The sequence below is a fragment of the Streptomyces yerevanensis genome, from assembly GCF_000716805.1.
Classification (GTDB): domain Bacteria; phylum Actinomycetota; class Actinomycetes; order Streptomycetales; family Streptomycetaceae; genus Streptomyces; species Streptomyces flaveus.
The window spans coordinates 55,950-112,725 of record NZ_JNWJ01000028.1 but is presented as its reverse complement, the minus strand read 5'-3'; the positions used below and the strand labels follow the sequence as shown (position 1 = coordinate 112,725).

Below are 56,776 nucleotides of genomic sequence, written 5' to 3'. Positions count from 1 at the left end.
GCGCCGGTCAGCAGCCCGAAGACAAGACAGCCGGCCACGTTGACGATGAACGTCCCCCAGGGGAAAAGCGTGTCGTTACGGGCCTCGACTGCCCGGCCGATCAGGTACCGCAGCGGCGCCCCCACCATCGCGCCGACGACGACGAGCAACCAGTTCACGTCAGGAGCCCCTTACCCGTGCGGCGGATGGCCTCGACAAGGACAGCAGGCCCTCACCACCTGGTTCGTCCACTGCGGCAGATCGCCCGGATCCCCTCGGCGTCACCGGCCGCCACAGGTCGCTCTTCCGGTGATGACCGCCTTCTACGGTGCGCTGTCGGCCAGGTGTCATGTGAGCCCCCGAGCGATCAGGCGACGCGTGACGGCTGACGCGCTCCATGCCGCCGCCAGGGACACCACGAGTGTCAATACGAGGAACGCCAACCCTGTCGTGGCGTGACCTTGGCCCACCAGGCGCCGGATGTCGCCCACGTAGGCGGAGAACGTGGTGAAGCCGCCCAGCACCCCGGTGCCGAAGAACGGCCGCACCAGCCGGTGCGGCGCCCGCACCTCGCTGCTGACCACCATCAGCACACCGAACATCGCGCACCCAACTGCATTGATCTCCAGCATCGTCCAGGGGAAGGCGCCAGGCGCAGTCGGCCACAGCAGCTCAGCCCCGTACCGTGCCGCTGCGCCAAGCCCTCCGCCGAGGGCTGTCACCGCAAGCACCGGCCCCCGCCCGTGTAGCCGCTCGCGTCGCTTCGCGAGAGGGGCCCTGTGCCTTCGGTGATCAGACCGGCCATCGGATGCGGGACAGGTGGTCGTAGTCCACGCAGTGTTCGGACTTGTCGCTGCTGAATCCCTCCAAGAGAAAGGCTCCATCTGGAGTGACAGAGACAGGAGGGAACGCAATGACCAAAGCGACAGCCACAGCGTGGCTGCCTGACAGCGATGCGATACACACTCATACCGAGCTATATGTCCACATATCGGCCATCTATTTCTAAAAGCCACCAGAAATAATGCCGTAGATGTTCACCGGCGAAAAGGTCTTGGCATCAAGGTCGGAATCCGGACGCCAGCCGTGGCATCCATGCCCTGCTTTGGGGCACCGCGTCGCGACGGTCACAGCAGCCCGACCCCGCGCCCCACAGCGGGAGCGCCACCCCTGGGCAGATCCGAATCGCCCACGCTGCGACGCCTGTTCGGGGCGCCGCCTTTCGATCCGCAGGGTGGGTTTCGTCGTTGCTCCGGTCGGCGCGTGAGCGGCGTGTGGACGGTGATTCGTACTGACATAACAATGCTTATTAGTTCGAATTAACATTGAGAAAACAGATGATGGGAATTTGGCTGTCTTAAGGGTCAATCAGGATACGTCCGGGTATCTCTGACGCAAAAGAATCATCCGATAAACGCACGACATTGCTCGTTGGAGTCTCCCTCCCCCACGTCTCCAGCACTCGAAAGGTTTCAGTCCTAGACGCTTCGGAGGCGTGCTCATGCCCCTAACGGTTGCGGAGATAGCCAGGATTCTGATCGTGCTGACCGTCTTTCTGGTCGCGGCGCACCTCTGCGGACATCTCTTCGCACGGTTGCGCCAGCCTCCGGTGATCGGCGAGATCGTCGGGGGCCTGCTGCTCGGGGGCAGTGCCCTGGGCCTTCTCGCCCCCTCGGTGAGCAGCTGGCTGGTGCCGCCTTCCAGCGCCACCGCCCACACGCTGGGCGCCGTCTACCAGCTCGGCACGATCCTGATGGTCTTCCTGGCCGGTCTGGAGATGCGCCAGAGCGGCCTGGGCACGGAGCGCAAGACCGTGGTGTTCACCACCGTCACCGGCCTGGTGATCCCGTTCGCGGCAGGTCTGGCCATTGCCCAGGTGGTGGATACCGGTGGCCTGGCGGGCCCGCACGGGTCGGCGGCGAGCATCTCACTCGTCCTGGGCCTGGCCATCGCGGTGACCAGCATCCCGGTCATCTCCCGGATCATGATGGATCTCGGCATCATGGGCAGCCTCTTCGCCCGGATGGTGCTCACGGTCGCCGTCGTCGAGGACGTCCTGCTCTATGTTGTCCTGGCGGTGATCCTGGGGCTCGCCCACATCCAGGCGGACACCTCCTACGGCCTGCCCGCGCTGCTCCCCGGCCACGCGGTGGGTTGGGACGTGGCCTACTACGTGGGCGCCTCGGTGCTGTTCTTCGCGGTCTGCCTGGCCGGGGGCCGGGCAGCGTTCCGCCGGCTTTCCGCCGGACCCCTGGGTGTGCTGGAGCGGCGCAACCCGGCGGCGTTCCGCCTGGTGTTCCTCTTCGCCCTGTGCCTGGGCTGCATGGGCCTGGGCATCGATCCGATCTTCGGCGCGCTCATGGCGGGCATCGCCATGGCGGGCCAGGAGACGGCGTCACCTGGGCAGGAGGCCGTGCGCGCATTCTCACTGGCCTTCTTCATCCCGATCTACTTCGCGCTCGTCGGCTTCCGCCTCGACCTGGTCCACAACTTGGATCTGGTCTTCTTCGGCTGGCTGTTCGTTCTGGCCTGTGTGGTCAAGTTCGGCAGCGTGTGGCTGGGGGCGCGCCTGGCCGGCAAGTCACCGTCGTGGTCGACCCACTTCGCTGTGGCGATGAACGCCCGCGGCGGCCCGGGCATCATCCTGGCCTCGGTGACCTTTGGTGCAGGCGTTATCAACGGACGGTTCTTCGTCGCCCTCGTGCTGCTGTCCATCCTCACCTCCCAGCTCGCCGGGGTATGGCTGACCCGGGCGCTGTCCAGTGACCCCGCGCTCTTCTCCTCGGACCGTCCGCCCCCGCGGGCGGACGCCGTTCCCGGACAGACAGTGCGTGAACCAGCGAGCGGTTCCAACGCGGCGATGGGGCCGGAGAAGGTGTTGGAGGACCCAACGGGCGAGGCCCGCCAATGCCATCGACCTGCCGCCGACACCGAGGGCGCCGAGGAGGACCGGCAGGACCGGGCCAGCGCCGTGGACCGTGCTGTACAGCAGGAAGGTACGGCAATCACCCCGGCCAAAGCCGACCGGCACCGACCGCCACAACAAGGCTGACGCAGGTGATCGAGGGGCACGGCAGCTGTCGAAAGGAATCGACCTGCCGGCCGCCCGCGCCCCGGTCCGCCGCGCGCTCTGCGTGAGGCGGACCCCGGGTTCGTCCCGCGCGACGGCACCCTGACCGAGTGCGACCGGGCCGGCGACGGCCCGGCCGACCACATCTCAGCAGCCGTCCTCGCCCCGGAGCGGCAACGCTGAAAGACCTCAGTGACTGCGACCTCTCCGCCGCAGTGTTCTCACTCCGGCAGCACCCCGGGACGGAACTTCTCCACCCCCACCACATGCCGCACCCGCGTCGGCTCGATCAGCAGCATCACCCGCTGCTCCCCCGGAAGCAGCCACGGATACCGGTCCTCTCCGATGTACTTCTGCGTCAGCCGGTCCATGGCCCGCTCAGCCACCTCGCCCTCGACGAAACGTACGACCCGCCCCCGGATCTCCACCCGGTCGTAAGGGTTCTCGGCGTCATGGTGGGACAGCGAAACGCTCGGATTGCGCCGCAGGTTGTCCACCTTCACGCGGCCCATCGACGTGTTGACCATGACGTACTCACCTTCCATGTCCGCCCACATGGGCGAAACCTGCGGTGCCCCGTCCGGCCCGACCGTCGCCAGGTGCCAGAAGTTCGGCGCCAGAAGCCGCTCTCGAATGTGGCCGTCGATGCTGCTCATAGCGGTGCCGCCCCTTCACGCTCGCGCTGCCCGCTCGCACGGGCACGTACGGCGCCATCCTCGTGGCCGGAACCAGGCCCCCACCAGATGATCTTCAGCCACCCCGAACACGTATCGGACAAGTATCCGGCGTGATCGGACTCGCATCCGAAATCGTAGAATCCGACAATCTGTGATCCTGGCCGAACAGACCGTAGTCATCGCAGCCCCGCACCCCTACCTTGTGCACGTGCACCAATCGCCACCCCCCGCCCCTGAGCCCATCCCACCCTTCAACGCCCCCGTCGCCCGCAGACTCCGTGCCGCGCTCGGCATGGGACCAGAACATGTCGCGTACGGGATACGGACCTCGTACGGACTGCCCTATGTGACACCCGACCTCGTCGCCGCCTGGGAGACAGGCACCGCGGCGCCCGGTAATGCCGAACTCGTCGCGCTCGCGGGCGTGTTGTGGTGTTCGCCCGCCGAACTCATCGGCGCACCACAGACGTTGCGGGAATTCCGGCTCGCGCGCGGCATCCCGGCCGAGGACGTCGCGCGGGCCGTGGGACTCGAACTCCCCGTGTATCTGCGGATGGAGGAGAACAACGAGTGGCGCGGCAACGAGCGTCAGTCCGCGGCCCTCGCCGAGGTGCTCGGCCTCGCGCTGCCGGATCTCGTCACCGTCCGCGGACGCCGCCCGAAACTCGCCGAGTTGTTGCGCAACGCGTGCTCCACGCGCTGGCAGGCGTACGTGCGTCCGGTCAGCAAGCTGTTGCCGCTGGACCGGTGGCTCGTGGAGGACGTGCTCGAGTCGCTGTACACGGAGTACCAGCTACAGATGGCGCCCACCCTGAGCTGGGGCAACGGGACGGTGGCCGTCGAGGCCGGGGACGTGGGCCGGGACTTCCTGGACCAGGTCGTCGACCACTTCTGGTCCAAGGTCCAGCACCACGCCCCATAGAGCGCAACGCCCCATTAGCAGAGCCCGCTCCAGAACCCCGCTCCAGAACACAGACCTCTAGAACACCGACTCCGCCTCGTCCATCCGGTCCTTCGGCACCGTCTTCAGCTCCGTGACCGCCTCCGCGAGCGGCACCATCTCGACCTCCGTGCCGCGCAGCGCCGTCATCCGCCCGAAGTCGCCCCGGTGGGCGGCTTCGACGGCGTGCCAGCCGAAGCGGGTGGCGAGCACGCGGTCGTACGCCGTCGGTGTGCCGCCGCGCTGGACGTGGCCGAGAATGACCGGCTTGGCCTCCTTGCCGAGCCGCCGCTCCAGTTCGTACGCGAGTGCCGTGCCGATGCCCTGGAAGCGCTCGTGGCCGAACTGGTCGATCTCGCCGTGGCCGTAGTCCATGGTGCCCTCGGCGGGGTGCGCGCCCTCGGCCACGCACAGCACCGCGAACTTCTTGCCGCGGGCGAAGCGCTCCTCGACCATCTTGACCAGGTCGCCCGGGTCGAAGGCCCGCTCGGGCAGGCAGATGCCGTGGGCGCCGGCGGCCATGCCGGACTCGAGCGCGATCCAGCCGGCGTGACGGCCCATGACCTCGACGACCATGACGCGCTGGTGCGACTCGGCGGTGGTCTTGAGGCGGTCCATCGCCTCCGTGGCGACGCCGACCGCGGTGTCGAAGCCGAAGGTGCGGTCGGTGGACGAGATGTCGTTGTCGATCGTCTTCGGTACACCGACGACCGGCAGGCCGACGTCCGAGAGCATCCGGGCGGCCGTGAGCGTGCCCTCGCCGCCGATCGGGATGAGTGCGTCGATGCCGAACTCGCGCATCTCGTCCTGGGCGCCCTCGCAGGCCTCGCGCAGCCGGTCGCGCTGGAGGCGGGAGGAGCCGAGGATCGTGCCGCCGCGGGCCAGGATGCCGCTGACCGCGTCCAGGTCGAGGTTGCGGTAGCGGCCGTCGAGCAGTCCCGCGTAACCGTCCTCGAAGCCGATCACCTCGTCGCCGTAGTGGGCGACGGCTCGGTGCACGACCGACCGGATCACTGCGTTCAGCCCCGGGCAGTCGCCGCCTGCGGTGAGAACTCCGATACGCATCGTGCTGTTTCTCCTGCTCGCTGCTTGGTACGTAAGGGCTGTCGGTACTTGTGAACTGTCGTCTTGTGAGCTGTCGTGAAGTGTCGGTACGTGTGAGCCGGTCCGATTGTTTCACGGGGGGCCTGAGGGCCTCTCGGCCACCGGTCCCCCACAGCCATGTCCCGCCGCGACGGGTCGGGTGCCTTAACCATGCCCAGAGGTATTGTCAAGGGGGCACGCACGGGCCCCACGATAGCGGCTGTTTTTGACCAGTGAGGAAACGGAGAGCACGCGTGACGCGCAGCGTGTACGTGACCGGGATCGACCGGGGTGACGGTCGCCAGGTCGTCGAGCTGGGAGTCATGGAACTCCTGACCCGCCAGGTCGACCGTGTGGGCGTGTTCCGCCCGCTCATCCATGACGATCCCGACCGTCTCTTCGAACTGCTGCGGGCCCGCTATCGGCTCGCGCAGGACCCGGCGACGGTCTACGGCATGGACTACCACGAGGCGTCCGCGCTCCAGGCCGAGCAGGGCACCGACGAGCTGGTCTCGCAGCTGGTGGACCGCTTCCACCGGGTGGCGCGCGACTACGACGTGGTGCTCGTCCTGGGCACCGACTACGCGGACACGCAGTTCCCGGACGAGCTGTCCCTCAACGCCCGGCTGGCGAACGAGTTCGGCGCCTCCGTCATCCCCGTCGTGGGCGGCCGCGAGCAGACCGCGGAGTCGGTGCAGGCGGAGACCCGCAACGCGTTCCGGGCGTACGACCATCTGGGCTGTGACGTCCTCGCGATGGTGGTGAACCGGGTGGCCCCGCTGGACCGCGCGGAGATCCACACGGGCCTCGACTCCCGCCTCCCGGTGCCCTGTTACGTACTGCCGGACGAACCCGCGCTGGCCGCGCCGACGGTCGCCCAGATCACCCACGCGCTCGGCGGCAGGGTCCTGCTCGGCGACGACTCGGGGCTCGCGCGCGACGCGCTGAACTTCGTGTTCGGCGGCGCGATGCTGCCGAACTTCCTCGGCGCCCTGACCCCGGGCTGCCTGGTGGTCACCCCCGGCGACCGCGCCGACCTCGTCGTGGGCGCGCTCGCCGCGCACAGCGCCGGCACCCCGCCCATAGCGGGCGTCCTGCTCACCCTGGACGAGCGCCCCAGCGACGACGTCCTCACGCTGGCCGCCCGGCTCGCCCCCGGCACCCCGGTCGTCTCGGTGGCCGGCAACAGCTTTCCGACGGCGGCCGAACTCTTCGGCATGGAAGGCAAGTTGAGCGCGGCGACGCCCCGTAAGGCGGAGACCGCCCTCGGCCTCTTCGAGCGGTACGTGGACACCGGCGGCCTCCTCAGCCGGGTCTCGGCACCGAGCAGCGACCGTGTCACGCCGATGATGTTCGAGCACAAGCTCCTGGAGCAGGCCCGCTCGGACAAGCGTCGCGTCGTGCTGCCCGAGGGCACCGAGGAGCGCGTACTGCACGCCGCCGAGGTGCTGCTGCGGCGCGGTGTCTGCGAGCTGACGCTGCTCGGCCCGGTGGAGCAGATCCGCAAGAAGGCGGCGGACCTCGGTATCGACCTCGTCAAGGCCCAGCTCATCGACCCGACGACCTCCGAGCTGCGCGAGCGTTTCGCCGAGAAGTACGCCGCGCTGCGCGCCCACAAGAACGTGTCCGTGGAGCTGGCGTACGACGTGGTCTCGGACGTGAACTACTTCGGCACCCTGATGGTCGAGGAGGGGCTGGCCGACGGCATGGTGTCGGGGTCGGTGCACTCCACCGCGGCGACCATCCGGCCGGCCTTCGAGATCATCAAGACCAAGCCGGATGCGTCGATCGTGTCGTCCGTCTTCTTCATGTGCCTGGCCGACAAGGTCCTGGTGTACGGGGACTGCGCGGTCAATCCCGATCCGAACGCCGAGCAGTTGGCCGACATCGCCGTCCAATCGGCCGCCACCGCACAGCAGTTCGGTGTCGAGCCGCGGATCGCGATGCTCTCGTACTCGACCGGGACGTCCGGCTCGGGCGCGGACGTGGACAAGGTGCGCCGGGCCACCGAACTGGTCCGCGCGAGCCGCGACGATCTGAAGATCGAGGGCCCGATCCAGTACGACGCCGCCGTGGAGCCGTCGGTCGCGGCGACCAAGCTGCCGGGGTCCGAGGTCGCCGGGCAGGCGTCCGTGCTGATCTTCCCGGACCTCAACACCGGCAACAACACGTACAAGGCCGTGCAGCGTTCGGCCGGCGCGATCGCCGTCGGCCCGGTTCTGCAGGGCCTGCGCAAGCCGGTCAACGACCTGTCCCGCGGCGCGCTCGTCGGGGACATCGTGAACACCGTCGCCATCACGGCGATCCAGGCCCAGGCCCAGACCCCCAGTCCCTCGCTCACGACCTCGAAGGCTTCCGCCCTGTGAACGGCACCCGCGTCCTCGTCCTCAACTCCGGCTCCTCGTCGGTGAAGTACCAGCTGCTCGACATGCGGGACAGCAGCCGTCTCGCGGTGGGTCTCGTCGAGCGCATCGGTGAGGAGACGTCCCGCCTGAAGCACACCCCGCTGGCGAACGGGGGCAAGGCACGCGAGCAGACCGGCCCGATCGCCGACCACGAGGCCGCCCTGAAGGCCGTCGCCGAGGAGCTGGGCAAGGACGGACTCGGCCTGGACTCCCCCGAGTTGGCGGCGATCGGCCACCGGGTCGTGCACGGCGGCAAGCAGTTCACCGAGCCGACGGTCATCGACGAGCGGGTCCTCGCGGAGATCGAGCGGCTGATCCCGGTGGCGCCCCTGCACAACCCGGCCAACCTGACGGGCATTCGTACGGCACAGGCGCTGCGCCCGGACCTCCCGCAGGTGGCCGTCTTCGACACGGCGTTCCACACGACGATGCCGGAGTCCGCGGCCCGCTACGCGATCGACGTCGAGACCGCCGACGAGCACCGCATCCGCCGCTACGGCTTCCACGGCACCTCGCACGCGTACGTCTCGCGCGCGACGGCCCGGCTCCTCGGCAAGGATCCGTCCGAGGTCAACGTCATCGTGCTGCACCTGGGCAACGGAGCCTCGGCTTCGGCTGTCCGGGCAGGCAGGTGCGTGGACACGTCCATGGGGCTGACGCCTTTGGAGGGGCTGGTGATGGGTACGCGATCCGGAGACCTGGATCCGGCGGTCATCTTCCATTTGGCACGTGTTGGCGGGTTGTCCATGGACGAGATCGACACTTTGCTGAACAAGAAGAGCGGCCTGATCGGCCTGTGCGGCGACAACGACATGCGAGAGATCCGTCGCCGCGTCGACGAAGGGGACGAGCGGGCGCGGCTCGCCTTCGACATCTACATCCACCGCCTGCGGAAATACATCGGCGCCTATTACGCGGTGCTCGGCCGGGTGGACGCGATCGCCTTCACGGCGGGGGTCGGTGAGAACTCGGCCCCCGTGCGCGAGGCTGCGGTCGCGGGCCTGGAGGGGCTGGGCCTGGCGGTCGACGCCGAGCGCAACGGCGCCCGGTCCGACGAGCCGCGGCTGGTCTCGCCGGAGGGTGCGCGGGTCGCGGTGGCCGTCGTCCCGACCGACGAGGAACTGGAGATCGCCACCCAGACGTACGCACTTGTGGGCAGCCCCGAGGCGCCCGTCGGCGGTTCACAAGCCCTCAACTGAGCGGCATTCCGCCCCTTTGTAGCTTCCACCAGACGGAATATTCCGTACTGAAACAAACCGTTAGGATCGCCCCCATGCGCCGTTCCAAAATCGTCTGCACACTGGGCCCAGCCGTCGACTCCCATGAGCAGCTTGTGTCGCTCATCGAGGCCGGTATGAACGTGGCCCGCTTCAACTTCAGCCATGGCTCGCACGCCGAGCACCAGGGGCGGTACGACCGTGTCCGGGCCGCCGCCGAGGAGACGGGCCTCGCGATCGGCGTACTGGCCGACCTCCAGGGCCCGAAGATCCGCCTTGAGACCTTCGCCGAGGGACCCGTCGAGCTGGAGCGCGGTGACGAGTTCACCATCACCACCGAGGACGTACCGGGCGACAAGGCCATCTGCGGCACGACCTACAAGGGCCTGCCGGGCGACGTCGCCAAGGGCGACCAGGTCCTGATCAACGACGGCAACGTCGAGCTGAAGGTCGTCGAGGTCGAGGGCCCCCTGGTCCGGACGGTCGTCATCGAGGGCGGCGTCATCTCGGACCACAAGGGCATCAACCTGCCCGGCACGGCCGTGAACGTGCCCGCGCTGTCCGAGAAGGACGTCGAGGATCTGCGGTTCGCGCTGCGCATGGGCTGCGACCTGGTCGCGCTGTCCTTCGTGCGTGACGCCGACGACGTGAACGACGTACACAAGATCATGGACGAGGAGGGCCGCCGGGTCCCCGTCATCGCCAAGGTGGAGAAGCCGCAGGCGGTGGAGAACATGGAGGCCGTGATCGCGGCCTTCGACGGCGTCATGGTCGCCCGCGGCGACCTGGCCGTCGAGTACCCCCTCGAGAAGGTCCCGATGGTGCAGAAGCGCCTCGTGGAGCTGTGCCGCCGCAACGCCAAGCCGGTGATCGTCGCGACTCAGATGATGGAGTCGATGATCACCAACTCCCGCCCCACGCGCGCCGAGGCGTCCGATGTGGCCAACGCGATCCTGGACGGCGCGGACGCGGTCATGCTGTCCGCCGAGTCGAGCGTGGGCGCGTTCCCGATCGAGACCGTGAAGACGATGTCGAAGATCGTCCAGGCCGCCGAGCAGGAACTGCTCTCCAAGGGCCTGCAGCCGCTCGTACCGGGCAAGAAGCCGCGTACGCAAGGCGGTTCGGTGGCCCGTGCCGCGTGTGAGATCGCGGACTTCCTGGGCGGCAGGGGCCTGGTGGCCTTCACCCAGTCCGGCGACACCGCCCGCCGGCTGTCCCGCTATCGCGCGGTCCAGCCGATCCTGGCCTTCACCCCGGACGAGTCCACCCGCAACCAGCTCACGCTGAGCTGGGGCGTCGAGCCCCACGTCGTGCCGCTCGTCAGCAGCACCGACGAAATGGTCGACCTGGTAGACCAGGAGATGGTCAGGCTGCGGCGGTTCAACGACGGCGACACGGTGATCATCACCGCCGGTTCGCCTCCCGGCGTGCCCGGCACCACGAACATGGTGCGGGTGCACCACTTGGGCGGCTGACCGCCCGTACGGCCTGTAGGGCCGCTGTACGTCACTGAGGGCGCCCCCTGCCGCGCAGGGGGCGCCCTCAGGGTGTGTGCGGCTCCCGGAGCGCCCCGTAAGGGGCGCGGGGAACTGCGCGACCAGCCATAGGCGGCCCGCAGTTTCCAGACTGCACCTCCAGCGGAGCGCCCCGTGGGACTACCCAAGCGGCGTGGTGTACTGCTGCAGGCCGGGGACGGTCAACGTCCCGCCGAACTGGGCGGCCTGCACGACCTTCACCTTCGTGAAGTAGATCAGCGGGATGTTCAGCGGCGGCGGGTGCTTCGGGTCGAACGTGACCGGGATCAGGCCGAGCAGGTTGCCGGAGATGCTCTCCGTGTACATGACCGTCTTGCCGTCACGGATGGTGGACGTGGTTCCCTTGCCCGCCTGCACGTGGTGCTTGGCGCCGGCCTTCTTGTCGTCGACGGTCTGGTGCAGATCACCGATGTCGGTGCCGTCGGAGATCACGTACTTCAGGACCTCCTTGACCGTGCCGTTGGCGGTCTTCACCTTGACAACGCCCTGGTAGTCGGCGCCCTTGAGCAGCAGCGAGCTGGCCTCCAGCTGCCAGGGGTCGTCGGCCAGGGCCGGGATGCCCTGCTCGACACCGCCCTCGTCCTCCGTGGCGGCCGGGCAGTTCTCAGGGTCCGTGCCCTCACTCGCGGACGGGCTCGGGGTCGGGGACGGGCTGGCCTCGTCGGCTGCCTCCTCCGCCTTCTCCGCGGTGTCCTCGGCGGTCTCCTCGGCCTTCTCAGCCGCGTCGTCCGCCTTGTCCGTGACGTCCTTGGCGGCGTCCTCGACCGTGTCTGTCGCCTTGTCCGCGGCGTCCCCAGCAGTGTCCTCGGCCTTCTCGGCCTCGTCCTTCGCCTTGTCCTCGTTCGCCGACGGGGAGGGAGTGGGCGAGGGGCTGGCCGCCGCCTCTTCCTCCTTCTCCTTGTCGTCGGGCGTGAAGAGATCCTCCAGCGCCTTGCCGAGGCCCAGCGGGTCGAGCGGGTGATTGCTCTCGGACGGGGAAGGAGACGGCGCCGGCTCCTCCTCGGCCGGCTCCTCGGGAGCCGGGTCGGCGGGCTCGGGCTCAGGCTCGGTCTCGGGCTTGTCGTCGGAACCTGAATCCGACGAAGAGCCGTTGTCCGACGAGCCGTTGTCCGCGGAACTGTCGCCCGAAGCGTCCTCACCCGAGGAGCCCTGCTCCTCCTTGTCGTCGGACGCGGGTGGGCTCGTCGAGGCGGAGGGCGAGGGCGACGCCGACGCGTCCTTGCCCTCCTCGCTCTCCTCCTCGAGCGCGTCGACGCACTCCTTGTACTCGTCGATCGTCAGGTTCTTCGCCGACGGCTTGTCGTCGGCCCGGGCGAGCGTCGGCGTGAGGCCCATGCCCATGAGGATCGCGGTCGGCATCGACGCGATGGCCACCGCCTTGCCCGCGGGCATCTGCAGCCTCGTCAACAAGGGCTTCTTGGGGGCTGCATGCCGCGGCCCGGTTCTCGCCCGGGGCACCCCCGAGCTCACGCGGTGGACCTCCTCAGGCACGGTGCCTCCCGTTCGCCCCGTTGCTCGGGCTCGTTCCTGACAGATCGTTCGGCTCGTTCGCCCCGCCCGCCGCCATGGCTCCGGGGGCGCCTCCTTCGTCCGTACGGTCCGTCTTGGCCGGCCCCGCCGCGGGCTCCTCGCCGGGTGCCCAGGACACGGCCATCGCCCCGCCGAACAGCGCCAGCAGGAAGCCGACTACGAACCCACCAAGGTTCGCCACCGGAATGGACACCAGCGCCAGCAGGATCGCCGCCACACCGGCGAAGACCCGTACATGCTTCTGGAACCACAGGCTGATGCCGAGCACGATCAGCAGCACGCCGATGATCAGGGAACCCGCGCCCGCGGTGGTGGCCATCGCCAGGGTCAGGTGACCTATCTGGAGATTCGCGTACGGGAAGTAAATGATCGGGATCCCGCCGAGCAGGATGAACAGTCCGGCCCAGAACGGTCGGCTGCCCCTCCAGGCGCGGAACAGCAGCCGCTTGTCGGTGAACTGGCTGCGCGTGGCTGGAGTCTCGGCGCTCATGGAAAACAGCTCCCTGGAACGGCGTTGCTGTGAGGGTGAAAGCTGGGTGTGGGGGGGGTGGCGAGTCTACGGACCGGGTGGTGTCGGACGGACATCGATGACGACATCCGACGAACCTGCATACGGACTTCAAAGACGAGAAGGAGGTGTGACGGGCGAGGAAGCGGGACTCCCCCACCCGTCACGGAGCGCCTAGTAGCACTCCTTGACGCCCGTGGACAGCTTCATCGTCAGCCCGCTCAGCTTGAAGGTTCCGGCAGTGGTCGCCCACGCCGTCTGCTCCACTTCCTTGAGCAGGACCTCGTCGGCCTGCTGCGCGAATCCGAACGGGTTCGCCTTGTCGCCCTTGGCAATGCCGGGACCCTTGTTGGCGTCTCCGGCGGCCACACCGATGTCGATGTTGGTGAACTCGGCATCGGCCTTCAGGTCGGCGACGTCGATGTACAGATTCTTCGCCTCGACCGGCGTTTCACCGCCACCGGCCCTGAGGACGAGGCTGACATTGCCGAGCACCGGGATGTTCGGCGTGACGACGGACTGGCACAGGTCCTTGATCGTCGCGGTCTCGAACGCCGAGACCGCGACGGGGTGCGACGTCTTCTTGCCGTCGAGGGTGTAACCCTCGTCGATGGCGCCGTACTGCGAAAAGCCTGTGCCCTTGAGCTCCTTGGTCGTCACCTTGAACGACTGGCCCGACACGCTGAACGACGCGGCGAGAGCACTGTTGGCCAGGGCCATGCCTATCGCGGCCGTCGCGGCCACGCTGGGCACCATGACAACCGCGAACCGCTTCCATCTGGTCCCGCCACGCACATGGGACTCCATATTTCCTCCTTCTCGGACGTACATCTCCGGCCCTGACGGCCCCCGGTCGGCGGCTCAGTCGGGCAGGGATGGGAGAAGTGCTACGTCCTCGGGAAGGAGAGCGCCCGTACGTCAGAGGCGCGAAGGGCGCCCCAACACAAGCGATCACCCCCGAGCGACAACCACTGGTCGCGCCTGAACACTTCACGCACAACCTGCCGGACAGGCTCCGCTCGAAAGCAGAGACCCCCCTGTCCAAGGAGTGACGCCACTGCCGCCGCTCCTACTCGGTGGGGACCCAGTGAAACCCGTTGCCCCGATTGGCTGTCGGGAACGGGAATGGACCGAGCGTGGCCGATCGTGGTGCATTCACGCCGTCTTCCGCAAGGGGGATCGTTACTGGCTAGTAACGGCCGGATAACCGAACAACGACCCCCCGGTATCGGCCGACAGCGGAGGGTGCCCCCGAGGTGGGCACCAAAACGATTGATCCTCGGACGGAATCCGACAGATCAACGCCCGTCTCTTACTCCAAGTAACAGCGGCCGCGTTTACCAAGATTTGGTAAAACGCGGCCGCAAGGTCGTTGAGTCGACAAATCTTTCACTCAGGCACCAGGGGTCACAGTGGTTGCACACTGGTTGCCTCAGTGATCACGCCCGGTCAGAACAAGGCACGGGCCAGTGCTCTGCGTGCAGCAGTCACGCGCGGATCGTCACTGCCGACCACCTCGAACAGCTCCAACAACCGCACACGCGCGGCTTCCCGGTCGTCACCGGCCGTACGCGCCACGGTGTCGACAAGCCGTCCGAACGCGTCCTCGACATGACCACCCACCAGATCCAGGTCCGCCGCGGTGATTTGAGCCTGTACGTCCGCCGGCTTGTCGGCGGCGTCCTTGCGCACCTGCTGCGGATCGACGTCCTGCACGCGCTGGAGCAACTCGGCCTGGGCAAGGCCCAGTTTGGCCTCCGTATTACCCGGGTCGTCACTCAGCACGTTCTTGTACGCCTGCACCGCACCACCCAAGTCCCCCGCGTCCAGGGCCTGTACGGCGGCTTCGAGCAGCGCGTCGTACGGACCGGCCGGCACCTCGGGAGCCGCCTCGGCCTCACTACCAGGCCTGGCCTCCGCGTCCGGGTCGACCGCGATGCCGGTCAGGCCGAAGCGCTGCTCGGCGACCTGGATGAGCTGGTCGAGAGTGCCCCGGATCTGCGGCTCGGGGGCGGCACCTTGGAAGAGCGGCAGGGCCTGGCCGGCCACCACCGCGAAAACAGCCGGGATCCCCTGGATCCCGAACTGCTGCATCAACATCTGATTCGCATCGACGTCGATCTTGGCGAGGACGAACCGGCCGTTGTACTCGACGGCGAGCCGCTCCAGGAGCGGGCTCAGCTGCTTGCACGGCTCGCACCACTCGGCCCAGAAGTCGATGACGACGGGCACCTCGGTGGAGCGCTGCAGGACGTCCCGCTCAAAACCCGCCTCGTCTACGTCGATGACAAGGCTCGCGGCGGAGACGGCACCCCCGCCGCCCTGTTTCGCCGTTTCGGCGCGCGCCTGCTCCGCCTTCGCCTTGGCCTCCTGGGCCGCCTTCACCGCGGCGAGGTCGACGACTCCGCTCATGGACATGTTCCGTGGCTGCATGAGTTCATCTTCCCCCCTCCGCGCACGTACCGGAAAAGCACGGTAAAAAGCCGGGCCTGCCGCGTGGCGTCCGACGCCGGGTCCCCACCTGGCGTCTGCGTGGTTGTCGCTGTGGTCGTCGCTCGTACGCAGGCTTTCGCTACGAGCCGTAGCGTAACTGGCCCGGGAACCGCCGCGGAACCATCTCCCAGTGACCTCCCTCACCTTGCTTCCCCCCACCGCACCACCGGAACCCCTGGATATGGTCAACGGATGCAGAGCCGCACTTCCGCCCCACGCGCCACAGGGGGCCGCCCCCGCAGCGCCACCGCGGACGCGGCGATCCTGGAGGCGACGCGCGCGGCGCTGGTGGAACTCGGCTGGTCCAAGTTGACGCTCGGCGATGTGGCGACGCGCGCAGGCGTCGCCAAGACGACCCTCTACCGCCGCTGGGCCGGCAAGAACGAACTCGTCGTGGACGCGGTGGCGGAGCTCTTCGACGAACTGGAAATCCCCGACCGCGGCAGCCTCGCGGCGGATGTCGAGGGCGTGGTGCTCCAGTTCGCGGTGATCCTGGCGCGACCGGAGGCGAAGAGCGGCCTGATGGCGGTGATAGCGGAGTCGGTCCGCGACGACGCACTGCGCGCACGCATCCGCACATCGATCGTCGACCGGCAGAAGCGCCTGGTCCTGGAGGGCCGGGCCCGCGCCCAGGTCCGCGGAGAACTACCGCCCGAGACGGATCTCAAGGAGTCGGCCCGCACCGCGGACCTGATCTTCGACGTGATCGCGGGCACGGTGGTGCACCGGGCCTTGGTGAGCGCAGAGCCCGTCGACACGGACTGGGCCCGGGCCTTCGCCAAGCTCCTGCTGAACGGCCTGACCGCATCGGCAACGGCCTGACGCACGGGTTCAACGCCGCCACCCCGGAGGGCACCGTCCGCCTCCGCGAAAGCGACACCCCACACGAGATCATCGCCGCTATGCCCGCCCAACTGGGCCACCTGATACGAGCGGTGAAAGCAGACCGCTCCCCTCAGCCACCACACGCAGCAGGTCATGCGGATAGCGGTGCGGCATCTTGACGCCCGTACGGCCGGTGAAGAGCGGACCGCCACGCGTGCTGTCACGGGGTGAACGCCTGCGCGGAAGGTAGGCGTTGACGGCCTCGCCGACCAGCGGCGGCAGGGGGACCATACGGTGTCCTCCCCCAGGGTCCGGCAGCCGCAGCGTGTCGGCGCCCCGGCCGATGTCCCGCTCGGTGCTCAGGTCATCGAGGTGGATGGCCAGGACCGCGCCGGAGCGCAGCCCCAGGCCGAGTTGCAGGTAGCCGCAGGCGCGGTCCTGGTGAGGGTGGGACGACTCGGCAGGGCCCCGTTCGTCGAACGCGGCGAGGAGCACGGCGATCTGCCATGGGTCGAGGCCCGCCGGAGTCAGCTGGGCCGGATTCGTGAGGCGGGGGCGGCGGGCCGCCGGGTTGTACACGACGGCGTCCCTGCGGAGGGCGTACGCGTAGAAGGAACGGACCGCGGAGACGCGCCGGGCCGTGGCGCTGTGCGGTGCCCCGGGCCGATGGGCCCACAGGGCGATGTGCTGAGCGGCGACCCGGTCCCAGGACGGCCCGGCCTCACGGCAGTGCCGGAGCCAGTCGTCGGCATGTTCCCGGTAGTTCTCGCGCGTACGCGAGGGGTACACGGTCGCCGCCAGCCACGGCTCCAGCAGTTCGTACGGATCCCAGCCCATGGTGCCCTCCTCCGCGGGCCATCCTGGCACGGGGATTCGGCACCGGAGCGGGTGTTGCCGACGCCGAGGACGACAGAGAGGAGGGAGGCGTGCGGCGCGGCGGGCGGTTGCGTGAACAGTGGCTGATCGTGGGCTGGGTGGGGGTCTGGTGTGCTGTACTTGGAGGCAGAGAAGGCACCGTCTGGGCCGTCAATGCTTTGCTCAGGCGGATACCCAAGCTCACCAGGAGCCTGTCGGATGTCCCCAGGACCGGGGGGATATCCGGCTACCTGCTGAGCCACCAGAGAAGGTGGGCCTCGCTCGGAGCAGGAACTCCAAGCGAGGCCCCGGCTCACCAGGAGCCAGTCGGATGTCCCCAGTCCGTGTGGGGATATCCGGCTACCTGGTGAGCCACCAGAGCAGCCACCTCCTCGCGTGCTTCGCCGCTCGCTCCGGCAAGAGCCGGAGCAGCCGCATGACGAGAGTCGGTTTCTGCTCCTCGTGACAGCCCATGTGGGGGCGTCCTCCCTTCGACGTGAGGCGGCCAGTCACGGTCCCGGGACCGCTCTCGTCGGGCCGGGCCCCGAAGAGGAGGGGCCCGGAGTGAAGGGAGGACGCGCCCATCGGGCGCGTCACGGCTGAAGTCTACCGGCCGAACTCACCGGCTGTGACGGGTGCTTCACCATCAGTGCGCGACGTTCAGGCGGACACCGCCGACGGCCCGCACCTTTCACAAAAGGTGCGGGCCGAAGTGAGGCCGACGGGCCTACGTGTCGACGAGGTGCTTGACGTCGCCCACGACCTCCTCCCCGTAGTGGAACGCCTTCCCCAGTGCCTCGATCTGGGCGGAGGTGAGATTGTCGAGGAGCAGCCGGGCGTCACGCCGCACTGACAGCACGCTCGCCGGCTCGAGTGCCTCCACGAACTCGTTGGCAATGTCGCTCATAAGTCCGGGTGAGACGGAGGTTCGGTCAGGGCGTCTGCGCTTGCAACAGGGGTGTTCCTCTCGGCCGTCTCGCCGAGAGGAACACCCCTGTTGGTTATGTTGCCGGTCAGCCGGTCTCCGTCATCGCGTTCCCGACTGCCTTCACCAGGCCGTTCGCGAGGGCGAGTGCGTTCTCACGGTAGAACCCGATCTTGATGTGGAAGTCCTCTTCCGACACGAACACGCTGTACAGCGACAGCAGCACGGCATGCAGGACGTGCAGTTCTTCGATCGAGAACACGTTCTGGTCGGCGCCCTTGACCCGCTCGTACAACCGCTCGAGACGAGCGGTGTTGCACCCTGCCCAGACACGGATCGTCGCGTCCGCCTCTCGGCGGTGAATGATCCACAGCAGAGCCTCTTTGACCAGGTCTCGCTGCGCTCCGACGAACCTCACCGAGAACGCGTCGCTGCCTTGCTGATGAACGAACGGCTTGTCCCTCAACGTCAGCTCCCACCGTTCTGCAAGACGTAACGTCCTCCTTGCACGTGCTCTTCGAACAAGCGGAGTTCGTACTGGTAGGCGTGGATGTCTCGGGACGTCTCCACCACCAACACCCCACGCGTGTGATCGTACGCAAGGTTCGAGCCCGTCCTCGTGTCGCGGTAGTCGGTGCGGCCGCGCCACTCGGCGAGATAGTTCCCGAGAGCCCTCAGGTCATGGCCGATCCCTGGGATCGCGTGGTCCAGGGCGTTTGCGGTGCCATCGTGCATACGCCCTGCCATGTAGTCCACGCCGTCGGCCACCTCCCTGCTGTGTCGCCACTCGATCTCGGAGTACAGGTCATCGTCCAGAACTCCGTCGCAGTTGTGGACGAGCAGGGGTGTGGATCCGGCGAACACGTAGAAGGTGTGAAGGTCGTCGACAGTGAGGTCCCACACGGTCTGCGGTACGGTGACCGCCCGCATGCTCACCACAGCGTCCGTTGCACCACTTCGGGTCCGGAGCCTGTCGCCCCTGTGCAGTTCAGATGCCAGCGCCCATCCGCGGCCTGCCACGTACAGCCGGTGGCCCGGAGTCGTGAGGATCCGTCCGCCGTCAGTGACCGTGATCTCTATGAGCTCGTCGACGTGGTGGGAGAAGGTCGCGGTGACGTGCGCCGAGCGCGTGACACCAGTTTCCGGGTCGGTCGCCAGTACCTTGTCGCCGTCGGTGATCGTGTTGATCGTCTTGCGTGAACCGTCGGCCAGCATTACCTGCGTTTCCGCAGGGAAGCTGTTGACCCGGCAGCTCGTTGCCAGGTCGTCTGCTCCCTTCTTCCCGATACCGGCGACGGCGTCGGGGTCCAGGCCGATCTCCTTCACGCCCTTCCAAGCGTTGCCGATGCCAGCTCCGGTCTTCAGCGCATCACCGAGCTTGGCAACGGCCTCGACAGCCTTACCGATGGCTTTACCGGGGATGAAGTTGGAGGCCGCCCACGCACATCCGCCGGCGCTGCCGTGCCAGCAGTCCACGAAGTCCTGGACCAACAACTCCTTCCCGAGCTTCAGGTAGGTCTGGACGAGACCCTTCAGGATGTCCGCCTGGGTGAAGGTCCGGGTGACCTTCTTGGTCAGGTTCTTGAAGGTCTGCGGCCCTAGGAACACCGTGTCCGACGCGGGGCACCCGGATTGGGTGGCCGGGACGTTGGGGTTGGCGCACAGGTAGAAGTCGACGGTCGCGTTGAACTTGAGCGTGAACGTGACGGTGCAGCTCGTTCCGAACCCGGGCGGGAGTTCGCACGGGTTGTCCTGCTTGGCGTCGGTGATTTCGATGCTGTCCTCGTCGACGACGTAGAACGTGCCGCCGATTCCCGTGCCAGCGCCCGCCGCGACCTGCTGGTTCGCCTCCTTCCGCGCGGCCTCCTCCGCGGCCTGCTGCGCCGACTCCGCGTACTTCTGCGCGTCCTTCGCAGCCGCCTCGGCCGCGGTGGCCTCCTCGGCGGCGCGGGTGGCCGCCGCTCGGGCGTCCTTCGCCGCCTGCTCGGCCTCGGACGCCGCCGTGCGGGCGGCTGCCGCGTCCAGGGCCGCCTGGTCGGCGGAGGCGCGGGCGTCCTTGGCGTGGCCCTCGGCGCGGCCGGCCGCCCTGTCGGCTGCTGAAGCGTCCTCGGTGGCCTGTCGGCCGTGCTCGATGGTGCGGGCCAGCGACTTCTGGGCTTCCGCCGCGTAGCCCGCGGCCTCGGCGGCGTAACCCAGCGCCTCCTTCGCCGACTTGCGGGCGGCGGCGGCAAAGCCGGCGGCCTCGGCGGCCAGCGTGTAGGCGGCCTTGGCGTCCCCGGTCGCCGCGTTCGCGAGGCTCTGCGCCTGCGTGGCGTTCTTCTGGGCGTTGGCGGCGTGTGCCTCGGCCACGGCCTTCTGCTGTTCGGCGATCGTCTTCGACGACTGTCCCGTCAGCACTACGAGCCCCGCGGCGAAGTCCGTGGTGACGTAGGGGGAACCGAGCTGGATCGCGTCGTTCGCCGGCGCGGCTACCTGCCGCGCCGAGTTGCCCGCGTCCTCCGCCGCCTGAGCGGTGATGTACGCGTGGCCGGCAGCGTCCGCCGCTCCCGCGACCGCCTTGGCCGCCTCGGCCTTGGACGCGTCGGCCTGCTTCTTCGCGTTGGCGGCGTCCTTCTCGGCGTCGTCGGCGAGCTTGTCCGCCGTACGAGCCGCCGAGGCGGCGTCCTGGGAGGCCTTGATCGCGTCGGCTGCCGTGCTCGTCGCCGTACGCACCGCCGCGTCGGCCTTCAACTTGGCGGCCTTCGCGTCGTCGGCGTCGGAGCGGGCCCGCTTGGCCGCCGCCTCCGCGCGCGTCGCCGCAGCGTCGGCGTCAGCCGCCGCCTTCGTCGCCGCGTCCGCCTCGGAGCGGGCCGACTTCGCGGCCGCCTCCGCGTCATCGGCATGCTTGTCGGCCTCGTCCGCCGCCGTCCGCGACTCCTTCGCGTCGTCGGCCGAATCGTGGGCCGCGGCGTAAGCGTCCTTGGCGTCGGCCTTGGCACGCGCCGCGTTCGCCTTGCTCTCGGCGTCCCAGGCTTCGTCCCGCTTGCCCTTCGCCCGGTCCCGGGCGTCTTCCGCGTCCTGGCGCTTCTCCCGGGCGGTGGACTCGGCGGCCTCCGCCTTGCCCTTGGCCTCGCCCGCGGTCTTCGCGTAGCCCTCGGCGTTGTTCTTGTGCTGGGCGGCCTCTGCCTGCTTCTGCGCGGCGAGTTCCTTCTCCGCCTTCGCGGTCTGCTCCTCCTTCTCCGCCGACAGCCGCTTGGCGCGCGCCACGGCGGCGGCCGCCTTCGCGTCCGCCTCGGCCTTCTGCGTCTCGGCGAGCTTGGCCTTGGTGGTGTCGCGGGCGGTCTTGGCGTTCTGTGCCTGTACGGCGGCCGCGTCGGCGGCGGCCTTCGCCTGCGCCCTGGCCTCGTTGGCGGCGGCCGTACGGAACGCCGCCTTGGACGCGGCGGCCTGCGTCACCGCGCGGGCGGCGATGGTGGCGCTGTCCCCGGCGGAGGCGCGGGTGGCCGCGTACGCGGTGTCGCCAGCCTTCGACATGGCCTCCAGCGCGGCGGCCGACGCCTTCGTCACCTGGGCCTTCTGCTGTCCGACGAGTAGACCTCGGCCCCGGGGAGCACCGGCCTTGTCGGCGATTGCGTAGGCGGCCTGTGCGGCGGTGTCCGTGGTCGTCGCTGCCGTCTTCGCGGTGGCGGCCTGGGTCTTGATCAGGTCGAGCTGCTTCTTCGCCGCGGTCTGGGCATCGGTGACGCCCTTCTTCGCCTTGTCGAACTGGGCCTTCGTCGGGTAGTCGAGGTCGTCGGTGCCCTTGTGACCGGACGGCGTGATGTCGAACTTCTGCGGGTCGGTGCCCTTGCAGTCCCACATCCGCGCGTCACGGCTGTTGGCGTACGTCGCGAGGTCCAGGCAGTTGCCGGTGCCCGGGTTGTACAGGCGCGTGGTCGCGTGGGTGTTGTACTGCCACTTCTGGGCGGCGGTGTTGTTGCACGTCCAGATCTGCAACGCCGTGCCGTTCGCGGTGTCGGAGCTCTTGATGTCCAGGCACTTGCCGGAGTTGACGTTGACCAGCGCTTCGCCGCGGATCTGCCACTTCTGTCCTGCGCCGCCGTTACAGGTGTAGATCTGCACCGGGGTGCCGTTGTCCTTCTTGCCCCCGCCCACTTCGAGGCACTTGTCGGCGGCACCGTGCGCGTGGATGACCATCGGGCTGTCGCCGATCCAGCCGGGGCCACCGGCGGACCAGTAGTCCTGCCAGCGGGCCAGCCGATCCGCGACCCACGACTGGCCCAGCATCTCCCCCAACGCCTTGGAGCCGGTCGCGAGGGCCTTGGTGGCGCCGACGTTGGCGCTGAGGATCCGGTTGCGCTGGGCGGCCTGCGCGGAGATCTCCTGCTGCCACTCGGCAGTCGCGTCGGCGACCTGCTTGCCGAGGACCTTGCTCGGGTCGACCGGCCCACGCCAGGCGCAGGAGGCGAAACGGGCCTTCAAGTCCTCGACGGCGATGCGGTGTTCGACGCTGCCCGGCTCGGCCGCGGTCCGCGGGAAGCCGCCGGAGGCGAGGAAGACACGGGCGTTGTCCGCACCCGTCGGCTCCATGGACCAGTTCACCAAGCCGTCCCACGCGCGGTGTTCGGCGTATGCCTGCTGCCACTGCGGATTGGGGAGCGACGGGTCAGGGTCGTTGGCGTAGAGCGGGGTGCCGAGGTCCTTGACTGCCTTGACCGTGGCGTCGTCGGCCTTCGGGGTCGGGTCCTCGTAGAAGTCTCCCTCGCTCTTCCAGAACCCGTCCCAGATCCACTGGCTCAGCCCGGTCTGCTCGAAGAAGCTCGGGCCCGTCCCCGTGGTGCCCGGCGGCCAGTGGAACCCGGTTTCGGTGAATCCGGCCGGGGTGCTCAGGCCGTCCAGCGGCTTCTTCCACACCTCGGTGTACGCGTTGAGCGCCGTTCCCTCCTTGTGGGCGGTGGTCTCGTCCGTCTCGAACGCCTTCGCCAGCGGGGTGTCGGTCCAGTGCTCACGGTCGGCCGCGGTGTGCAGCTTGTCCGGCGTCTGGTTGAGCGCGTTCTGCGCGGTGGTGAACATGGCCGGGCCGCCCATGCGAAGCACGTCGGCCATCAGGCACTGGTCCTGCCTCAACTGCTCGGCGGCCTCGGCGTCGAACCCGTCGTAACTGTCGGCCACCGGGCTGGCATTGGGGGTCCGGTCGTCGATCACGTCGGGTTGGCCGGCGACCGTGGCCAGCACGGCGAGCGCGAGTACCGACGGAACAAGTCGCGCTAAGCGTCTTCTTTTTCGCTTCGAGGGCATGAACGGCCCTGATCTGGAACGCAAAAGAGCATCCGTTCTTCGTGTGGGGAGGGCAGGCCGAAGGTGCCCGTCCGAAAACGTGGAGGCGCCGTGAGACGGTCAGGAGGCCGTACGGCTCAGATGCGCGTCAGAGATCGCGGCATGACGAACGAACCCTTCCCCCGTAGCGACGGTGCCCCCCGGTCGCTGGTTGACGTGCGCGGTAGCGGAGTGGTCAACTCCGCTCGCGACGCGACCGAACGGTAACTTATCTGTGTGTTACATGTGAAGGAAGTGTTCACAAGCGTTTCGGGAACGTAATGAAACTGACCGGACCATGCCAGGCCGAGCAAGACACGCATCAAGCCGAGCAAGGCACGCATCAAGTCGGCACACGAAAAGGCGGTGAGGGGAACGACACCCCCTCACCGCCCTCAGCGGACAACACCGTCGGCGCTAGAACCCCGCCGGCTCCGTATAGACCCCCCACTCGTCCCGCAGCACGTCGCAGATCTCCCCCAGCGTCGCCTCCACCCGCACCGCGTCCAGCATCGGCTCGATCATGTTCGAGCCGTCCCGCGCAGCCGCGAGCATCGCGTCGAGCGCGGACCGTACGGCGGTGGCGTCCCGCGCGGACTTGCGAGAGCCCAGCGCCCGTACCTGCTCCCGCTCCACCTCATGACTGACCCGCAGGATCTCCAGGTCACCGGTCACAGAGCCGTGGTGGACGTTCACCCCCACCACCCGCTTGTCCCCCTTCTCCAGAGCCTGCTGGTACTGGAAGGCGGACTCGGCGATCTCGCCGGTGAACCAACCGTCCTCGATGCCCCGCAGAATGCCGGAGGTGATGGGCCCGATGGGGTGCTGCCCGTCCGGGTGGGCCCTGAGCCCTCGCTCCCTGATCTGCTCGAAGATCTTCTCGGCTTCCGCCTCGATCCGGTCGGTCAGCTGCTCGACGAACCACGAACCGCCCAGCGGATCCGCCACGTTGGCGACCCCGGTCTCCTCCATCAGCACCTGCTGCGTACGCAGCGCGATCTCGGCCGCCTGCTCGGACGGCAGCGCCAACGTCTCGTCCAGCGCGTTGGTGTGCAGCGAGTTGGTCCCGCCCAGCACGGCAGCCAGCGCCTCGACCGCCGTACGCACCACGTTGTTGTACGGCTGCTGCGCCGTCAGCGAGACACCGGCGGTCTGCGTGTGGAAGCGCAGCCACTGGGCCTTCTCGGACTTCGCCCCGTACACGTCCCGCATCCACCGCGCCCAAATCCGCCGCGCCGCACGGAACTTGGCGATCTCCTCGAAGAAGTCGAGATGCGCGTCGAAGAAGAAAGACAGGCCAGGTGCGAAGACGTCCACGTCCAGGCCGCGGGACAGGCCCAACTCGACGTAACCGAACCCGTCGGCAAGCGTGTACGCCAGCTCCTGCGCGGCCGTCGAGCCGGCCTCGCGGATGTGGTAGCCGGAGACGGACAGCGGCTTGTACGCGGGGATCTTCGACGCGCAGTGCTCCATCAGGTCGCCGATGAGGCGGAGATGGGGCTCGGGCTGGAAGAGCCACTCCTTCTGCGCGATGTACTCCTTGAAGATGTCCGTCTGGAGCGTGCCGTTCAGGACGGACGGGTCGATGCCCTGGCGCTCGGCAGCGACCAGGTACATGCAGAAGACCGGTACGGCCGGCCCGCTGATCGTCATCGATGTCGTGACGTCACCCAGCGGGATGTCCTTGAACAGGACCTCCATGTCCGCGGCGGAGTCGATCGCGACCCCGCAGTGCCCGACCTCGCCGAGCGCACGCGGATCGTCGGAGTCGCGCCCCATGAGCGTGGGCATGTCGAAGGCCACGGACAGACCGCCGCCGCCGTTGGCGAGGATCGACTTGTAGCGCTCGTTGGTCTGCTCGGCGTTCCCGAACCCGGCGAACTGCCGGATGGCCCACGTCCGCCCTCGGTAGCCGGTCGCGTAGAGCCCGCGCGTGTAGGGGTACTCCCCCGGCCAGCCGATCCGCTCGAACCCGTCGTACGTGTCTCCGGGCCGTGGCCCGTACACCGGCTCCACCGGATCGCCGGAAAGCGTCGTGAAGTCGGCCTCACGCTTTCGTGAAGCGTCGTACCGGGCCTGCCAGCGTCGGCGGCCCTCTTCGATGGCGTCAGCGTCCATACCTTCGAATTTACTAGGACGTCCTAGTAAATGTCGACGGCAAACCGCCACGGACTGCTCCATGGCGGTAATGACTCAGGTCTCGATGAAGGTTCAGGCCTTGGCCACGGCGGCCGGGTCGTCCACGACCTTGGTCTCCAGCTCACGCGTGACCTTGCGCTCCACGAAAAACGCGGCCGTCGGCACCGTACCCGCGAGCAGCACCCACAGCAGCTTGGGCACCGGCCACTTCGCCTTGGAGCCCATGTCGAAGGCGAACACCAGGTAGACGACGTACAGCCAGCCGTGCGCGATGCTGACCACACGCGTGAAGTCCGCGGCGCCGTCCACGTCGAGCACGTACTTGCCGACCATCCCGACAACCAGCAGGACCAGCAGCACACCGGTGACGTAGGCCATGACGCGGTAGCGGGTCAGCACGCTTTTTTTCATGAGTACGAGCGTAACCGGGGGTTTCGTGCGATCTTCGGGCGCCCCCGGAGCCGTACGCCCCGGTCCTAGCCTTCCTCGAAGTCGTGCGCGGCGATGCGCAGAGGCCGCAGCATCGCGAAGATCTCGGCGCACTCCTCCGCGTCGTACGCGCTGAGCCCGAAGTCCATCGCCATCAGGTCGCGGGTGGCCGCCTCGACGACCTCGCGGCCCTTGTCGGTGATGGAGGCGAGCGTGCCACGGCCGTCGTTGGGATTGGGCCGCTTGTCCACCAGGCCCGACCTGACCAGCCGGTCGATGGTGTTCGTCACCGACGTGGGGTGCACCATGAGCCGCTCGCCGATCTTGGACATCGGCAGTTCGCCGGCTTTGGAGAAGTTGAGCAGCACGAGTGCCTCGTAGCGCGCGAACGTCAGCCCGTACGGCTTGACGACCGCGTCGACCTCGGCCAGCAGGATCTGGTGCGCGCGCATGATCGAGGTGATCGCGGCCATGGACGGCACGGACCCCCAGCGCTGCTTCCAGAGTTCGTCGGCGCGTGCGATGGGATCGAAAGGAAGACTGAGCGGCTTCGGCACGGCAGAGACCCTACCGGCCGGTCATATCGTGGTCAGCCCCGTCTCGCGCTTCGGTCCCCGACTTCTGCCGTACGTCCCGTACGCCGCACCTCCAGCACCAGGAGTACGCAGCAGACGGTCCCGAGCACCCCGACTGAGCCCACGACCGTGCTGACCGACCAGAACTCGGCGGCGAGCCCGGCCAGCGCCATCCCCACGCCCTGGATCGTCATAAGGCCGGCCGTGTGCACGGTCATGGCCCGCCCGCGCAGTTCCTCGGGCACGGCGTCCACGAACCAGCGGTCGAGACCGAGGGTGTACGCGCCTGCCGACCCGGCGAGGAGCAGCGCGAGCAGGATCCAGCCGAGGCCCGGGTGGAGCGGGTAGACGAGGAGCGGCAGCAGCCCGCCGGCGGCGAGGGGCAGCACGATCCGGGAGCGGGCCGTGGGCGACAGGGCGGCACCGGCGTACAGCTCACCGGCGATCGTGCCGACCGGCATCGCGCACATCAGCAGCCCGACCCAGGCGGCGCCGACCCCGATCTCGTCCGCGTACGCGGCGGCCAGCGCCTCGGGGGCGACGACGAACATCGGCGGCGCCCACAGGAGCAGCAGCAACGCCCGGATACGGCGGTCGCCGAGGACCTCGCGGGTGCCGGCGAGCGAGTACCGTACGAGCGATCCGCCTCCGGCGCGCGCGGGCCTGCGCCGGGTCCCGAAGCGCAGGAGGAGCGCCGAGGCGAGGAAGGTGCCCAGCGTGATGGCCAGCGCCCCGCGCGGCGACACGAAGGTGAGCAGGACTCCGCCGAGTCCGAAGCCCACGAGTACGGCGCTCTGCGACACCATCCGCAGCAGCGAGCGCCCGAGCACGAACAGGTCGCCGTCCCCGAGGATCTCGGTCAGCGTGGCCATCCGCGTCCCGTTGAACACCGGCGACACGGCCGCGATGACACACCGCAGCGCCAGCAGCGCGGCCACCGGCGTCGACGGCAGTGCCATCAGCGCCGCGCACCCGGCGCACACCAGGTCGCACCCGACGAGCACGCGCCGTGCGGGAAACCGGTCCGCGACCCCGGCCAGGAGCGTCCCGCCCGCGATATACGGCAGGAAGCCCAGCGCGAAGGCCAGCGCGCTGAGCAGCGGTGACCCGGTCAGCCCGTACACGAGCACGGTCAGCGCGATCTCGCTGACGACGACGCCGAGCAGGGAGAGGGCGTGGGCGGCGAAGACGGCACGGAACTCGCGTACGGCGAAGACGGCTCCGTAACCGGCGGTGTCAGGTGGTACGGGCAGCGTCGTTGTGCTCTTCTCTTGCACGCCTTGCAGCTCTTCTGGCATGGGCAGCAGCGTGCACGCGCCCATACCGGCCGCCGTAGAGTTTCGGCACCAGCCGAATCTTCGAGCCGTCATGGGAGGGGGTGCGATGCCGTTCCGTCTGCACTTCGGCGAGGACGACCTCCTGCGGTGCCGCTTCGCGGTGTCCCCGCTGTGGGAGACGCAGGAAGCGGTACGCACGCTCAACCGGCCCGAGCGGCACGGCTATCACGCGCGCTGGCTGCGCCGCATCCGTACGGCTGCCGTCGGGCTCGACCTCACACCGCTGTGGCTGTTGATGCCCCGGCGTGGGCACACCCCCGACTGGCTCGGACCGCCGCCGATCGGCCCGGCCGCCCCGTTCGAGGAGGAGATCGCAGCGGTCCGCGCCGCCGAACCGCGGGCGGCCCGCGAGGACACGGCGCGGGCACTCGCGGACACGCCAGGAGCCGTCGAATCCCCGCTCGGGCGCGCCCTGTTGAGGGATCCCGTCCGTATGATCCAGCGGCTGGCCGACCTGCTGGAGGCGGCCTGGCATACCCTCGTCGAGCCGGACTGGCCCCGGCTGCGCGCCCTGCTGGAAGCCGACGTCACCTTCCATTCGCGCCGCCTCGCCGAAGTGGGCCTCGGTGGACTGCTGCCGGAGCTGGACCGGCGGTTCACCTGGGAGTCGGGCACGCTCACGGTCGACTGGAAGGGCGAGCACGTACGCGAACTCGGCGGCCAGGGGCTGGTGTTGATGCCGAGCGTCTTCTCCTGGCCGGACGTGGTGAGCGGTTTCGACCCTCCCTGGCAGCCGACGCTGGTCTACCCGGCGCGCGGCATCGGCGGCCTGTGGGCCGAGCCGACCGACCGCACCCCCGACGCTCTCGTACGCCTCCTCGGCCGCGGCCGGGCCACCGTACTGACCGCGCTCGACGAACCCGCCACCACGACAGCCCTCGCCCACCGCCTCGCCCTCGCACCCTCCTCCGTCTCCGCACACCTGTCGGCGCTGCGGGACGCGGGCCTGCTCGTCTCACGCCGGTACGGGCACCAGGTGCTGTACGAGCGGACGCCGCTGGGTATGGCCCTGGCGTCGGGCGGCGGTTGACGGCAGGTCAGTCAGCGAGGTGCCGCTCCACCGTTTCCACCTTCGACGTCAGGCCATCCGTCACGCCGGGGCGGATGTCCGCCTTGAGGACGAGGGAGACGCGTGGCACGCGTTCCTCGACCACCGCGACGGCGCGCCTGACGACGTCCATGACCTCGTCCCACTCGCCCTCGACGGACGTGAACATCGCGTCGGTACGGTTCGGCAGCCCCGACTCACGCACGACACGGACCGCGTCGGCCACATACTCGCCCACGTCCTCGCCGACACCGAGCGGCGTCACGGAGAAGGCGACGATCATGCGCTGACGGTCCCTTCCTTGCGGGCGCGCGCCGCGATGACCGCGTTCTCCGCCTCGCGCCTGAGCTTGCGCTCGGCGAAGAAGCCGCCGGCCGGGAGGACGGAGAGGACGAAGTAGAGGGCCGAGGTCTTCAGGTCCCACTTCGTGCGGTTCCAGGCGTCGGCCCAGAAGAGCACGTACAGGATGAAGAGGACACCGTGGACCGCGCCCATCACGGGCACCGCGTTGAAGTCCGTGGTCCGCTTCAGCACCGAGCAGACGAGCAGCAGCAGGAACGAGATCGCCTCGGGAGCGGAGACCAGGCGGAGGCGGCGGAGGGCGGAGGCGGTCTTGATGTCCACGAGTCACCTTCGGTGGGAGAGGTGGTTTGAGGGGCAACGCTTTGTGAACGTACGCACAAGCGGCCCCCATTGTGGCATCCGGCGCCGACACGAACCGGCGCGGGGGGCCGACGGAGGGCCGAACCGCGTTCAGGTTTTCGACCGGGGATCCCGCACACGTCCCCCAGCGGTGCGATCAGGGTGCGCTCAGGGTCGGATCATCCCGGAGGCTCTGTCACCGGCCGCGCCCGAGGGTTACCTTCACACCGTGGCGATGTTCCGACTCCAGGGCAGCAAGGTGCTGGCCGTCGACATGACCGGCGATGCCGTGAAGGCGAAGAACGGCTCGATGGTGGCGTACGACGGGCAGATGGACTTCAAGAAGATGAGCGGCGGCGGGGAGGGGATACGGGGGATGGTGACCCGGCGCCTCACCGGCGAGCAGATGACGCTGATGGAGGTGAAGGGGCACGGGACCTGCTGGTTCGCGGACCGGGCCAGCGAGATCAATCTCGTGCAACTGCAGGGGGACAAGCTGTACGTCGAGTCGAGCAATCTGCTCGCCACCGACGGAGGGCTGCGCACGGGCACGGAGTTCACGGGGATGCGCGGCGCCTCGCAGGGCAACGGCCTGTTCACGACGACCATCGAGGGCCATGGCCAGGCGGCGATCATGTCGGACGGTCCCGCGGTGGTGCTGCGGGTCAGTTCGCAGTACCCGCTGACGGTCGATCCGGGGGCGTACGTCGCGCACCAGGGCAATCTGCGGCAGTCGTTCCAGTCCGGTGTGACGTTCCGCACGTTCATGGGCGAGGGCGGCGGCGAGGCCTTCCAGATCCGCTTCGAGGGCGACGGGCTGGTCTATGTGCAGCCCAGCGAGCGCAACACGATCGGAGGGGAGGTCTGATGCCCTTCCGCGAGGTCAACTCGAAGATGATCGAGGCCACGGTCGCGCCGGGGCAGCGGCTGTTCAGCCAGCGCGGCGCGATGCTCGCCTACAAGGGCGAGGTCTCCTTCACCCCGAACATGCAGGGCGGCCAGGGCGGGGTCATGTCGATGATCGGCCGCCGGGCCGCGGGCGAGGCGGCGCCGCTGATGACGGTGGAGGGCTCGGGCACGGTCCTGTTCGGGCACGGCGGCCACCACATCGAGGTGATCAACCTCACAGGCGACACCTTGTATGTGGAGGCGGACCGGCTGCTGGCCTTCGACGGGACGCTGGAGCAGGGCACGATGTTCATGGGCTCGCAGGGCGGGGTCATGGGCATGGTGCGCGGGCAGGTCACGGGTCAGGGGCTGTTCACGACGACCCTCAAGGGCCAGGGTGCGGTGGCCGTCATGGCGCACGGCGGGATCATCGAGGTGCCGATCACTCCACAGCGCCCCGTCCACGTCGACCCGCAGGCGTACGTGGCGCATCACGGCGACGTACGCAACAAGCTGTCCACCGCGCTCGGCTGGCGCGACATGGTGGGCCGCGGCTCGGGCGAGGCGTTCCAGCTGGAGCTGAGCGGCAGCGGCGCGGTGTTCGTGCAGGCCTCGGAGGAGAAGCTGTGACCGCTTACCCGGGGACGGGCCCCGTGACCCACGACCCGATGACGCTGCCGTCCGACGACAACATCAACAACTACACCTTCTGCGTGGAGCTCAAGGGGAGCGAATGGTTCCTGCAGAAGGGCAAGATGATCGCCTACTACGGCTCGATGGAGTTCAACGGCATCGGGCACGGCCGTCTCGACCGTCTGGTGCGTACGTCGTTCCATTCGCCGTTGCACGCCAGCGACTGGGTGGTGGCCTCCGGCTCGGGCAAGATGCTGCTCGCCGACCGGGCCTTCGACGTGAATTCGTACGATCTGGAGGAGGGCAACCTGACCATTCGCTCAGGCAACCTCCTTGCTTTTCAGCCAAGTCTCGCGCTCAAGCAATCGATCGTGCCGGGCTTTCTGACACTCATCGGGACGGGCAAGTTCGTGGCCGCCTCGAACGGTCCGGTGGTGTTCATGGAGCCGCCGATCCGGGTCGATCCGCAGGCCCTGGTCGGCTGGGCGGACTGCCCCTCGCCGTGCCACCACTACGACCACGGGTACATGACGGGCCTGATGGGCGGTCTACGTGCGCTTACGGGCGTGGGCGGGGCCTCCGGAGAGGAGCATCAGTTCGAGTTCGTGGGCGCCGGCACGGTGCTGTTGCAGTCCAGCGAGACGCTGATGGCCGAGCAGGCCACGGGAGCGACTCCGCACGAGCCGGGCGTGCCTGGTGGCGGCGGGGTACCCGGTGGCCATGGACCACAGTCCGGATCACCGCGCCTTCCCGGACAGCTGGGAGACCTCCAGCGTCGCTTCGGGCTGTGAGCGGTAGTCTGCGGAGTGTGACATCGAACGCGTGCGCACCTGTCACAACAACAAAACCCTCACCAGTTCGCCTTTCAACATCTTAGGTAGAATCCATTCATGGAGACCGAGACGGCCACGCCCTGGCTGACCGATGCGGAGCAGTGCGCCTGGCGCACCCACCTGGAGGTCAACAGGCTGTTGACGTACCAGCTCGAAAGGGACCTCCAGCCGTTCGGCCTGACAATGAACGACTACGAGATCCTGGTGAACCTCTCGGAATCGGAGAGCCACCGGATGCGAATGAGCGATCTCGCGTCCGCCACCCTCCAGTCCAAGAGCCGCCTCTCGCACCAGATCACGCGTATGGAGAACGCGGACCTGGTCCGACGGGAGAACTGCGAGTCCGACCGCCGTGGGCTGTACGCCGTGCTCACGGACCACGGCATGGACACGATGAAGAAGGTCGCGCCACATCATGTGGCGTCTGTGCGGCGGCACTTCATCGACCTCATCCCGCCGGAGGAACTGGAAGCGCTCCACAAGTCCCTGATGCCGATCGCGGGGCATCTGCGGGGACAGCGGGGGCGCCCATGACGACCGGGCCCTAGGCAGGGCCCAGCTCAGTGGCAGGCGGAGTTCGAATTGGGCTCCGCCTGCCGGTGTTTCGTGGACGGTGAGTGATCCGCCGTGCCGTACGGCGACGTCGCGGGCGTGGCCCTGGCCCGTACGGATCCCAGGACGCGCCTCATCTCGCTTCCAGTCGGTAACCGGCGCCGCGTACGGTCCGGATCAGCGAGGCGCCGAGCTTGCGGCGCAGGGTGCTGATGTACACCTCGACGATGTTGGGGTCGCCGTCGTAGGCGAAGTCCCAGACATGCTCCAGGATCTGGGCCTTGGAGACGACTTCGCCGACGCGCACCACGAGCTGTTCCAGGACCGCGAACTCCTTGGCGGTGAGGCTGATTTCGTCCTCGCCTCGGAAGACTTGCTGGGCGGCGGTGTCGACCTTGAGCTCGCCGAGTACGTGCACGGGGGACGCGCCCGCGGATCCGCGCCGCCTGAGCAGCGCCTTCACGCGGGCCACCAGGACGACGTAGGAGAACGGCTTGGTCAGGTAGTCGTCGGCACCCGTGTCGAGGCCCTCGGCCTCGTCGTACTCGCCGTCCTTGGCGGTGAGCATCAGGATCGGCACGTCCTGGCCGGCGGCGCGCAGGGCGGCACACACGCGGTAGCCGTTCATGCCGGGCAGCATGATGTCGAGAATGACGAGGTCGTACGAGCCCTCGCCGGCCTGGTGCAGTCCCTCCCGGCCGTCATGGACGACGTCCACGGCGAAGCCCTCGGCCGTCAGTCCCTTGGCGAGCGACAGGGCCAGCCGCTTTTCGTCCTCGACGATCAAGAATCGAAGGGGGCGGCGCGAAGCGTCTCGAGCAGGGTGGTGGTGGGAGACGGGCGGGTGCATTGGTCCAGCTTCCCAGGGCGAACCTGAAGCGGTCTTCAGGGTGCTTCAGGTTCGCTTCAGCGTGCCTCCAGCAGATTGGTTCACGTCGGAACACGGCGTAGCACATCAACTCGGGAGGAAACCCCATGAAGCGCAACATCGTCATCGCCGGCATCGCCGTAGCGGCCCTCGTCGGCGGCGGTACGGCGACGGCCCTCGCGGTCACGAGTGACGACGGGGCGGCGACGACGAAGCCGTCGAGCGCGCGGCCGGCCGACGACAGCCGCGACGATGACGCCCGCGACAACGACGCTCGTGACAACGACGACAGCCAGTCCGACGACAGCCGGGCCGACGACGACACCACGGTCACGCCCGGCAAGGTCACGGCAGCCGAGGCCATAGCCTCCGCCCTCCGCCACACGTCGGGCACCGCGATCTCCGCCGACCTGGACGACAAGGACGACAGCGGCCCGGCGGTCTGGGACGTCGACGTCCTCGCCAAGAACAGCACCTGGCACAGCCTCCAGATCGACCCGGCCACCGGCAAGGTCCTCGGCTCGCACGTCGAGCACGAGGACGACACCGCGCAGGTCCGTGCGGCTCTGAAGGGCACATCGGTCTCCGCGGAGGAGGCCGCGAAGGCCGCCGCCGCGAAGGGCACGGTCACGTCGGTCGGCCTGGACGAGGACGGCCCGTCCAAGACCTGGGACGCGGAGACGCGCGCCACGAACGGCACGGAGCGTGAGTGGAACGTCGACCTCAAGACGGCCCAGGTCACGGCGGACAAGTCCGATGCCGACTCCGCCGACAACGACTCGGCCGACGACGCTGACAACGACGGCTCAGACGACTGACGTCAGCTGACACGGATGGCACTGACGTCAGCGAACGGCTTCGACAGCCTCCTCGGTGTGCACCGCCGGGGAGGCTTTGCCATGCCACGACGCGAGGGCCGCGACCAATGCCACAGCGCCGGACGCGGCGAAGCACAGAGCGAGCGGCAGCCGCCCGACCAGCAGGCCAACAGCCGCGGCACCGACCGAAGAGCCCGCGTTCACCGCCGTGTTGACCCACGCACCCGCCTGGGTACGGAAGCCGGACGGCGCGGCCTCGTCGGCGAGCAGGTAGGACGTGGTGAGAGCCGGGGCGACGAACAGTCCCGCGACGGCCACTGCGGCGGAGAGCGTCACGAGGCCCGGTGCCAGCCCGGCTGCGGCAAGGGCGAGCGCGAGGCCGACCGCCAGCAGCGGGAGCCGTACCCGGGCGGACGTACGCCAGTTGACGGCACCGTTCAGAAGTCCGCCCACCGCACTGCCCGCCGACAGGGCGGCGAGTACCCAGGCGACCGTCTCGTCAGCGGAGTCGCCGTGGTACCGCTGCTCGGCGAAGGCCAGCACCAGGAGGTCGACGGCTCCCAGTGCGAGCCCCACTCCCCCGGCCACGACGACGGGCTGCACCAGCCCGCGCCGGCCCCGCATCCGCATTCCCGCACGCGAGGCCCGTACGGCGAGACCCCGCACGGCGGGTGACATGACGAACCCCAAGGTCCCCAGGGCCACCAGCACACCGCTCAGGGCGACCCCGGCCGCCGGCGGTGCGAAGCCCACCACCACCCCCACGAGCAGCGGTCCGGACACGAACATCAGCTCCTCGGCAACCGCGTCCAGGCTGTACGCGCGCTGCAACAGCCGCCGGTCGGCGATGAGTTCACCCCATACGGCACGCATGGCCGCCCCGAGCGGCGGCGTACAGGCCCCGGCGGCGACGGCGACCGCCCCCAGCAGCACGGTCGGCGCGCCAGGCCGCCAGCTCACGGCGGCCAGCACACCGAGCAGCCCGGCGTACAGCGCCGCCATGGGCAGCAGTGCCCGGCGCGGGCCGTACCGGTCGACCAGGGCGGCCCGCAGGGGTGTCAGAAAGACGCTCGCGGCGCCGAAGAGCGCCATCACGGTGCCGGCCACGGCGTACGACCCGGTGGCCCGGCTCACCGCCAGCATCACGGCCAGCGAGACCGTCCCGTACGAGAGCCGGCCGACGAGGGCAGCGGTGAAGGTGCGCTTGGCGTAGGGCATGCGCAGAACCGCGGCGTAAGAAGGCCGCGTTGAAGACGCAGACATGCGAAAAGTTCCTCGAGGAGAGGGCGCCGAGATGGGCGCCCGGGCAACAGGGGACGCCTATGCACCGCGACGGCTGCGTCCGTACGCTGCCGATCGCGGGCCGGGGCGGGCCCTATGCCAAGAGGAGGAACACAGGGTCAACGTAACAATGGGTTCCGGGAGTTGGCCAGAGCGGGGCTCAGCCCTCCGTAAGCCCCGCCACCAGCTCGTCCGCCGCCCGGTACGGGTCGAGCTCCCCCGCCACGATCCGTTCCGCGAGCGTGCTCAGGCGCCGGTCCCCGTGCAGGTCTCCGATGCGTTCGCGCAGGGTCGTGACCGCGATCGTCTCGACCTCGTGGGTGGCCCGGGCCAGGCGGCGTTCGGTGAGGACGCCCCGTTCTTCCATCCAGGCTCGGTGCTTTTCCAGGGCCTCTACGACCTCGTCGATGCCCTCGCCTCGGGCGGCCACCGTTTTGACGATCGGGGGGCGCCAGTCGCCAGGGGCGCGGGACTCGCCCAGGCCGAGCATGTGGTTCAGTTCGCGGGCCGTGGCGTCCGCGCCGTCGCGGTCGGCCTTGTTCACGACGTATACGTCACCGATCTCCAGGATTCCGGCCTTCGCCGCCTGGATTCCGTCGCCCATCCCAGGGGCGAGGAGCACGACCGAGGTGTCCGCCTGCGAGGCGATCTCGACCTCCGACTGGCCCACGCCCACCGTCTCGACCAGGATCACGTCGCAGCCCGCCGCGTCCAGTACGCGGATGGCCTGGGGCGCCGCCCAGGCGAGTCCGCCGAGGTGGCCGCGGGTGGCCATGGAGCGGATGTAGACGCCGGAGTCGGAGGCGTGCTCCGACATCCGTACGCGATCGCCGAGCAGCGCGCCGCCGGAGAACGGCGAGGACGGGTCGACGGCGAGGACGGCGACCCGCTTGCCCTGCCGCCGGTACGCGGTCACGAGCGCGGACGTGGACGTGGACTTGCCCACGCCCGGCGAACCCGTGATCCCGACGACGTACGCGTTCCCTGCGAGCGGTGCCAGCGCCGCCATGACCTCGCGGAGCTGCTCGGACGCCCCCTCCACCAGGGAGATCAGCCGGGCCACGGCCCGCGGCCGGCCTTCTCTGGCCTGGGCCACCAGTGTGGGGACGTCCTGCATCACAGCTCCGATCCGATCCATACCGAGTAGGGACTAAAAGGCAGTTCAGCCCTTGGGTACCCGCACGATCAGCGCGTCACCCTGACCACCACCGCCGCACAGCGCCGCCGCGCCCACGCCGCCGCCCCGCCGCTTCAGCTCCAGGGCGAGGTGGAGTACGAGACGGGCGCCGGACATGCCGATCGGGTGGCCCAGGGCGATCGCGCCACCGTTGACATTCACCTTTTCCGTGGACACCCCGAGGTCCTTCATTGACTGGACCGCCACGGCCGCGAAGGCTTCGTTGATCTCGATGAGGTCGAGGTCCGAGACCTCCAGGCCCTCCTTCTTGAGGGCGTGCTGGATGGCGTTCGAGGGCTGGGACTGGAGGGAGTTGTCGGGACCGGCCACGTTCCCGTGAGCGCCGATCTCCGCGAGCCACTCAAGGCCCAGCTCCTGCGCCTTGGCCTTGCTCATGACCACGACGGCCGCCGCGCCGTCGGAGATCTGCGAGGCCGAACCGGCCGTGATCGTCCCGTCCTTGGTGAACGCAGGACGCAGCTTGCCCAGCGACTCGGCGGTCGTCTCGCCGCGGATGCCCTCGTCCTTGCCGAAGACGACGGGGTCGCCCTTGCGCTGCGGAATCTCGACGGGGGTGATCTCGGCGTCGAAGACGCCGTTCTTCTGGGCGGCGGCGGCCCGCTGGTGCGAGAGGGCGGCGATCTCGTCCTGCTCCGGACGGGCGATGCCCAGGCGGGTGTTGTGCTTTTCGGTCGACTCACCCATGGCGATGTTCTCGAAGGCGTCCGTCAGACCGTCGTACGCCATCGCGTCGAGCATCTCGATCGCGCCGTACTTGAAGCCCTCACGGGACTTCGGCAGCAGATGCGGCGCGTTCGTCATGGACTCCTGGCCGCCGGCCACGATCACGTCGAACTCACCCGCCCGGATGAGCTGGTCCGCGAGCGCGATCGCGTCCAGGCCCGAGAGACAGACCTTGTTGACGGTGAGCGCCGGGACGCTCATCGGGATGCCGGCCTTGACCGCGGCCTGCCGCGCCGGGATCTGTCCCGCCCCGGCCTGCAGAACCTGGCCCATGATCACGTACTGCACCTGGTCGCCGCTGATCCCCGCACGGTCCAGGGCGGCCTTGATCGCGAATCCACCGAGGTCGGCTCCCGAGAACGACTTCAGGGAGCCGAGCAGCCGTCCCATCGGGGTGCGAGCACCCGCGACGATCACGGAGGTGGTGCTGTTCGTTCCAGACATGAGGAGCGATCCCCTTCCAGCTTGCACAGCTGAGGAGTGAACGAGGGTTTACTAAAATGTACTGAGCGGTAGCCGACTCGTCATCCGGCAGGGCGTGTGATCGCGCGCACGTTGCGTAACCGCGTGCGGCGCGCTGCACTAACAGCATGCTGACGCGAATCGACCACATCGGGATCGCCTGTTTCGACCTGGACAAGACCGTCGAGTTCTACCGTGCCACGTACGGCTTCGAGGTCTTCCACTCCGAGGTCAACGAAGAGCAGGGCGTACGCGAGGCCATGCTCAAGATCAACGAGACCTCCGACGGCGGCGCCACCTATCTCCAGCTCCTGGAGCCGACCCGCGAGGACTCCACCGTCGCGAAGTGGCTGGCCAAGAACGGCGAGGGCGTGCATCACATCGCCTTCGGCACGGCGGACGTCGACTCCGAGGCCGCCGACATCAAGGACAAGGGCGTACGCGTGCTGTACGAGGAGCCGCGCAGGGGGTCGATGGGGTCGCGCATCACCTTCCTGCACCCCAAGGACTGCCATGGCGTACTGACGGAACTGGTCACCTCCGCGCCCTCCGGGTCCACTGATGCGGCGGGCGTTGAGTCGACCGGGCACTGATGTCCGTACTGCATGGTCTGGGGACTTTCCGTCGGCCGCTGTGCCTCGGACCCCGGACCCCCCAGCCGGAAAAGCCGGTTGGCCAGACCTCCGGGCCGATCGGGCCCGGTAGGGTTGGGGGCGGTCGTCGCTCCGGGAGGGCGGCTGCGGGCCGGGGTCCGGGTTTCGGGGGACGAGCGTCGGGGCAGCAGCCCATGCTCCGCCGTTGATCTGACACCATTCCCCGGGGGCCCCGTTCGGCGGATGGACGGTGCTCGTTTGGAGAGACTTGCGACCAGGGGACGGATGGGACCGCGCAGTGCGGGGCTACGAACGCCAGGAGCGAGAGCCGGCGGCTGACGTCGACCACCTCTCTCGGTTCGAGGCCGAGATGGAACGGCTGAAGACCGAGCGGGAGAAGGCCGTCCAGCACGCCGAGGACCTCGGCTATCAGGTCGAGGTGTTGCGCGCCAAGCTGCACGAGGCGCGCCGCAATCTCGCGTCCCGTCCTGCCTTCGACAGCGCCGACATCGGCTACCAGGCCGAACAGATGCTGCGTAACGCGCAGATCCAGGCCGACCAGCTGCGCATGGACGCGGAGCGGGAGCTGAGCCAGGCCCGCGCGCAGACCCAGCGGATCCTCCAGGAGCACGCCGAGCAGGCCGCCCGCCTCCAGGCGGAACTGCACTCCGAGGCGGTGGCCCGGCGCCAGAAGCTCGACCAGGAGCTGGCCGAGCGCCGCCAGACCGTCGAGACGCACGTCAACGAGAACGTCGCCTGGGCCGAGCAGCTGCGCGCCCGCAGTGAGCAGCAGGCCCGTCGGCTCCTGGACGAGTCCCGCGCCGAGGCCGAACAGGCCCTGGCCGCCGCCCGCGCGGAGGCCGAGCGGGTCGCCACCGAGGCCCGGCAGCGCCTGGAGGCCGATGCCGAGGCCGCCCGCGCGGAGGCCGAGGCGCTGCTGCGCCGGGCCCGTACGGACGCCGAGCGCCTGCTGAACGCCGCGTCCAACCAGGCGCAGGAGGCCACCGACCACGCCGAGCAGCTGCGCAGCTCCACGACGACCGAGTCGGAGTCGGCCCGCCGTCAGGCCACCGAGCTGAGCCGGGCCGCCGAGCAGCGGATAGCGGAGGCCGAATCGAAGCTGCGCGAGGCGCAGGCTGAGGCCGACAAGGTCCTCGCGGAGGCGAAGGAGGCCGCGGCCAAGGCCCTGGCCAACGCCGAGTCCGCGAACGAGCAGCGCACGCGTACGGCCAAGGAACAGGTCGCCCGGCTGGTCGGCGAGGCCACCAAGGAGGCGGAGACCACCAAGGCGGACGCCGAGCAGGTCGTCGCCGACGCCCGCCTGGAAGCGGAGAAGATCCTCGCGGAGGCCGCCGAGACGGCCCGTAGCGCCACCGCGGAGGAGACCGCCTCGCAGCTGTCCTCGGCCGCGCGTACGGCCGAGGACGTCCTGAACAAGGCGTCGGAGGACGCCAAGCAGACCACCAAGGCGGCAGCCGAGGAGGCCGAGCGGATCCGCCGCGAGGCGGAGGCCGAGGCGGACCGGCTGCGGGCCGAGGCGCACGACATCGCCGAGGAGCTCAAGGGCGCGGCGAAGGACGACACCAAGGAGTACCGCGCCAAGACGGTCGAGCTGCAGGAGGAGGCGCGCCGGCTGCGCGGCGAGGCCGAGGCCCTGCGGGCCGACGCGGTCGGCGAGGGCGAGCGGATCCGATCCGAGGCGCGGCGTGAGGCCGTCCAGCAGATCGAGGAGGCGGCCAAGACCGCCGAGGAGCTGCTCGCCAAGGCGAAGGCCGACGCGGACGAACTGCGCTCGAACGCGACGACGGAGAGCCAGCGGCTGCGTACGGAGGCCATCGAGCGCGCCACGACGCTGCGCCGCCAGGCCGAGGAGACCCTGCAGCGCACCCGCGACGAGGCCGAGCGCAATCGCGCGGAGGCCGTCGAGCTGTCCGAGACCATCAAGGAAGAAGCCGAGCGGGCCGCGCTGGAGCTGCGCGAAGAGGCCGAGCGCGCCGTCGCGGCCCGGCAGTCCGAGGCAGCCGAGGAACTGACCCGGCTGCGCACGGAGGCCGAGGAGCGCCTGGCCGCCGCCGAGGAGGCCCTGACCGACGCCCGCGCGGAGGCGGAGCGGATCCGCCGCGAGGCAGTCGAGGAGGCGGACCGGCTGCGCGCGGTGTCCGCCGAGCGGGTTCGTACGCTCCAGGCGCAGGCCGAGGCGGAGGCCGAGCGGCTGCGCAACGAGGCCGCCTCCGATGCCTCCGCCTCGCGGGCCGAGGGCGAGGCCATCGCCGTACGACTGCGTTCGGAGGCCGCCACCGAGGCCGAGCGGATGAAGTCGGAGGCCCAGGACTCGGCCAACCGGGTCCGGGCGGAGGCGCAGACCGCCGCCGAGCGACTGGCGGCCGAGGGCGCCGAGACGCTGGCCGCCGCCCAGGAGGAGGCCGCCCGGCGCCGTCGCGAGGCCGACCAGTATCTCGGGACCGCGCGCGAGGAGGCCGACCAGGAGCGGGAGCGGGCCCGCATACAGAGCGAGGAGCTGCTGGCCTCGGCGCGCAACCGCGTGGAGGAGGCCCAGGCCGAGGCTCTGCGGCTGCTCGAGGACGCCGACCGGCGCGCCACGGAGATGGTGTCGGCCGCCGAGCAGACCGCGCAGCAGGTACGGGACTCCGTGGCCGGGATGCACGAGCAGGCGCAGGACGAGATCGCGGGCCTGCGCAGCGCCGCCGAGCACGTGGCGGAGCGTACGCGCACGGAGGCGCAGGAGGAGGCGGACCGGGTCCGCGCCGACGCCTACGCGGAGCGGGAGCGGGCCGCCGAGGACGGCAACCGCCTCAGGCGTGAGGCGCGGGAGGAGGCGGAGGCCGCCAAGTCCCTTGCGGAGCGCACGGTTTCGGAGGCGATCAGCGAGTCCGACCGGCTCCGCTCGGAGGCCCGGGAGGACGCGAACCGGCTCCGCTCGGACGCGGCGACGCAGGCGGACAACCTCATCAACGAGGCGACCTCCGAGGCGGAGCGGCTCAGCTCGGAGACGAACGCGGAGGCGGAGCGAGTCCGCGCCGAGTCCGTGGCGAAGGCCGAGAAGCTGATCTCGGACGCGACGGGCGACGCCGAGCGGCTGCGCGCCGAGGCCGCCGAGACGGTCGGCTCCGCGCGGCAGCACGCCGAGCGGATGCGCAGCGAGGCTCAGCGGTTCAAGGCCGAGGCGGAGGCGGAGGCGGATCGGGTCATGGCTCATGCCCGCGATGAAGCCGACCGCACGCTGGACGAGGCCCGCAAGGAGGCCAACAAGCGGCGTTCCGAGGCGGCCGAGCAGGCCGACAAGCTCATCCGGGAGTCGTCGGCCGAGGCGGAAAAGCTGACCTCCGAGGCCCGGCGGTCCGCGCAGAAGACGACGGCGGACGCCGAGACGCAGGCCGACACGATGGTGGGCGCGGCCCGCAACGAAGCGGAGCGGCTGGTCTCCGAGGCGACCGTCGAGGGCAACTCGTATGTGGAGCAGGCCCGTACGGACGCGGACGAGCTGCTGGTCGGCGCCCGCCGGGACGCCACGGCGATCCGTCAACGCGCGGAGGAGCTGCGCGACCGGATCACCGGCGAGATCGAGGAGCTGCACGAGCGGGCCCGCCGTGAGTCCGCCGAGGCGATGAGGTCGGCCGGCGAGCGCTGCGACGCGCTGGTGAAGGCCGCCGAGGAGCAGCTGAAGGAGTCGGAGGCGAAGGCCAAGGACCTGGTCTCGGAGGCCAACTCCGAGGCGGGCAAGGTCCGTATCGCCGCCGTGCGCAAGGCCGAGGGGCTCCTGAAGGAGGCCGAGCAGAAGAAGTCCGCGCTCATCGCCGAGGCCGAGCAGATCCGCTCCGACGCCGAGCGCGATGCGAAGCGCATGGTCGAGGAGGGCAAGCGCGAGCTGGAGGTGCTGGTCCGCCGCCGTGAGGACATCAACGCGGAGATCTCTCGTGTCCAGGACGTCCTCGAGGCGTTGGAGTCCTTCGAGGCCCCGGCTAGCGGCAAGGACTCGGGCGTCAAGGCGGGTGCGACGGCCGGTGCGACCCGTTCGGGTGGCAAGTCCTCGGAAAGCTAGCCAGAACGGCTGGTTTCGTACTCACGCGAGGGCCCTCGGCGCCGTGTCCTGGAAGCCCTCCGGCCGTTAGCCAACAAAAAGGGCGTCATTCTCCATATCAATCTGTCTTCTGCTCGATGACGCGCCGCCTTGACCCCTAGGATTCCACCTATCACCTCACCGGTCTCATTCGACAGGAACCCCATGAGCGACACTTCCCCCTACGGCTTCGAGCTTGTGCGGCGTGGGTACGACCGCGCTCAGGTGGACGAACGCATCTCGAAGCTCGTCTCCGACCGTGACAGCGCTCTGGCCCGCATCACCGCCCTGGAAAAGCGCATCGAGGAACTCCACCTCGAGACGCAGAACGCCCAGGCCCAGATGAACGACGCCGAGCCGTCGTACGCGGGTCTCGGCGCGCGCGTCGAGAAGATCCTCCGCCTCGCCGAGGAAGAGGCGAAGGATCTGCGCGAGGAGGCCCGTCGCGCGGCCGAGCAGCACCGCGAGCTCGCCGAGTCCGCCGCCCAGCAGGTACGCAACGACGCCGAGGCGTTCTCCGCCGACCGCAAGGCCAAGGCGGAGGACGAGGGCGTCCGGATCGTCGAGAAGGCCAAGAGCGACGCCTCGCAGCTGCGTTCCGACGCGCAGAAGGACGCGGCGTCCAAGCGCGAGGAGGCGGACGCCCTCTTCGAGGAGACCCGCGCCAAGGCCGCGCAGGCCGCCGCCGACTTCGAGACGAACCTCGCCAAGCGCCGCGAGCAGTCCGAGCGCGACCTGGCCTCGCGTCAGGCCAAGGCCGAGAAGCGCCTCGCGGAGATCGAGCACCGCGCGGAGCAGCTGCGCCTGGAGGCGGAGAAGCTGCGTACGGACGCGGAGCGCCGGGCCCGCCAGACGGTCGAGACGGCTCAGCGCCAGGCCGAGGACATCGTGGCGGACGCGAACGCCAAGGCGGACCGGATCCGTTCGGAATCCGAGCGCGAGCTTGCGGCTCTGACGAACCGCCGCGACTCGATCAACGCTCAGCTGACGAACGTTCGCGAGATGCTGGCGACGCTCACGGGCGCCGCAGTCGCTGCCGCGGGCTCGCCGGAGCAGGACGAGCCGATCTCGCGTGGAGTTCCGGCTCAGCAGTCTCGGTAAGTACGGTTCACGGGGCCGCACCCCCCAGAGTCAAAGCCCTCTGCCACTGAAGTGGCAGGGGGCTTTGTCCCGTTTTAGCGTTGCCGCATGATCGAAGTCGAAGGGCTGACCAAGCGGTACGGCGCGAAGTTGGCCGTGGATCGGCTGACGTTCAGGGTGCGGCCCGGGATCGTCACGGGGTTTCTGGGGCCCAACGGGGCCGGGAAGTCCACGACGATGCGGATGATGCTCGGGCTCGACCGGCCGACCGCGGGGGACGTACGGATCGACGGGCGGCGTTACGAGAGCCTGCGGGATCCGCTGAAGTACATCGGCGCCCTTCTCGACGCCAAGGGCGTGCACGGCGGGCGCAGCGCCTTCCATCATCTGCTGTGCCTCGCGCAGAGCAACGGCATCCCCAAGAGCCGGGTGCACGAGGTCCTGCACGCGGTGGGCCTGACTGCGGTGGCCCGCAGGAAGGCGAAGGGGTTCTCGCTCGGGATGGGGCAGCGGCTCGGTATCGCGGGGGCACTGCTCGGCGATCCGCGGATCCTGATGTTCGACGAGCCGGTCAACGGGCTCGATCCCGAGGGCATCCACTGGATCCGGAACCTGATGAAATCCCTTGCCGCACAGGGCCGTACGGTCTTCGTCTCCTCCCACCTGATGAGCGAGATGGCGCTGACCGCCGACCATCTCGTCGTCATCGGCCAGGGCCGGCTGCTCGCCGACACCTCCATGGCCGACTTCATCCAGCACAACTCGCACTCGTACGTCCGTATCCGCACCCCACAACAGGAACGGCTGCTCGACGTGCTCGACGAGGCCGGGATCAAGGCCTTCCGGGCGGGCGGCGGAACTCTGGAGGTGGGCGGCGGCAAAGCGGAGCGCATCGGTGAGCTGGCCGCCGAGCACCGGATCGTGCTGCATGAGCTGAGCCCTCAACAGGCGTCCCTGGAGGAGGCGTTCATGCGGTTGACGGCCGGGTCGGTGGAGTACCACGCGCAGGGCGGCACGCCGCACACCGGCTGGAAGAAGGGCTGAAGCATGGCCACGACCCAGGTCGTCCGGTCCGAGTGGACCAAGATCCGCTCCGTGGCGTCCACAGTGTGGACACTGAGTCTCGCCGCCGTCGTCACCGTCGCCCTCGGCATGCTGATCTCGCTGCTGTCCAGGAACGAGTGGGACTCCATGAGCACGCGGGACCAGCTCTCCTTCGACCCGACCTACACCAGCTTCGCGGGCATGAGCCTGGGCCAGCTGGCGATGATCGTGTTCGGCGTGCTCGTCGTCTCGAACGAGTACAGCACCGGCATGATCCGCACCTCGCTCGCGGCCGTCCCGCAGCGCGGCACCTTCCTGTTCGGCAAGATCGCGGTGGCGACCGGGCTCGCGTTCGCCGTCGGCCTCGCCACCAGCTTCCTCGCCTTCTTCGTCGGGCAGGCCACGCTCGGCGAGCACAATGCGTCGATCGGCGACGAGGGCGTGCTGCGCGCGGTCATCGGCGGCGGCCTCTATATGACGCTCATCGCCGTGTTCTCGATGGCCGTCGCGACGATGCTGCGCGGCCCGATGCTGTCGCTCGGCATCCTGATGCCGTTCTTCTTCCTGATCTCCGGGATCCTGGCCGCCGTCTCGGCGACCGAGAGGATCGGCCGGTTCCTCCCCGACCAGGCCGGCAACAAGATCATGCAGGTGGTTCCGCCGGTTGACGACGACACTCCGTACGGGCCCTGGGGCGGCCTTGGCATCATGGTGCTCTGGGTCGTCGCCGCACTCCTGGGCGCGTACGCCGTGATCAAAAAGCGCGATGCGTAGGCCTTGGGAAGGCGCCCGCTTGAGCAGCGGGTTTTGCTCACACTTGATGGGAACCGTCAGCTCCCCGTTATCCTCCTAACCCTTAGGGCTTCGAACAGAGTGGGAGTCCGATCAGCTCGCGGCGTCTGGTGCGTGCGATCGCAAGGCGCCGGAAGGTCCTCGTAGCGGAGCTACTAGGGCCTTTCGGCAACGCGGCGAGCGTGCGTGCCAGACGCCGCGAGCCGGGCGCCCACTCTGTTCAAAGCCCTTACGGGGGGCGTGCGCCCCGACGTCCTGAACCTGACGTCCTGAACCTGTCGATGGGTGCGGAGAATGATCGAGGCAGTCGGCCTGACGAAGCGCTATGGCGCCAAGACGGCCGTGTACAACCTTTCCTTCCAGGTGAGGCCAGGTGCCGTCACCGGCTTCCTCGGGCCCAACGGCTCGGGCAAGTCGACGACGATGCGGATGATCCTCGGCCTGGACAACCCCACCGCGGGGCAGGTGACGATCGGCGGCCATCCCTATCGGAGGCTGCCCAACGCCCCCCGCCAAGTCGGCGCGCTGCTCGACGCCAAGGCCGTGCACGGCGGCCGGCACGCGCGCAACCACCTGCTGTCCCTGGCGCAGCTGTCGGGCATCCCGGCCCGCCGCGTGGACGAGGTGCTCGGTGTCGTGGGCCTCCAGGAGGTGGCGAAGAAGCGGTCCAAGGGCTTCTCGCTCGGCATGGGCCAGCGCCTCGGCATCGCCGCCGCGCTGCTCGGCGACCCTCAGGTGCTGCTCTTCGACGAGCCCATCAACGGCCTCGACCCCGAGGGCATCCTGTGGGTGCGCAACCTCATGAAGGCCCTTGCGGCGGAAGGCCGTACGGTCTTCGTGTCGTCCCACCTCATGAGCGAGATGGCGGTGACCGCCGACCACCTCATCGTGATCGGGCGCGGGCAGTTGCTCGCCGACATGAACATCAGGGACTTCATCTCCGCCAACTCCGCGGACTTCGCGCGCGTACGGACGCCCGACAGTGAGCCGCAGCAGCGCGAGAAGCTGACGTCCGCGCTGACCGAGGCGGGCGGCCAGGTGCTGCCCGAGCAGGACGGCGCGCTGCGCGTCATGGGCCTGCCGCTGCCCCGCATCAGCGACCTCGCGCACGAGGCCGACGTACGCCTGTGGGAGCTGTCGCCGCACCAGGCCTCGCTGGAGGAGGCGTACATGCGGATGACGCAGGGCGCCGTCGACTACCGCTCGACCAGCGACCAGCGTGCGGGCCTCCAGCAGGAGCTGCCGCCGGGTGCCATGCCGCCGGTGCAGGTGCCGGTGCCCGGGCAGGGCCAGCCGGGCTGGTACGCCCCGCCGCCGCCCCAGCAGGGCGGTCAGCCGTTCGCGATGCCGCAGGGACAGCCCGCGGGCCCGTACGGGGCACCGGCCGCGCCCGGCGGCCCCGGCGAGCCCAACCCGTACGCCCAGGCCGCTCCCGCGCAGCACGCCGCTCCTGACCTGACCAAGCCCGAGGACGCCCGATGAGTACGCCCCAGCCCTCCATGCAGCAGCAGATGCAGCAGCAGGCCGCGCCCAACTGGCAGGCGGCGCCCGGCCCTTCGTACACCTCGCCCATCCCGATCGTGCGCACCCACCTCGGGCACGCGCTCGCCTCCGAGTGGACGAAGATCAAGTCGGTCCGCTCGACGATGTGGACGCTGGGCGTCTTCGTGTTCCTCATGATCGGGTTCGGCCTGCTCCTCGCCCTGATCGCCGCGTCCACCGACATGGGCATGGAGGGCGAATCGCCCCTGGTCCTGGGCCTGATCGGGCCGATGCTCGGCAGCGTGTGCCTCATCACGCTCGGCGTGCTGACCACCTCCTCCGAGTACGGCACGGGGATGATCCGCACCACGCTGACCGCGTGCCCGAGCCGCGGCCGGGTGCTGGTGGCGAAGGCGATCGTGTTCTTCGCGCTCGCGTTCACGGTCACCCTGGTGGCCACGGCGCTCGTCGGCTTCGCGCAGGTGACGATCCTGGGGGACAACGGCGCGGCGGACCCGACCGGTGGGGAGTGGCTCCGCGTCACGGTCGGCGTCAGCCTCTACGTCGCGCTGCTCGGCCTGCTCTCGCTGCTCATAGGCTCGCTCATCCGGCACTCGGCGGGCGCGATCACCATCATGATCGGCGTCTTCCTCGCCCCGCTGGTCATCGCGATGTTCATGTTCGCGGAGTCCCTGAAGGACGTGCAGCAGTTCCTGCTCGAGTACTCGATCCCGAGCCAGCTCAGCGTGTTCTACGGCTCGGAGCTCAGCTCCTCGGGCCCGTCCGGCTGGGACCCGCTGTGGATCATGCTGGGCATGACGGCCGTCACGTTCGTCGGCGCGTACTTCCTGCTGGAGAAGCGCGACGTGTGAGCCGTAGACGTGTGAGCCGTATCGGCAAGAGGCGCAAGAGGCCCAAGGGGCCTTAGAAACGTGGCGCGTTGCGGGGCCGCTGCACCCGAGTGGTGCGGCGGTCCTTCGCGTTCCAGCAGGCCTTGTGCCAGTGGCGGCGGTCGTCCACGCCCGCGTGCTCCGGCCAGGCAACCACATGCGGGATCGCCGAGGGGATCAACTGCTCGCAGCCCGGGCAGCGGTAGGTCTTGCCCTCGGCACTCGCGCCCGCCACATGACGTACGCTCCATGCCTCGCCCTGCCAGCTCTCCGTGGTCTGCCAGCCGCCGTAGCGGCCGGACCGGTCGCCCTGATCCGCGGACACGTTGGGGCCGCCCTTGGGACGATTGCGGCGCGGGGACACAGGACACCTCACGGGCTTTACAGGGAGCACGGGCCGCATCCAGCCTACGCGGCGCAGCCGTGGGTACACGTACCTCACAACCCCCACAGACTCCGGCGTGACCGGCTCATTCTGCAGACAATCCGCCAATTCCCCCGTCAAGCCGTGTCTTTGGCACGTGTCAGACGGTTATGCGGGTTGGGGAGCCGCCTCGGCGCCAAGGAGGACAGGAGTGCGATGCGCATAGGAAGTTTTGTACTGGCGGCCCAGTTTCCGGGACAGGGCCAGGGGGAGGCACTGCACCGCGCGGTGCGGTCGGCGGAGGTCGCCGAGGAGGCGGGGCTCGACGCGGTCTGGCTGGCCGAGCACCACTTCGTGCCGTACGGGACATGCCCGTCGGCCATCACGCTCGCCGCGCTGCTGCTCGGCCGCACCCGCCGCATCAAGGTCGGCACGGCGGTCAGCGTGCTCCCGAACGCGCACCCCGTGGCACTCGGCGAGCAGGCCGCGCTGCTGCATGTGACGTCCGGCGGACGCTTCATGCTCGGCGTGGGACGCGGTGGCCCATGGGTCGATCTGGAGGTCTTCGGAGCGGGTCTCGAGGCGTACGAGAAGGGGTTCCCGGAATCACTCGATCTGCTGGTGCGCTGGCTGCGCGAACCGTCCGTCTCGAGTGCGGGCGAGCGCTATGCCTTCCGTGAAGTCCCCGTCGTCCCAAGGCCGTCGGAGGATCTGACGGGCGCCGAAGGGCCGGAGGTCGTCGTCGCCTGTACCTCTGCGGCGAGCGTCCGGCTGGCCGCCGAGCGCGGTCTGCCGATGCTGCTCGGGATGCATGTCGGCGACGAGGAGAAGGCGGAGATGGTCGCGCTGTGGCGTTCGCACGCCAGGGCCGCGGGCCGCTCCCCCGAGGAGATCGCGAGCGCGGCCCATGTCTCGGCCGGCCTCGCGCAGATCGCGGACCGCCGCACCGACGCGGTCGAGACGCTCGTCAAGGCGATGCCGGGCTGGCTGAAGCAGGGCCTTGAGGCCCATGTGACGGTGGACGGCCGCGCCCGCGCGATGCGGGACCCGCTGGCGTACACCGAACTGCTCTGCGGTCTGCACCCGGTGGGCACGCCCCAGCTGTGCGCCGACCGACTGGCGGCGACCTCGGAGCGTACGGGCATCACCCGCTTCGCGCTCCTGGTGGAGGGCTCGGGTGACCTGGCGGCGACGGAGGAGAACGTACGGCGGCTGGGGGCGGAGGTGTTGCCACGGCTGCGGTGAGCGGGGGTTGCTGGTATGCCCGGGTCGGCGGCGGCGTCGGCGCTCAACGCGCCCGCCCCGCGGGGAGCTTGCCGCCCCGTGCAAAAATGCACCTCCCGCGTACGGGGCGGCAAGCCTGCGGCATCGCTGCCTCAGCAGTCCCGGAACTCCGGTGACTGGTTCAGCAGTTGACTGCGCACCGAGGTGAAGCGGGCCAGCGTGTGATCAACCGACTCGTCCAGCGGGAACACCGCCACCCGATGGCAGTTCTGGAAGGCCAGCCGCACTCCGAAGTGCCGCTGCAGCGCGCCGCGTATCGCGTCACTCGCGAGCGCTCGCAGCAACTGGCCCCGTGCCTGCTCGTCCGGCGGCGGCGTCTGGTTGTCGGCGAAGTTTCCGCCGTCCACCTTCAGTTGGGCCACCAGGGAGCTGATCATCTCCCATGCGTAAGGCAGGGAAGTCCGGACGCAGTCGACGAATTCCGCTTCGTCGACCTCGCCTCGCTCGGCCTGTTCGAGTAGGGCCGGTGAGACGTCCAGCGACATGGGTTCTCCTCTCGCACCCCCTCCCGACAGAGGGGGTTGACGGACAGGGTGGGAGACCGCGAGAACGGACACGCCGACAACGGACACGCTGCGTACTCGCGCCACGACCTCCCGTTCATACGGTAGGCAACTGTTCTTGATCGCACCAGGACATGCGGAACACAGCAGGGCACCAATGTGCACACAATCGGCCACTTTCGAACAGCATGTGCCACAGGCAAGAGACGTTGACGATGGGCGAATCGCGTCCACCACCGCCCGTCGAGTAGCGTTGCCGACCATGCGTCTCGTCATTGCCCGCTGCTCCGTCGACTACGCCGGCCGGCTCACCGCCCACCTCCCGTCGGCACCCCGCCTGATCCTGGTGAAGGCGGACGGAAGCGTCTCGATTCATGCGGACGACCGGGCCTACAAGCCCCTCAACTGGATGTCTCCGCCCTGCACGTTGAAAGAGGGGGCCGGGGACGAGAAGGACGTCTGGACCGTCACCAACAAGGCGGGCGAGAAGCTCATCATCACGATGGAGGAGGTCCTCCACGACTCCTCGCACGAACTCGGCGTGGACCCGGGCCTGATCAAGGATGGCGTGGAAGCGCACCTCCAGGAACTGCTCGCCGACCGCATCGAGACCCTCGGCGAGGGCTATTCACTGATCCGCCGCGAGTACATGACGGCCATCGGCCCGGTCGACATCCTGTGCCGGGACGCCGAGGGACAGACCGTCGCCGTGGAGATCAAGCGACGCGGCGAGATCGACGGCGTGGAGCAACTCACGCGCTATCTGGAGCTGTTGAACCGCGACCCGCATCTCGCGCCGGTACGCGGCATCTTCGCGGCCCAGGAGATCAAGCCGCAGGCCCGCGTCCTCGCGACCGACCGCGGCATCGGCTGCACGGTCCTCGACTACGACGCGCTGCGGGGCATCGAGGACGACAAGCTGCGGTTGTTCTGACAGCCGGGACGTTCTGAGGGTTACGACGGCAGAGGGCCGGGTCCGCATCAAGCGGACCCGGCCCTCTGCCGTGACGTACAACTGCCGTGTCGTACGCGGCTGTTCAGATCACCGCCGCCGACTCACCGCCGTCAGGTCACCACCGTCATATCAGCGTCGGCTCGTCGCCGTCCGCCGGAGCGCTCGCGGAGCCGGTGGTCTCCTCGGGCGGGGTGGACACCGGTGTGCTGGGCAGCTCCGGCGCCGGGCCGCTGGCCGAGTTGTCCGGCGGCGTGGGCGGGTCCGGCGGGTCGTCGGTCGGCGGATCGACCGGGTCGTCGGTCGGCGGGTCCGGCGGATCGACCGTGGGCGGATCGCTCGGATCGGTCGGATCGTCGGTCGGCGGGTCCGTCGGATCGTCCGTGGGCGGACGGGTCGGGTCGTCGGTCGGCGGCTTGGTCGTGGGCGGCTTCGTCGGGGACTTGGTCGGGTCGTCCGGGTCCTTCGTCCCGGTCGGATCGTCTTCCGACGGCTTCTTGCTCGGAGTCGGCGTCGGATCGTCCGCGGTCCCCACGATGCCGTCCTCGCCCGGGTCCGGGGGCGCCGGACGGCTCGTGGAGTCCGAGTTGCTGTCGTCGTCCCTCACCGGCTGGTCCGCGCCGAGCCCGCCGCCGTTCTCACCCGGACCGGCCGACGGGTTGACGCCGACCCGCTCCGAGGGGGTGTTGTCGTCGGGGTTCGAGGTCGCGCCGAGCGTCACCACCGTGCCGAGCACGGCGACGAGGAGCGCGCCCGCGCTCGCGGCCACCAGATTGCGCCGGGTGCCCTGCACCAGCCGCTTGACGCCGCTGGTCCGGTGCGACGCCGGAGGTCCGGTCCGACGCGTGACCACCGTCGCGAGCTGGGGTGTGGGCGGCGCCACCGACGCGAATGTGGCCGGTACGCCACCGGGGGGCGACGCCGACTCCTCGTACCGGGCGTCGGGCACCTCCTCGCCCGCCATCGACCCGAACCCTGCCGCCGGAGTGGCACCCGTACGGTCGTCGACCAGCGCGAGGGCGCGGCGGCCTGCGACGGCACCGCGCTTGTCGGCGACGGCGCCGCGCAGCCCGACGGAGGATTCCAGCTCGGCGCGGGCCCGGTCGTACTGTCCGCCGCAGAGCGCCAGTATCCCCAGCTCATGGTGGAAGTAGGCCTCTTCGGAGACCTCACCGGCGACCCGGGCCACCTCGGCGCCCGCCCGCAGCGTGCGCTCCCAGGAACCCCAGTCCAGGCTCGCGGCGAACGCGGGCGCGACCGCGCGCGCCAGCTGTACGGCGGCGTTCTCCTCCTCGCCCTCCACCGGCGGCAGGGCGACCGACACCAGCGCGGTGAGCGCCGCGAGCACGGCGTCCGCCTCGGCGGCGACCCGCTCCGGGGTGACCGAGGGATGCCCGGCCCACCAGGCGTAGTGCTGGGCGGCGGTGTTCGCCCTCTCCTCCGCGTCGGACGCGTACCCGACGGTGACCAGCTGGGTGTGTACGCCCGCCGCGAGCCGGTAGTGCGAGCCGACCGGCGTGACGAGCGCGCAGCCGACCAGCTCCGCGAGCGCGGCGTCCGCGTGCGTGTCCCCGACGAGGGCGGGCAGATGCGCCTGGTGCGGCACCTCGCCGCCCAGCGCGACGGCGAACCGCAGCGTGGCGCGCGCTGATTCGCTGAGCCGGGAGGCGAGCAGCGCGGCGGGCGCGGCACCGTCGGCGAGCGAGGGCAGCGGTACGTCCTGGATGTCCTCGGCGTCGAAGGGCGCGTCCACGGGCGCGTCCTCGTAGTAGCCGAACTCGTCGAAGGCGTTCGGATCGGCACGCAGCTGGTCGCGCTGCCGCAGCAGCGCACCGGCCTGCACGAAGCGCAGCGGCCGTCCCTCGGACTCGAACCAGAGGTCGCCCGCCCAGTTCGCCTCGTCCTCGGTCAGTACGCGGCCCACGGCACGCTCGAGCAGTTCGAGCCCGCCGGCCCGACCGAGGCCACCGAGGAACACCTCTTCGAGGAGGGAGTCGGCGGACGGCGCGGCGACCTCGGGCGTCGCCGCGATCAGGAAGGCGCACTCGGGTGTCGCGTCGAGCAGCTCGTCGAGCGCGCTGCCGCCGAACTCGATGTCGTCGAGGACGACGACCGCGCCGATCTCACGGACGAGCGCGAGCAGTTCGTCCGGTTCCGGCCGGTACAGCGGCGCGCTGTAGACGGCCGCGAAGAGGTCGTGCAGCAGATCGCTCACCGTGCGGCGGTAGCCGCTGAGGCGTACGACGCCGTCGGGCGCGAGGTCCGCACAGTCGTCGGCGACGGCGTCCAGGAGCGCCGTACGGCCCGATCCCGACGGCCCGGTGAGCCGTACGGAACGCCCGCGCGCAAGCAGGCGTACGAGCCGCTCACGCTCCTCCTGGCGCTCCAGGAGCGGCAGCCTGGGTTGCACATGCCCCGGTGGTACGGGCGGCTGCGCGGCGCGCGCCAGCTCGGCGCGCTCGGCGGGCGTGAACTTGACCGGTCGGCCCGGCCGCTCGCCCGGCGGGCAGAGCTCTATCTCGCTGCCGTCGACGGGGTTGACGGTGAGCAGGAAGTCACCGGACACCAGCTGAACGGTGCGCGCCAGCGCCGGTGTGCCCTGGCCGCTTCCCGGTGCGAGCGCCTGCGTGAGCGGATCGCGCGGCGGTCGCTGTCGAGGCGTACGGCCTCCCCCACTCTCGAATTCGCTCGAGTGGGAGGTGCCCCCACCGTCACGGCCGAGCTCTTCGGGTCCTCGGTTGTTCGTCGGGTCCATAGGTCCAAGCCCCCCAAAAGCGTTGTGTGCCGAGCCCCCCGGCCTGCTGCACACTGCGCTGTCGCTTCTGGTCCGGTGCCCGCTCACGGGTTGGTGAGGGTAGCGAGCAGCCGAACCCTAAACCTTCACACAGTATCTACGAACAGACGGGGTACGGCGTCGTCCGAGACGTCACAGCTTCATGAGGATTGTGCGTCCTGAGCTTTTCATGCAGGAGACGGCGGTCCGTTTCCTTGAGAAAGCTGGTTCGAGTAAGCGGCGGTACGTTCCTTCTGGAGGCGGCGGTCCGGCTCTCACACCCGGGGCAGCGACTCGACTCCGATGCCGCCCTCGACCGCCAGGATCCGGTGCAGCCGGGTCGCCACCAACAAGCGTTGCATCTGCGGCGGAACGCCGCGCAGCACAAGCCTCCGGCCGCACCGCCCCGCCCGCCGGTGGGCCCCCATGATGACACCGAGTCCGGTGGCGTCCCAGGAGTCCAGCTCTGACAGGTCGAGCACCAGGTCGCCGGCTCCGTCGTCGACGGCCGAGTGCAGGACCGTACGGGCGTCCGCCGCGCTGACGACGTCGAGGCGGCCCCCGACGACCAGCTCGGCGTGGTCGCCCTTGATGTGCATATGCGCTCCCCGAGAGTGCGTTTGGTGTTCAGCGTCTTTCGTGCTCTTCCGTGTCCTGTGTTTGTGCCAGGACTGACTGTTGTACCGGGGCAGAAGTTGCCGTCTGTAAGCGAACCGATACCGAAACCACCCCGAAGGGTGATCACTGTAAGGGACGACAGAAGGTCAGTAGGGGTAAAAACCCTGCCCGCTCTTGCGTCCGATATCGCCGGCGTCGACCATCCGGCGCATCAGTTCCGGAGGGGCGAACTTCTCGTCCTGGGTCTCCGTGTAGATGTTGCTCGTCGCGTGCAGCAGGATGTCCACGCCCGTCAGGTCGGCGGTGGCCAGCGGCCCCATCGCATGGCCGAAGCCCAGCTTGCAGGCGACGTCGATGTCCTCGGCGCTGGCCACGCCCGACTCGTACAGCTTCGCCGCCTCGACGACGAGCGCCGAGATGAGCCGCGTCGTGACGAAGCCGGCCACGTCGCGGTTGACGACGATGCAGGTCTTGCCGACGGACTCGGCGAACTCCCGTGCGGCGGCGAGTGTTTCGTCGCTCGTCTTGTAGCCGCGCACCAGTTCGCACAGCTGCATCATCGGGACCGGCGAGAAGAAGTGGACGCCGACGACCCGCTCCGGGCGCTCGGTGGCCGCCGCGATCTTGGTGATCGGGATGGCGGAGGTGTTGGACGCGAGTACGGCCTCGTCCCTCACCAGCTTGTCGAGCGCACGGAAGATCTCGTGCTTGACTTCCAGCTTCTCGAAGACGGCTTCGACGACGATGTCGGCGTCGGCGACCGCGTCGAGGTCGGTGGTCGCGGTGATGCGCCCCAAGGCCTCTTCGGCCGCACCGGCGTCCAGCTTCCCCTTGCTCACGAACTTCTCGTACGAGGCCTTGATGCCGTCGGTGCCACGGGTCAGCGCCTCATCGGTGACATCCCTCAGGACGACATCCCAGCCGGCCTGTGCGGACACCTGGGCAATACCGGAACCCATGAGTCCGGCCCCGATGACGGCAAGCTTCCGTGCCACAGTCCGACTCCCCTAACCCGCTTAACACGCTGCTTATATCTGCCTCTCCGGCGGACCTTAGCGCTCGTGAAGGGCTGTGTGACCGGTAAGTAATGCGCGTCACGTCTCATAGGACGGACATCACACCGGCATGGGTCATTCCGCCGCTCGTACGGCGTAGTTGAGGACCTTCTCGCTCAAAAGGTCCTCCATGTCGTCGAGAAGGTCGAGGGCTTCGCGGGACACCTCGGCGGCTCTCCGGCCCGCGACCATCTCGCGGCCGATCATGGCCATGAGGGTGGACTGGACCCAGCTGATCTGTCCTGCCATCAGGGTGGGCAGCGGGTCGTCGGGGGCCGCGTCCGTCTCCTCCCTGAGGGTCTGCTCGAGGTGTTCCAACGCCTCCTGCTGAACGCGCCACAGCCGGGCCTTGAGTGTGTCCGCCTCGTGGATGACGCGAAGGAAGTCGCCGTAGCCCTCCATGAGGCCCACCTTGGGCGAGACGGTCTCGACCTCCTCGCGCAGTTCGCGCAGTACGGCGGCGGCGGCCGACTCGCCCTTGCGCCGGGCCCGTACGTACCGCGAGAGCCGGTCGACGATGCCCTTGCTGCGGTCGAGGAAGAGATCCTCTTTGGCCGGGAAGTAGTTGTACACGGTGTTGACGGAGACGTCGGCGGCGTCGGCGACTTCGGCGATGGTCACCGTCACGAAGCCCCGCTCCACGAACAGCCTGGTGGCGATGTCCGAGATGTGCTGCCGGGTCTGCCGCTTCTTCCGCTCCCTGAGCCCCTCTGCCATACCTCCATCGTAGCTTCGCTGTAGTCGATTAAATTTTGGGGTCGTTGCAAAATTTCATCGACTCTGTTTTTCTTGGGCGCATGGCAATCATCAGCACGGCCGGGCTGGCCCGGACCTTCCAGACGAAACAGGGCCCGGTGGAGGCGGTGCGGGGCGTGGACCTCACCGTCCAGCCGGGCGAGATCGTCGGCTTCCTCGGCCCCAACGGCGCCGGCAAGACGACCACACTCCGGATGCTCACCACGCTGCTCGCGTCCACCGGGGGCGCGGCCACGGTCGCGGGCTGCGATCTGGCGACGGACCCGGCCGGGGTGCGGCGGGCGTGCGGTTACGTCGCGCAGTCCGGCGGGGTCGATCCACAGATCACCGTGCGGGAGGAGCTGGTCACCCAGGGCCGCCTGTACCGGCTGACGAAGGCTCAGGCGACGGAGACAGCCGAGGAGCTGGCCCGCGATCTGGACCTGACCGAGCTGCTCGACCGCAAGTGCGCCGCCCTCTCCGGCGGCCAGCGGCGTCGCCTGGACATCGCGATGGCGCTCACCCACCGCCCGAAGGTGCTGTTCCTCGACGAGCCGACGACCGGCCTCGACCCCGGCAGCCGCGCCGACCTGTGGAACCTGGTGCGCCGGCTGCGCGACGAGCACGGCACGACCGTGTTCCTGACCACCCACTACCTCGACGAGGCCGACGCGCTCTCCGACCGCCTGGTCATCGTCGACAAGGGCGAAGTCGTGGCCGAGGGCACGCCGAGCGCGCTGAAGCTGCGGTACGGCGGCTCGGTCGACGCC

49 protein-coding genes and 2 pseudogenes (2 of these 51 only partly in view) are annotated in these 56,776 nt (G+C 69.3%); 22 read left to right on the top strand and 29 right to left on the bottom strand.

All coding sequences use genetic code 11. The features are described from left to right. Both crcB and OP79_RS27845 read right to left on the bottom strand, forming a co-directional pair. Window positions 1-158, bottom strand: the 5' portion of a protein-coding gene (gene crcB, locus OP79_RS27850; protein WP_033323964.1) for a fluoride efflux transporter CrcB. It extends 217 nt beyond the left edge of the window; only the first 158 of its 375 coding nucleotides appear in the window; its start codon is at window positions 156-158; its stop codon lies off the left edge, out of view. A 168-nt stretch (window positions 159-326) separates the two neighbouring features. Then, window positions 327-863 (bottom strand): FluC/FEX family fluoride channel, encoded by a 537-nt coding sequence (locus OP79_RS27845; protein ID WP_078492043.1) that lies wholly within the window; start codon window positions 861-863, stop codon window positions 327-329. Window positions 864-1,480: 617 nt separating this feature from the next. Between OP79_RS27845 and OP79_RS27840 the strand changes: the two genes are divergently transcribed. Then, the gene (locus OP79_RS27840) at window positions 1,481-3,031 is read left to right on the top strand and encodes a cation:proton antiporter (RefSeq protein ID WP_245685468.1); all 1,551 of its coding nucleotides are present in this window, start codon (window positions 1,481-1,483) and stop codon (window positions 3,029-3,031) included. Window positions 3,032-3,270: 239 nt separating this feature from the next. Here the strand turns inward: OP79_RS27840 and OP79_RS27835 are convergent, their stop codons facing one another. Next, a complete protein-coding gene (locus tag OP79_RS27835; RefSeq protein ID WP_033323960.1) occupies window positions 3,271-3,705 on the bottom strand; it encodes a PPOX class F420-dependent oxidoreductase in 435 nt (144 codons plus the stop codon). Between the two features lie 172 nt (window positions 3,706-3,877). Between OP79_RS27835 and OP79_RS27830 the strand changes: the two genes are divergently transcribed. Further along, entirely contained in the window at window positions 3,878-4,648 is a 771-nt protein-coding gene (locus OP79_RS27830) for a helix-turn-helix domain-containing protein (RefSeq protein WP_425428615.1), read from the top strand. 57 nt (window positions 4,649-4,705) lie between these two features. On the opposite strand, the gene OP79_RS27825 is transcribed toward OP79_RS27830, so the two are convergent. After that, window positions 4,706-5,731, bottom strand: a complete 1,026-nt coding sequence (locus tag OP79_RS27825) for an ATP-dependent 6-phosphofructokinase (RefSeq protein WP_033323959.1) — start codon at window positions 5,729-5,731, stop codon at window positions 4,706-4,708. A 272-nt stretch (window positions 5,732-6,003) separates the two neighbouring features. Between OP79_RS27825 and pta the strand changes: the two genes are divergently transcribed. From pta to pyk, 3 genes are all read left to right on the top strand, one after another. After that, window positions 6,004-8,115 (top strand): phosphate acetyltransferase, encoded by a 2,112-nt coding sequence (gene pta / locus OP79_RS27820; RefSeq protein ID WP_033323958.1) that lies wholly within the window; start codon window positions 6,004-6,006, stop codon window positions 8,113-8,115. Continuing rightward, complete coding sequence (locus OP79_RS27815; protein ID WP_051744968.1) at window positions 8,112-9,353, top strand: acetate kinase; 1,242 nt, start codon at window positions 8,112-8,114, stop codon at window positions 9,351-9,353. Before pta ends, OP79_RS27815 begins: the two co-directional genes overlap by 4 nt. A 74-nt stretch (window positions 9,354-9,427) precedes the next feature. Further along, window positions 9,428-10,846, top strand: a complete 1,419-nt coding sequence (gene pyk, locus OP79_RS27810) for a pyruvate kinase (protein WP_033323956.1) — start codon at window positions 9,428-9,430, stop codon at window positions 10,844-10,846. A 180-nt stretch (window positions 10,847-11,026) separates the two neighbouring features. On the opposite strand, the gene OP79_RS27805 is transcribed toward pyk, so the two are convergent. The 4 genes from OP79_RS27805 to OP79_RS27790 all read right to left on the bottom strand — a co-directional run bounded on the left by OP79_RS27805 (window position 11,027) and on the right by OP79_RS27790 (window position 15,377). Next, a complete protein-coding gene (locus OP79_RS27805) occupies window positions 11,027-12,298 on the bottom strand; it encodes a hypothetical protein (RefSeq protein ID WP_033323955.1) in 1,272 nt (423 codons plus the stop codon). A 91-nt stretch (window positions 12,299-12,389) separates the two neighbouring features. Continuing rightward, on the bottom strand, window positions 12,390-12,926 hold the full coding sequence (locus OP79_RS27800) for a DUF6114 domain-containing protein (protein WP_033323953.1): 537 nt from the start codon (window positions 12,924-12,926) through the stop codon (window positions 12,390-12,392). A gap of 192 nt (window positions 12,927-13,118) precedes the next feature. After that, the gene (locus OP79_RS27795; protein WP_033323951.1) at window positions 13,119-13,751 is read right to left on the bottom strand and encodes a DUF6230 family protein; all 633 of its coding nucleotides are present in this window, start codon (window positions 13,749-13,751) and stop codon (window positions 13,119-13,121) included. A gap of 642 nt (window positions 13,752-14,393) precedes the next feature. After that, window positions 14,394-15,377 carry a tetratricopeptide repeat protein gene (locus OP79_RS27790; protein WP_033323950.1) on the bottom strand — a complete coding sequence of 328 codons (984 nt, stop codon included), beginning with the start codon at window positions 15,375-15,377 and terminating at the stop codon, window positions 14,394-14,396. 252 nt (window positions 15,378-15,629) lie between these two features. Between OP79_RS27790 and OP79_RS27785 the strand changes: the two genes are divergently transcribed. Beyond that, window positions 15,630-16,259 (top strand): TetR/AcrR family transcriptional regulator, encoded by a 630-nt coding sequence (locus tag OP79_RS27785; protein ID WP_033323948.1) that lies wholly within the window; start codon window positions 15,630-15,632, stop codon window positions 16,257-16,259. Between the two features lie 78 nt (window positions 16,260-16,337). On the opposite strand, the gene OP79_RS27780 is transcribed toward OP79_RS27785, so the two are convergent. From OP79_RS27780 to OP79_RS27740, 8 genes and pseudogenes are all read right to left on the bottom strand, one after another. Next, window positions 16,338-17,099: a tyrosine-type recombinase/integrase gene (locus OP79_RS27780; RefSeq protein ID WP_033323946.1), complete on the bottom strand. Its 762-nt coding sequence runs from the start codon at window positions 17,097-17,099 to the stop codon at window positions 16,338-16,340. 745 nt (window positions 17,100-17,844) lie between these two features. Continuing rightward, the gene (locus tag OP79_RS27770) at window positions 17,845-18,024 is read right to left on the bottom strand and encodes a hypothetical protein (protein ID WP_033323943.1); all 180 of its coding nucleotides are present in this window, start codon (window positions 18,022-18,024) and stop codon (window positions 17,845-17,847) included. 106 nt (window positions 18,025-18,130) lie between these two features. Beyond that, on the bottom strand, window positions 18,131-18,508 hold the full coding sequence (locus tag OP79_RS27765) for a hypothetical protein (RefSeq protein ID WP_033323942.1): 378 nt from the start codon (window positions 18,506-18,508) through the stop codon (window positions 18,131-18,133). 2 nt (window positions 18,509-18,510) lie between these two features. Continuing rightward, window positions 18,511-23,319, bottom strand: a complete 4,809-nt coding sequence (locus OP79_RS27760) for a ricin-type beta-trefoil lectin domain protein (RefSeq protein ID WP_078492042.1) — start codon at window positions 23,317-23,319, stop codon at window positions 18,511-18,513. Window positions 23,320-23,754: 435 nt separating this feature from the next. Further along, window positions 23,755-25,455, bottom strand: coding sequence for a coenzyme B12-dependent isobutyryl-CoA mutase large subunit (gene icmA / locus OP79_RS27755; RefSeq protein ID WP_033323939.1), 1,701 nt, complete (start codon window positions 25,453-25,455; stop codon window positions 23,755-23,757). Window positions 25,456-25,548: 93 nt separating this feature from the next. After that, window positions 25,549-25,887 (bottom strand): DUF3817 domain-containing protein, encoded by a 339-nt coding sequence (locus OP79_RS27750; protein WP_033323937.1) that lies wholly within the window; start codon window positions 25,885-25,887, stop codon window positions 25,549-25,551. A gap of 65 nt (window positions 25,888-25,952) precedes the next feature. Beyond that, on the bottom strand, window positions 25,953-26,462 hold the full coding sequence (locus OP79_RS27745) for a MarR family winged helix-turn-helix transcriptional regulator (RefSeq protein WP_033323935.1): 510 nt from the start codon (window positions 26,460-26,462) through the stop codon (window positions 25,953-25,955). 10 nt (window positions 26,463-26,472) lie between these two features. Then, window positions 26,473-27,766, bottom strand: a pseudogene (locus OP79_RS27740) (MFS transporter). A 97-nt stretch (window positions 27,767-27,863) separates the two neighbouring features. Between OP79_RS27740 and OP79_RS27735 the strand changes: the two are divergent. Further along, on the top strand, window positions 27,864-28,847 hold the full coding sequence (locus tag OP79_RS27735) for an ArsR/SmtB family transcription factor (RefSeq protein WP_033323933.1): 984 nt from the start codon (window positions 27,864-27,866) through the stop codon (window positions 28,845-28,847). A 7-nt stretch (window positions 28,848-28,854) separates the two neighbouring features. Here the strand turns inward: OP79_RS27735 and OP79_RS27730 are convergent, their stop codons facing one another. Further along, window positions 28,855-29,148 (bottom strand): MTH1187 family thiamine-binding protein, encoded by a 294-nt coding sequence (locus OP79_RS27730; protein ID WP_033323931.1) that lies wholly within the window; start codon window positions 29,146-29,148, stop codon window positions 28,855-28,857. Continuing rightward, on the bottom strand, window positions 29,145-29,489 hold the full coding sequence (locus OP79_RS27725; protein WP_033323929.1) for a DUF3817 domain-containing protein: 345 nt from the start codon (window positions 29,487-29,489) through the stop codon (window positions 29,145-29,147). Before OP79_RS27725 ends, OP79_RS27730 begins: the two co-directional genes overlap by 4 nt. A 253-nt stretch (window positions 29,490-29,742) precedes the next feature. On the opposite strand from OP79_RS27725, the gene OP79_RS27720 reads away from it, so the two are divergent. The 4 genes from OP79_RS27720 (at window position 29,743) to OP79_RS27705 (ending at window position 32,395) form a co-directional block, all read left to right on the top strand. After that, entirely contained in the window at window positions 29,743-30,375 is a 633-nt protein-coding gene (locus tag OP79_RS27720) for an AIM24 family protein (RefSeq protein ID WP_033323928.1), read from the top strand. After that, window positions 30,375-31,025 carry an AIM24 family protein gene (locus OP79_RS27715; RefSeq protein ID WP_033323926.1) on the top strand — a complete coding sequence of 217 codons (651 nt, stop codon included), beginning with the start codon at window positions 30,375-30,377 and terminating at the stop codon, window positions 31,023-31,025. Before OP79_RS27720 ends, OP79_RS27715 begins: the two co-directional genes overlap by 1 nt. Beyond that, window positions 31,022-31,819, top strand: coding sequence for an AIM24 family protein (locus tag OP79_RS27710; RefSeq protein WP_033323924.1), 798 nt, complete (start codon window positions 31,022-31,024; stop codon window positions 31,817-31,819). Before OP79_RS27715 ends, OP79_RS27710 begins: the two co-directional genes overlap by 4 nt. Window positions 31,820-31,918: 99 nt before the next feature. Further along, window positions 31,919-32,395, top strand: a complete 477-nt coding sequence (locus OP79_RS27705; protein WP_033323923.1) for a MarR family winged helix-turn-helix transcriptional regulator — start codon at window positions 31,919-31,921, stop codon at window positions 32,393-32,395. Between the two features lie 30 nt (window positions 32,396-32,425). On the opposite strand, the pseudogene OP79_RS58605 reads toward OP79_RS27705, so the two are convergent. Together OP79_RS58605 and OP79_RS27700 are read right to left on the bottom strand one after the other, a co-directional pair. Next, window positions 32,426-32,518 (bottom strand): annotated as a pseudogene (locus tag OP79_RS58605) (ATP-binding protein); the annotation flags it as partial. A gap of 28 nt (window positions 32,519-32,546) precedes the next feature. After that, window positions 32,547-33,263, bottom strand: coding sequence for a response regulator transcription factor (locus OP79_RS27700; protein ID WP_051744966.1), 717 nt, complete (start codon window positions 33,261-33,263; stop codon window positions 32,547-32,549). Between the two features lie 125 nt (window positions 33,264-33,388). Here OP79_RS27700 and OP79_RS27695 point away from each other — a divergent pair, with 125 nt between their 5' ends. Next, on the top strand, window positions 33,389-34,099 hold the full coding sequence (locus OP79_RS27695; RefSeq protein WP_033323919.1) for a PepSY domain-containing protein: 711 nt from the start codon (window positions 33,389-33,391) through the stop codon (window positions 34,097-34,099). A gap of 27 nt (window positions 34,100-34,126) precedes the next feature. On the opposite strand, the gene OP79_RS27690 is transcribed toward OP79_RS27695, so the two are convergent. From OP79_RS27690 to OP79_RS27680, 3 genes are all read right to left on the bottom strand, one after another. Continuing rightward, window positions 34,127-35,362, bottom strand: coding sequence for an MFS transporter (locus OP79_RS27690; RefSeq protein WP_051744965.1), 1,236 nt, complete (start codon window positions 35,360-35,362; stop codon window positions 34,127-34,129). Between the two features lie 178 nt (window positions 35,363-35,540). Then, window positions 35,541-36,497, bottom strand: coding sequence for a methylmalonyl Co-A mutase-associated GTPase MeaB (gene meaB, locus OP79_RS27685; RefSeq protein WP_033323917.1), 957 nt, complete (start codon window positions 36,495-36,497; stop codon window positions 35,541-35,543). A gap of 45 nt (window positions 36,498-36,542) precedes the next feature. Continuing rightward, window positions 36,543-37,745, bottom strand: a complete 1,203-nt coding sequence (locus OP79_RS27680; RefSeq protein ID WP_033323915.1) for an acetyl-CoA C-acetyltransferase — start codon at window positions 37,743-37,745, stop codon at window positions 36,543-36,545. 146 nt (window positions 37,746-37,891) lie between these two features. Here OP79_RS27680 and mce point away from each other — a divergent pair, with 146 nt between their 5' ends. From mce to OP79_RS27645, 7 genes are all read left to right on the top strand, one after another. Next, window positions 37,892-38,356, top strand: a complete 465-nt coding sequence (gene mce, locus OP79_RS27675) for a methylmalonyl-CoA epimerase (protein ID WP_033323912.1) — start codon at window positions 37,892-37,894, stop codon at window positions 38,354-38,356. 298 nt (window positions 38,357-38,654) lie between these two features. Further along, complete coding sequence (gene scy / locus OP79_RS27670; protein WP_033323910.1) at window positions 38,655-42,416, top strand: polarized growth protein Scy; 3,762 nt, start codon at window positions 38,655-38,657, stop codon at window positions 42,414-42,416. 183 nt (window positions 42,417-42,599) lie between these two features. Continuing rightward, complete coding sequence (locus OP79_RS27665; protein WP_033323908.1) at window positions 42,600-43,535, top strand: coiled-coil domain-containing protein; 936 nt, start codon at window positions 42,600-42,602, stop codon at window positions 43,533-43,535. A gap of 87 nt (window positions 43,536-43,622) precedes the next feature. Continuing rightward, window positions 43,623-44,558: an ATP-binding cassette domain-containing protein gene (locus tag OP79_RS27660; RefSeq protein WP_033323906.1), complete on the top strand. Its 936-nt coding sequence runs from the start codon at window positions 43,623-43,625 to the stop codon at window positions 44,556-44,558. A gap of 3 nt (window positions 44,559-44,561) precedes the next feature. Next, a complete protein-coding gene (locus OP79_RS27655; RefSeq protein ID WP_033323903.1) occupies window positions 44,562-45,332 on the top strand; it encodes an ABC transporter permease in 771 nt (256 codons plus the stop codon). A 312-nt stretch (window positions 45,333-45,644) separates the two neighbouring features. Beyond that, window positions 45,645-46,832: an ABC transporter ATP-binding protein gene (locus tag OP79_RS27650; protein WP_033323902.1), complete on the top strand. Its 1,188-nt coding sequence runs from the start codon at window positions 45,645-45,647 to the stop codon at window positions 46,830-46,832. Next, complete coding sequence (locus OP79_RS27645) at window positions 46,829-47,704, top strand: ABC transporter permease subunit (RefSeq protein ID WP_033323900.1); 876 nt, start codon at window positions 46,829-46,831, stop codon at window positions 47,702-47,704. The genes OP79_RS27650 and OP79_RS27645 overlap by 4 nt, the downstream gene beginning before the upstream one ends. Window positions 47,705-47,756: 52 nt before the next feature. On the opposite strand, the gene OP79_RS27640 is transcribed toward OP79_RS27645, so the two are convergent. Next, on the bottom strand, window positions 47,757-48,086 hold the full coding sequence (locus OP79_RS27640) for a hypothetical protein (protein WP_033323899.1): 330 nt from the start codon (window positions 48,084-48,086) through the stop codon (window positions 47,757-47,759). A 216-nt stretch (window positions 48,087-48,302) separates the two neighbouring features. Between OP79_RS27640 and OP79_RS27635 the strand changes: the two genes are divergently transcribed. Beyond that, window positions 48,303-49,331, top strand: a complete 1,029-nt coding sequence (locus OP79_RS27635) for an LLM class flavin-dependent oxidoreductase (RefSeq protein WP_033323898.1) — start codon at window positions 48,303-48,305, stop codon at window positions 49,329-49,331. Between the two features lie 131 nt (window positions 49,332-49,462). Here the strand turns inward: OP79_RS27635 and OP79_RS27630 are convergent, their stop codons facing one another. Beyond that, complete coding sequence (locus OP79_RS27630; RefSeq protein WP_033323896.1) at window positions 49,463-49,855, bottom strand: SCO5389 family protein; 393 nt, start codon at window positions 49,853-49,855, stop codon at window positions 49,463-49,465. A gap of 280 nt (window positions 49,856-50,135) precedes the next feature. Here OP79_RS27630 and nucS point away from each other — a divergent pair, with 280 nt between their 5' ends. Next, window positions 50,136-50,807 (top strand): endonuclease NucS, encoded by a 672-nt coding sequence (nucS, locus tag OP79_RS27625; protein ID WP_033323895.1) that lies wholly within the window; start codon window positions 50,136-50,138, stop codon window positions 50,805-50,807. A gap of 145 nt (window positions 50,808-50,952) precedes the next feature. On the opposite strand, the gene OP79_RS50580 is transcribed toward nucS, so the two are convergent. From OP79_RS50580 to OP79_RS27605, 4 genes are all read right to left on the bottom strand, one after another. After that, on the bottom strand, window positions 50,953-53,580 hold the full coding sequence (locus tag OP79_RS50580; RefSeq protein ID WP_033323893.1) for an ATP-binding protein: 2,628 nt from the start codon (window positions 53,578-53,580) through the stop codon (window positions 50,953-50,955). Window positions 53,581-53,873: 293 nt separating this feature from the next. Beyond that, window positions 53,874-54,197 (bottom strand): STAS domain-containing protein, encoded by a 324-nt coding sequence (locus OP79_RS27615; protein WP_033323891.1) that lies wholly within the window; start codon window positions 54,195-54,197, stop codon window positions 53,874-53,876. Window positions 54,198-54,362: 165 nt separating this feature from the next. Next, window positions 54,363-55,211, bottom strand: coding sequence for a 3-hydroxyacyl-CoA dehydrogenase family protein (locus tag OP79_RS27610; RefSeq protein ID WP_033323890.1), 849 nt, complete (start codon window positions 55,209-55,211; stop codon window positions 54,363-54,365). Between the two features lie 135 nt (window positions 55,212-55,346). Next, a complete protein-coding gene (locus OP79_RS27605) occupies window positions 55,347-55,988 on the bottom strand; it encodes a TetR/AcrR family transcriptional regulator (RefSeq protein WP_033323889.1) in 642 nt (213 codons plus the stop codon). 80 nt (window positions 55,989-56,068) lie between these two features. Between OP79_RS27605 and OP79_RS27600 the strand changes: the two genes are divergently transcribed. Continuing rightward, window positions 56,069-56,776: the 5' portion of an ABC transporter ATP-binding protein gene (locus OP79_RS27600; protein WP_033323888.1), read on the top strand. The gene runs 75 nt beyond the window's last position; the window shows 708 of its 783 coding nt (coding positions 1-708); the start codon lies at window positions 56,069-56,071; its stop codon lies beyond the right edge, outside the window.

Coding starts and splice junctions, on each gene's coding strand:
- OP79_RS27845 (WP_078492043.1), bottom strand. CDS start 863: ATGGAGCCTTTCTCTTGGAGGGATTCAGCAGCGACAAGTCCGAACACT.
- OP79_RS27840 (WP_245685468.1), top strand. CDS start 1,481: ATGCCCCTAACGGTTGCGGAGATAGCCAGGATTCTGATCGTGCTGACC.
- OP79_RS27835 (WP_033323960.1), bottom strand. CDS start 3,705: ATGAGCAGCATCGACGGCCACATTCGAGAGCGGCTTCTGGCGCCGAAC.
- OP79_RS27825 (WP_033323959.1), bottom strand. CDS start 5,731: ATGCGTATCGGAGTTCTCACCGCAGGCGGCGACTGCCCGGGGCTGAAC.
- pyk (WP_033323956.1), top strand. CDS start 9,428: ATGCGCCGTTCCAAAATCGTCTGCACACTGGGCCCAGCCGTCGACTCC.
- OP79_RS27805 (WP_033323955.1), bottom strand. CDS start 12,298: ATGCCCGCGGGCAAGGCGGTGGCCATCGCGTCGATGCCGACCGCGATC.
- OP79_RS27800 (WP_033323953.1), bottom strand. CDS start 12,926: ATGAGCGCCGAGACTCCAGCCACGCGCAGCCAGTTCACCGACAAGCGG.
- OP79_RS27795 (WP_033323951.1), bottom strand. CDS start 13,751: ATGGAGTCCCATGTGCGTGGCGGGACCAGATGGAAGCGGTTCGCGGTT.
- OP79_RS27790 (WP_033323950.1), bottom strand. CDS start 15,377: ATGCAGCCACGGAACATGTCCATGAGCGGAGTCGTCGACCTCGCCGCG.
- OP79_RS27785 (WP_033323948.1), top strand. CDS start 15,630: ATGCAGAGCCGCACTTCCGCCCCACGCGCCACAGGGGGCCGCCCCCGC.
- OP79_RS27780 (WP_033323946.1), bottom strand. CDS start 17,099: ATGGGCTGGGATCCGTACGAACTGCTGGAGCCGTGGCTGGCGGCGACC.
- OP79_RS27770 (WP_033323943.1), bottom strand. CDS start 18,024: ATGAGCGACATTGCCAACGAGTTCGTGGAGGCACTCGAGCCGGCGAGC.
- OP79_RS27760 (WP_078492042.1), bottom strand. CDS start 23,319: ATGCCCTCGAAGCGAAAAAGAAGACGCTTAGCGCGACTTGTTCCGTCG.
- icmA (WP_033323939.1), bottom strand. CDS start 25,455: ATGGACGCTGACGCCATCGAAGAGGGCCGCCGACGCTGGCAGGCCCGG.
- OP79_RS27750 (WP_033323937.1), bottom strand. CDS start 25,887: ATGAAAAAAAGCGTGCTGACCCGCTACCGCGTCATGGCCTACGTCACC.
- OP79_RS27735 (WP_033323933.1), top strand. CDS start 27,864: ATGCCGTTCCGTCTGCACTTCGGCGAGGACGACCTCCTGCGGTGCCGC.
- OP79_RS27730 (WP_033323931.1), bottom strand. CDS start 29,148: ATGATCGTCGCCTTCTCCGTGACGCCGCTCGGTGTCGGCGAGGACGTG.
- OP79_RS27720 (WP_033323928.1), top strand. CDS start 29,743: ATGTTCCGACTCCAGGGCAGCAAGGTGCTGGCCGTCGACATGACCGGC.
- OP79_RS27715 (WP_033323926.1), top strand. CDS start 30,375: ATGCCCTTCCGCGAGGTCAACTCGAAGATGATCGAGGCCACGGTCGCG.
- OP79_RS27705 (WP_033323923.1), top strand. CDS start 31,919: ATGGAGACCGAGACGGCCACGCCCTGGCTGACCGATGCGGAGCAGTGC.
- OP79_RS27700 (WP_051744966.1), bottom strand. CDS start 33,263: ATGCACCCGCCCGTCTCCCACCACCACCCTGCTCGAGACGCTTCGCGC.
- OP79_RS27695 (WP_033323919.1), top strand. CDS start 33,389: ATGAAGCGCAACATCGTCATCGCCGGCATCGCCGTAGCGGCCCTCGTC.
- OP79_RS27690 (WP_051744965.1), bottom strand. CDS start 35,362: ATGTCTGCGTCTTCAACGCGGCCTTCTTACGCCGCGGTTCTGCGCATG.
- meaB (WP_033323917.1), bottom strand. CDS start 36,497: ATGCAGGACGTCCCCACACTGGTGGCCCAGGCCAGAGAAGGCCGGCCG.
- OP79_RS27680 (WP_033323915.1), bottom strand. CDS start 37,745: ATGTCTGGAACGAACAGCACCACCTCCGTGATCGTCGCGGGTGCTCGC.
- mce (WP_033323912.1), top strand. CDS start 37,892: ATGCTGACGCGAATCGACCACATCGGGATCGCCTGTTTCGACCTGGAC.
- OP79_RS27665 (WP_033323908.1), top strand. CDS start 42,600: ATGAGCGACACTTCCCCCTACGGCTTCGAGCTTGTGCGGCGTGGGTAC.
- OP79_RS27660 (WP_033323906.1), top strand. CDS start 43,623: ATGATCGAAGTCGAAGGGCTGACCAAGCGGTACGGCGCGAAGTTGGCC.
- OP79_RS27655 (WP_033323903.1), top strand. CDS start 44,562: ATGGCCACGACCCAGGTCGTCCGGTCCGAGTGGACCAAGATCCGCTCC.
- OP79_RS27650 (WP_033323902.1), top strand. CDS start 45,645: ATGATCGAGGCAGTCGGCCTGACGAAGCGCTATGGCGCCAAGACGGCC.
- OP79_RS27645 (WP_033323900.1), top strand. CDS start 46,829: ATGAGTACGCCCCAGCCCTCCATGCAGCAGCAGATGCAGCAGCAGGCC.
- OP79_RS27635 (WP_033323898.1), top strand. CDS start 48,303: ATGCGCATAGGAAGTTTTGTACTGGCGGCCCAGTTTCCGGGACAGGGC.
- OP79_RS27630 (WP_033323896.1), bottom strand. CDS start 49,855: ATGTCGCTGGACGTCTCACCGGCCCTACTCGAACAGGCCGAGCGAGGC.
- nucS (WP_033323895.1), top strand. CDS start 50,136: ATGCGTCTCGTCATTGCCCGCTGCTCCGTCGACTACGCCGGCCGGCTC.
- OP79_RS50580 (WP_033323893.1), bottom strand. CDS start 53,580: ATGGACCCGACGAACAACCGAGGACCCGAAGAGCTCGGCCGTGACGGT.
- OP79_RS27615 (WP_033323891.1), bottom strand. CDS start 54,197: ATGCACATCAAGGGCGACCACGCCGAGCTGGTCGTCGGGGGCCGCCTC.
- OP79_RS27605 (WP_033323889.1), bottom strand. CDS start 55,988: ATGGCAGAGGGGCTCAGGGAGCGGAAGAAGCGGCAGACCCGGCAGCAC.